The following is a 57,342-nucleotide window of genomic DNA, read 5'->3' as shown; positions in this document are numbered from 1 at the left end:
CCCCTCCAGCAGGATGAGCCGCACTATCTGCTCGGGGAAGACACCGGCATAGGCGCTGGCGATCAGGGCCCCGAGAGAGTGGCCGAGCAAGGTGAAGCGCTGCCAGCCCGCAGCCTGGGCAATCTGATGGAGATCGTCGAGCCAGTCGACGAAGACATAGGGGGTGGCTTTGTGATCCGAATGACCGTGTCCCGGCAGATCGACGCAGACCAGGTGGCACTCATCGAGATGGGGGGCAAGGGGCAGGAAGCTGGCGCCGTTGTCGAGCCAGCCGTGCAGGGCAATGACCAGGGGCTTGCCCTGCCGGCCGTTATCCAGCAGGGCGATGCGTCGTCCGTCGGCCAGGGTGAGGAAGCGCTCTTCCATCGTCACCAGCGGGAGTAGTGGCGTCTTGGCCAGAAGGGATCATAGAAGGGGTCGTAGAAGTAGGGGTCCATGTAGCGGATCTCCACCTCCTTCACCGGCGGCCACAGCTTGCTGGCGGTGACCTTGAGCACAGAGAAACGATACTTGTGATCCCCTATCTGGCTGTCCACCGGCTTGTCCAGGGTGCCGAGCACCGTCAGGCTGCGTCCCTTGGCATAGAGCGTCGGATCCACAAAACCCTTCATGACGGCCAGAAAACGCCCCGGGCTCTGTTCCGTCTGGGTCGGCACGCCGTTGGCTTTTAGCGGCAGATAAACCACCTCGATGATGCTCTGATCCTGCTCGTTGTGCACCGCCGAGATAACGCCGCTCCAGCGCGCGGGCTTGCCCTCCATCCCCTGCAGGGCAGGTTGATAGGCCACCAGCTGGCTTTCCGGCTCATAGGCCAGCTCCTTGGGCAACGAGCTGCAGCCGCCGAGCAGCAGCCCCGTCAGGCCCAGCATGATCACGCGTTTCATCATTTGCCTCTCCTTGTCCGCGCCGTCCACCTTCACTCGCTGGCGTCGAGTCGCGGCTCGCCGTTGGATGTCACTCGCGACCCGGCAGCTTTTTCCAGGTCACCTTGTCGCGCAAATATACCGGTGTGGCCTGCTCCACAGCGACCGCCTCCCCCGCCAGCCAGGCGGCCCGAGCCAAAGGCAGCATGTCGACCGCCGCCGGGAAGCGCACCTGGCTCACCGCCAGTTCGTCAGCCAGGGCGTTCAGCGTCTCGCCATAGGTTTCAAAGCCGGTCCCGACGCAGCTCAGGCTGCCTGCCAGCTCGCCGCGCGCTTCAATCAGGGCGGCGGGATCGCTCACCACTTCCTCCCCCACCAGTTGCATGCGGCCATCACACAGCTCGTAGTGGCCGAAATAGACTTCGTTCATCCGTGCATCTATGGCGGTCAGCACCCGCTCGGCGCCGTCGAGACGATGAGCCCCCTGGGCCATGGCAGCCAGGGTGGAGATGCCGATGAGCGGCACGCCGGCGCCAAAGGCGAGCCCCTGGGCCACGCTGATCCCGATGCGCACGCCGGTAAAGGAGCCCGGTCCACGCCCGAAGGCGATGGCGTCGAGCTCAGTCAACGATAGACCGGCCTCGTCTAACACAGCCTGAACCATGGGCAGGATTTTTTGGGTGTGATCCCGCGGCGCCTCTTCCCAACGGGAGAACAGCTTGTCGCCCACCAGCAGGGCGGCGGAGCAGGCTTCGGTGGCGGTATCAACGGCCAGGATCTTCAACTCGGTCATGGGTTCCAATCTCTATAAATCAGTCAATGACATAACGTGCAAGCGGGATCTGCTCACCCGTTTTCTTAACATGGCAAATCGGTCAATCGCTAGCCACCCGGCAGCATCACAGGTCGAATGCAGAGCGCGCCGGGTACGCGGCCAGTCAGGCTCAAGCGCCCCGCTCGACAAAGCTTCCCTGGGTCGCCAGCTTCCGCATTCGGGGAAATAACCGGCAGACTCATTCGCCCCGGTCAAAGAAACTCCCCAACGACCCTAGCTCCCGGGTGCGAGGGATGGCGGGCAGGCTCTTGATGAAGGTGGCGCCATAGGGTTTGTTGACCATGCGCGGATCACAGATCACCAGCACGCCGTGATCCCTGCGATCACGGATAAGCCGCCCCACGCCCTGCTTGAGGGCGATCACCGCCTTGGGCAGCTGGATGTCGGCGAAGGGATCCCCGCCCTTGAGCTTGCAGTCGTCGACCCGCGCCTTGAGCAGAGGGTCGTCGGGACTGGCAAACGGCAGCTTGTCGATGATAACACAGGACAATGCGGCGCCCCGTACGTCTATCCCCTCCCAGAAACTGCTGGTCGCCACCAGCACGGCGCGGCCGTTCTCCACGAAGGTCTTGAGCAGCCGCTGCTTGTTGTCTTCCCCCTGCAGCAAAACGGTACGGCCAATCTCCCGGCGCAGCACCTCGGCCACCTGGCGCATCACCTGATGGCTGGTGCAGAGGAAGAAGCAGCCTCCCGGCGTCTTGTTGATGAGCGGGATCATCAAGGTCGCAAGCTGCTCACCCCGGCCAAAGGCATTGGGTTCAGGCAGGAAGCGCGGCACGCACAAGCGGGCCTGCTCGGCGTAGTCGAACGGGCTGTCGAGGATAAGCTCGGCGCTGCCAGCGAGCCCGAGCTCCGCTTTGAAGTGATCGAAGCGATTGTCCACCGTCAGGGTCGCCGAAGTGAATACCCAGGCCACCTCCGGGCGCAGCACCTCGGCGCCGAAACGCTCGGCCACCGACAGCGGGGTGAGGCTGAGGGTAAAGTGCAGCCGCGAGCAGTCGTACCAGTAGGAGAAACCGGTCTGGTTGATGGCGAGCACCTCGCCGAGCCGGGTGCGCAGCTCGCAGATCCGCTCGAAGGCGTGATCCAGCTGCTCACCGCGGCCGAGCGCGAGTTTGAGCACCTCGTAGCACAAGCCCAGCGCATCGTTGAGCCGGGCCAGCGCCTGGGCCCAGAGCGGCAGACGCAGCATGTCGCGGGTGTTGCCACGACCGCCGTCCACCCCGAAAGCGAGGCGCAAGTCCTGGCTCGCGATGGCAAGCCGGTCCGCCGCCTTGCCGAGCTGTCCCATGTCGTGGGCCTCGGCGCGATAGGCGAGCTGGATATCCTGCGCCAGATCCGAGATGGTGCGGCTGCCTACCGACTTGCCGAAGTAGTTGGTGGCGATCTCCGGCAGCTGGTGCGCCTCGTCGAACACATAGACCTGCGCCTCGGGCACCAGCTCGCCAAATCCCGTGTCTTTCACCGCCATGTCGGCGAAGAAGAGGTGATGATTGATCACCACCACCTGGGCATCCATGGCGCGGCGGCGGGCCACCACCAGGTGACAGTCGTCGTAATAGGGGCAGTCGCGGCCGAGGCAATTCTCGTTGGTGCTGGTGATATGGGGCAGGATCTCGGCATTCTCCTGCAGCCCCGGAATGTCTCCCACATCGCCGGTCAGGGTGGCGGTGGACCAGGACTTCACCTTGACCAGATCGGTCAGCACCTCGGGCTTTTGCAGATGGGATTCGCCGAGCAGACGATTCATGCGCTCGATGCACAGGTAGTTGCTGCGTCCCTTGAGCAGGGCCACCGGCGGGGTGTAGGAGAGCGCCGCCGTGATGGTGGGCAGGTCCCGGTAGAAAAGCTGCTCCTGCAGGTTCTTGGAACCGGTGCTGATCACCACCCGCTTGCCGGATTCCAGTGCCGGCACCAGATAGGCATAGGTCTTGCCGGTGCCCGTCCCCGCCTCCACCAGCAGCCGCCCCCCGCTCTTGATGGCGCGCGCCACCGCCTCGGCCATCGCCAGTTGCGGCGCACGGGCGACAAAACCATCGATGTGGCTGGCCAGGGGGCCGTCAGGCTGGAACAGGGTCTGTATGGTCAAAGGGGAGTCCCGCGCAAAAGCGGTCATTATGCCAAAAGCGTGGCGAAAGCGGGACTGATAATGCGTTCAGACGAAGAGATCGATCTGATGGTCCGGATCCGGCTTGTGATCATCTTCCTGCACCCTTGGCTGATCACGCTTGGCCGGGTGATGCCCCTGCTGGTACTGCTGGGCGCCGCCGCCGTTGTCAGTGCCAATCTTGCGCAGCTGATGCTTCTGGCTGATTTGGGTCACCTCCCGCTTGATGTCATCGGGGCTCGGGGACGCCGGCGCCCGTGGCAAGATGGGGAATAACAGGTCCTGGCTGGGCATAGTGATCACTCCTCAGGCTATCTTGTTTAGTTATCGACCAGAAAACCGTTTTCTCCACTTTAATCGGGCAAATCACAATTTCAGGTTGCATTTTCTGTCAAGGCAGGTAGTTTAAATCAGGCGTCAACTACGACATCTTATTTGTAAAGGATTGATTACATGAAGTTCACCCTGCTGAAGACTCATCATCACCATCATCATCCCGACTAGTCTTTCAGGAGGTTGACTGCTGGAAGACACTTAACTGGTGACTTCCAAAAGGACCGCAAGATTCATAAACCCTCGGAAGCACACACTTCCGAGGGTTTTTTTCGTTTTTGACTAGTAAGGAAATCGAGCAATGGAAACACAACGTCTACGCATCGCCATGCAAAAGTCCGGTCGCCTGAGCCAGGACTCCCAGGCTCTGTTCAAGAGCTGCGGCCTCAAGATCAACTTGCGCGAGCAGCGCCTCATCGCCCACGTGGAGAACATGCCCATCGACATCCTGCGGGTCCGTGATGACGACATCCCGGGGCTGGTGATGGAAGGGGTGGTCGATCTTGGCATCATAGGTGAGAACGTGCTGGAAGAGGCGCAGCTCATCCGCGCTTCCCAGGGGCTGCCCGCGGAAGTGAAAACCCTCAAGCAGCTGGATTTCGGGGGCTGCCGCCTGTCGCTGGCGGTGCCGGACGATGTGGCCTACAAGGGGCCGCAAAGCCTCGCCGGCAAGCGCATCGCCACCTCCTACCCCGGTCTGCTCAAGCGTTTCTTCGACGAGCAGGGGTTGAGCTTCAAGAGCGTGATGCTGGGTGGCTCGGTGGAAGTGGCGCCGCGCGCAGGTCTGGCCGATGCCATCTGCGATCTGGTCTCCACCGGTGCGACCCTGGAGGCCAACGGCCTCAAAGAGGTGGAGGTGATCTACCGCTCCAAGGCGGTGCTGGTGCAGGCACCCAATCCATTGAACGCCGCCAAGCAGGCCATCATCGACAAGCTGTTGCCCCGCATCCAGGGCATGCAACAGGCCCGCGAAAGCAAGTACATCATGCTGCACGCCCCGAAAGACAAACTCGCCGCCATCACCGACCTGCTGCCGGGCGCCGAGCGCCCCACCATCATGCAACTGGCCGGTGACACCAATCAGGTCGCCCTGCACGTGGTATCCAGCGAGACACTGTTCTGGGAGACCATGGAGCAGCTGAAAGCCCTCGGTGCCAGCTCCATTCTGGTGCTGCCCATCGAAAAAATGATGGAATAAGGACGGGACATCATGCAGACCCTGATCTGGAAGACCCTCTCCCCCGCTCAACAGGCCGACGTGCTGACCCGGCCGGCATTGAATGACGAGGCCGACATCGGCGCCGTGGTGCAGGGCATCATTGCCGCCGTACGCGGCCGGGGAGATGAGGCCCTGCGTGAGCTCGGCCTGCGCTTCGAGCGTGCCCCCCGCGAGCAGTTGCGGGTGAGCGAAGCCGAGACGGACGCCGCCTGCGCGCGCCTCGGGGATGACATCAAAGATGCCATCAATGCCGCCATCAACAACATTCGCACCTTCCACGCAGCCCAAGTGCAGCCGATTGTGCGGGTGGAAACCCAACCCGGCGTCGTTTGTGAGCTGCGTATCCAGCCCATCAACCGGGTCGGCCTCTATGTGCCGGGGGGCAGCGCCCCGCTCCCCTCTACCGTCATGATGCTGGCCATTCCGGCCGCCATCGCCGGTTGCCGGGAAGTGGTGCTCTGCACCCCGTCCCCCGCCAGCGACGAGATCCTGTTTGCCGCCCGTGCCTGCGGCGTGCGCCAGGTGTTTGCCATCGGCGGCGCCCAGGCCATCGCCGCCATGGCCTATGGCACCCAGAGTATCCCCAAGGTGGACAAGATCTTCGGTCCGGGCAATGCCTATGTGACCGAGGCCAAGGGTCAGGTCTCCCGCGATTGGCGCGGCGCGGCCATCGACATGCCGGCCGGCCCCTCCGAGGTGCTGGTGATCGCCGACGAGAGTGCCAACCCGGCCTTCGTGGCGGCGGACCTGCTCTCCCAGGCCGAACACGGCCCGGACAGCCAGGTGGTGCTGGTCACCACCTCGCCGCGCCTGGCCGATGCCATCAGCGGGGAGATAAAGGCGCAGCTGGCCCGGCTCAGCCGCCGGGACATCGCCGCCAAGGCGCTCGGTTCAAGCCTGGTGATCCTGTGCGACAGCCTGGATGAGGCCTGCGCCATCTCCAACGCCTATGCCCCCGAGCACTTGATAGTGCAGACCGAGGCACCGCGCGACTTGCTGGACAGGCTAGAAAACGCCGGCTCCATCTTCTTGGGAGCCTGGACGCCGGAATCGGTGGGGGATTACGCCAGCGGCACCAACCACACCTTGCCGACCTACGGTTACGCGCGCACCTGCTCGAGCCTCGGGCTTGCCGATTACCAGCGCCGCTACACGGTGCAGGAGCTGAGCGCCGAGGGCATCCAGGGCCTTGGCCCCATCGTCCAGCGCATCGCCGAGGCCGAGGGGCTCGATGCCCATAAAAACGCCGTTACCCTCAGGCTGGACGCCCTCGCCACCAAGCTGCAACAAAAGGATCTGTCATGAGCATCGCCAATCTGGCTCGCCGCGTGGTGCGGGCCCTCACCCCTTATCAATCTGCTCGCCGCATCGGCGGCAATGGTCACGTCTGGCTCAACGCCAACGAGGCGCCGCTGGCCTACCCCTTCACCATCGAGGGCAGCCGCCTCAACCGCTATCCCGAGTGCCAACCGGCCGAGGTGGTGAAAGGCTACGCCACCTATGCGGGGGTGAATCCGGATCAGGTGCTGGTGAGCCGGGGCGCCGATGAGGCCATAGAGCTGCTGATCCGCACCTTCTGTGAGGCCGGAGAAGATCAGATCCTCATCTGCCCGCCGACCTACGGCATGTACGCCATCAGCGCCGAGACCTGCGGGGTCGGCATCGTCGAACAGCCATTGACCCCTAGCCGCCAGCCGGACTGGCCCGCCATCCAGGATCGCCTCTCCGACGTCAAGCTGGTGTTCCTCTGCTCCCCCAACAACCCGACCGGGGATCTGGTGGGCCGCAAGGGCCTCATCAAGCTGCTGGAGAAGGCCCGGGAGCGCGCCATCATAGTGGTGGACGAGGCCTACATCGAGTTCTGCCCGGAAAGCTCAGTGGTAGACCTGCTCGCCCGCTTCCCGAATCTGGTGGTGACCCGCACCCTCTCCAAGGCCTTTGCCCTCGCGGGCATCCGCTGCGGCTTTACCCTGGGGGATCCCGAGGTCATCGCCATGCTGGCCAAGGTGATAGCCCCCTACCCCATCCCCGAGCCCATCGCCCAGATTGCAGCCCAGGCTCTCTCCCCCATGGGGCTGGCGCTGATGCAAGAACGGGTGCAGGAGCTCAACAAGCAGAAGGCTCTCATCAAGGCCGAGCTGCTCCGGCTTGCCTGCGTGAAAGAAGTGTTCGAGGACAAGGGCAACTTCGTGCTGGTGCGCTTCGAGAATGGCGCCAGCGTGTTCGCTGCCATGAAGGCCGCCGGTATCATCTTGCGTGATTTTTCCAGCAAGCCGGGGCTCGACAACAGCATCCGCATCACCATCGGCTATCAGGGGGAGATGGATGCCGTACTCGAGGTGCTGCGCGGCCTCTGTGCCAATAACGTACCCGCCGACAAGATGTCTGCCACTCGCTGAAAAGGATGTAACCCATGAAGACCCCGTTTTTGTTTATCGACCGCGACGGCACCCTGATCGAGGAGCCGGTGACCGACAAGCAAGTGGACAGCCTCGCCAAGCTGCGCTTCGAACCCATGGTGATCCCGGTGCTGCGCGAGCTGCAGGCCGCTGGCTACGTGCTGGTGATGGTGACCAATCAGGACGGGCTCGGCACCAATAGCCTGCCCCTTGAAAATTTCCAGCCGCCCCACGACCTGATGATGCACCTGTTTGAATCACAGGGCGTGCACTGGGAACAGGTGCTGATCTGCCCGCACTTCCCAACCGACGGCTGCAGCTGCCGCAAGCCGAACCTCGGGCTGGTGAAGGAGTACCTCGCCTCGGGTCGCATCGATTTTGCCAACTCCTTCGTGATAGGCGACCGGCAGACCGACTTGCAGCTCGCCGACAACATGGGCATCCGCGGCATTCGCTACCAGCCACAAGATCACGGCTGGCTCGCCATCCGTGATCAGCTGCTCTCCAAGGGGCGTGTGGCCGAGGTGGAGCGCTACACCAAGGAGACCCGCATCCAGGTGGCGGTGGATCTCGACAAGAGCGGCGGCAACCAGATCGCCACCGGTATCGGCTTCTTCGATCACATGCTGGATCAGATAGCCACCCACGCCGGGTTCCGCCTCAAGTTGAAAGTCAGCGGCGATCTGCACATCGACGATCACCACACGGTGGAAGACGTCGGCCTCGCCCTGGGTCAGGCCCTGCGTCAGGCCCTCGGCAGCAAGCGTGGCATCGGTCGTTTCGGCTTCGTGCTGGCGATGGATGAGGTGCAGGCGGTGATCGATGGTCGTCCTCGTCACAGCGATGACGCCGCCCCCCTCACCGAGCTGGATGTGGCCACCGCGCTGGACCTGAGCGGCCGCCCCTACTTCGTGTTCGACTGCCCGAGCGGCTTTGGCCGCGACAGCGTGGGGGAGATGGCCACCGAGATGGTGCCGCACTTCTTCCGCTCCCTCTCGGACGCCATGGCCATCACCTTGCAGATGAAGGTCGGCAGCGGCAACACCCACCACCAGGTGGAGGCGCTGTTCAAGGGCTTTGGCCGCGCCCTGCGTCAGGCCATCCGGGTGGAAGGGAGCGAACTGCCCTCCAGCAAGGGGGTACTGTGATGGGTTTGAGTAAGCAAAACCTCGTCATCATCGACACTGGCTGTGCCAATTTGGCCTCGGTGCGGATGGCGTTCGAGCGTCTCGGTGTGCAGCCCCTGGTCAGCTGCAGCGCCGCCGATATCGAGGGCGCCGACAAGCTGATCCTGCCGGGAGTCGGCACCGCCGTCGCCGCCATGCGCAACCTCAACGAGCGCAATCTGGTGCCCCTTATTCGCGCCGCCAAGCAGCCGCTGCTCGGCTTCTGTCTCGGCATGCAGATGCTGGCACAAGCCTCCGAGGAGACAATGACGGGCGAGGATGACGACAGTGGCGCGCTGATCGACTGTCTCGGCATAGTGCCCGGCAAGATCCGGTTGATGGAGGTGGGCGACCTGCGTCTGCCCCACATGGGCTGGAACCAGATTGAGCACGACGAGACACACCCGCTGCTAAGCGGTATCCCGAGCGGCAGCTACTTCTACTTCGTCCATTCCTATGCCCTGGAGGTGACGGCGGCGACCCTGGCCAGCTGCGACTATGGCAGCTCCTTTACCGCCATCGTCGCGCGAGACAACTTCTTTGGCGCCCAATTCCACCCGGAGCGATCCGGCCCGGCCGGCGCCCGCCTACTGCAAAACTTTTTGGCGCTGTAACAAGGATGATTATCCCGGCAATGGATTTGATTAACGGGCACATGAAGATGCGCCTCTATCAGGGCAATGACCGGATGCTGGCAGGCTGTAGTCCATTCAAATATTTGGAGTTGTGAACAAGATGATTATCCCGGCAATTGATCTGATTAACGGGCAGGTAGTGCGTCTTTATCAGGGCGACTACGGCCAGAAGACCGCCTACAGCAGCAGCCCTCAGGCTCGCTTCAACGACTACGTGGCGCAAGGGGCGCAGCAACTGCACCTGGTGGATCTGGACGGCGCCAAAGAGACACAAGCCCGCCAGCTTGCGCTCATCACCGAGCTGCTCGCCGCGACCAGGGCGCCGGTGCAGGTGGGCGGTGGGGTGCGTACCGAGCAGGACGTGGCAGACCTCTTGGCTGCCGGCGCCAATCGGGTGGTGATCGGCTCCACCGCCGTCAAGTCCCCGGAACTGGTGGCGAGCTGGATGGAGAAGTACGGCGCCGAACGCATCGTGCTGGCGCTGGACGTCAATATAGATGCACAAGGCAATCGCCAGATCGCGGTGGCCGGCTGGCAGGAGAACAGCGGGGTGACCATAGAGGCGCTGATCGATCGCTTCCTTCCCGCCGGACTCAGGCACGTGCTCTGCACCGACATCAGTCGGGACGGGACCCTTGCCGGCAGCAACGTCGAGCTCTACCGGGATCTCTGCGCCCGTTATCCAAGCGTGGCCTTCCAGGCCTCGGGCGGCATAGGTAATCTGGCCGACATAGAGGCGCTCAAGGGCACAGGGGTCAAGGGGATCATCCTCGGCCGCGCCCTGCTGGAAGGCAAATTCGACGTCAAGGGCGCCATCGCCTGCTGGGCCCGCTGAACGGAGTTGCTGTGTGAGCCCGTTTTTGCGGGCTCACGACTGACGCGCCGTCGAGTCTGAGCCATCATTTATCCCTTAGTGACAATCGACTCTATACTCGACTGACCCATTTGCGTCGCGGAGGCGCCATGTTCACAGCCCAAGCCGCCACCATCCTGATCGTCGACGATGCCCCCGAGAATCTGATGGTACTGACCGATCTGCTCACCCCCACCTACCGTGTGCTGGCCGCCCAGGGGGGCGAGAAGTGCCTGCGCATCGCCACCGGCTCACCCCGGCCGGATCTCATCCTGCTGGACGTGATGATGCCGGACATGGACGGTTACGAGGTGCTGCGAAGGCTGCAGTCAGATCCGTCCACCAGTTCCATTCCCGTGGTGCTGCTCACCGCCCTCTCCGATCCTCGCAGCGAGGCGCAGGGGCTGGCCCTCGGCGCCACCGACTACATCACCAAACCCATCAACCCCGCCATCGTCCAGGCCAGAGTGCGCACCCAGCTGGAGGCCAAACAGGCGAGAGATGGGCTGCAAAGCCAGAACGCGCTGCTGGAAGCCGAGGTGTCCAGACGCATGGCGGAGAACGATCTGATCCAGCAGGTTTCCATCCGCGCCCTCGCCCACCTGGCGGAGATCCGGGATCCCGAGACCGGCAACCACATACTGCGCACCCAGCTCTATGTACGCCAGCTCGCCATCGGTCTGGCAAGCCATCCCCGTTTCACCGAGACCCTGACCCCCGCCTACATAGAGCTGCTCAGCCGCTCGGCCCCCCTGCACGACATCGGCAAGGTGGGGATCCCGGATCAGATCCTGCTCAAACCGGGCAAGCTGACCGAGGAGGAATGGCCCATCATGCGCACCCACGCCAAGCTCGGCAGCGACGCCATCGAGGAGGCGGAACGGGACATAGATCAACCCCTGGCCTTCCTCACCCTGGCCAAGGAGATAGCCCACTGGCATCACGAGAAGTGGGATGGCAGCGGTTATCCGGATGGATTGAACGGCGATAACATCCCGGTCTCGGCCCGGCTGATGGCGCTGGCCGATGTGTTCGATGCCCTCGTTACCGTCCGGGTCTACAAACCCCCCATGCCATACCAGCAGGCAAGGAGCCTCATCCTCGAGGGCAGCGGGCTGCACTTCGATCCGGACGTGGTGGCCGTCTTTGATGCCCAGTTCGAGCAGTTCATCGCCATCGCCGAGCGCTACCGTGACGATCACGAGGTGCCCCATGGCTAGGATCCCCCTGCTCGCCAAGACCCTGGTCATACCCTCTGTGGGGAAGATTGCACAATGTCCCTGGATCCCTCTGTCGCCCGAGGAGCGCCCCGCATGAAATGGATTTTCCCCCTGAGCAGGCATCAATGGATAGGGGCCTGCCTGCTGGCCATACTGATGCCCCTGTTCGTGCTGCTGATCCGGCTCCAGCTGCCCATTCCCGTCGAGGAGCGGCCGCTGCTGGTGCTGTTCATGTTGCCCATCATCGTCTGCGCCCTGCTGGGGGGGCTGTTGCCCGGCCTCATCAGCACCCTCTGCGTGGCCCTGATGACCGCCTATTTCATCCTGTCACCGCGCCACGAGCTGTATATCGCCTCCGGTCAGGATCAGGTCCAGTGGGGTCTGCTCGTCGCCAACGGGGTCCTGATCACCCTACTGAGCGCAGCCATGCACCGCTCCCGCGTCAGGGAGAGCCAGCGCTGGCAGGAGCTGCTGAACACCCAGTCCCGGCTGCGGCAGAGCGAGGATCGCTTTCAGGCTACCTTCGAGCAGGCAGCCGTCGGCATCGCCCTGGTATCCCCCGACGGCAACTGGCTTCGGGTCAATCAGCGGCTGTGCGACATGGTGGGTTATAGCGCCGACGAGCTGATGGAAATGAACTTCCAGCAGATCACCCACCCGGACGATCTCTTCATCGATCAGAGCTATGTCGATCAGCTGCTGGCCGGCGAGGGCCAGCACTATGCCCTGGAGAAGCGCTACCTGCGCAAGGGGGGCGAGGCGTTCTGGATCACCCTGACCACGACCCTGGTCAGGGATCTCCAGGGGCAACCGGACTACTTCATCTCCATCATCGAGGACAACCAGCAGCGCAAGGAGACCGAGGCCGCCCTGCGCCGGAACGAGGTGATCCTGCGCGAATCCCAGCGTCTGGCCAAGATCGGCAACTGGCGCTGGCACATCGTTCAGGACACGCACTACTGGTCTCCGGAAATCTTTCGCATCTATGGCCGGGATCCGGCGCTCCCCCCCGCCGTCTATCCCGAGGTGCAGAACTACTTCACCCCACAGGCCTGGCACACCCTGAGCCAGGCTGTGGATCGCTGCCTGCAGGATGGCGCCCCCTACGAATGCGATGCCGAGGTCGTCACCCCCAGCGGGGAGGCCGCCTGGATCATCGCCCGTGGCACTGCCCTGCGAGACGAGAACGGGACCATCGTGGAGCTGTACGGCACTGTGCAGGACATCACGGAGCGCAAGCAGGCCGAGCAGCAGTTGCGACAGCTGTCTCTGGCCCTGGAGCAGAGCCCGGACGGGATCTTCATCACCAATACCGAGTCGCGCATCGAATATGCCAATGCCGCCTTCCTGGCCACCAGCGGCTATGCAGAAGAAGAGGTTCTGGGGCAAAGCCCTCAGCTGTTCGACTCCGGCCTCACCCCGCCCGCTACCCATGTCGCCCTGCAGGACGCCCTCAAGCAGGGCCAGCGCTGGCACGGGGAGTTCGTCAACCAGCGCAAGGATGGCAGCCACTATCAGGTGCTGGCCTCCGTCTCCCCCATCCGCCGGGATAACGACCAGGTGACCCACTTCGTGACGGTGCAGGCGGACATCACCGAGAAGAAGCAGCTCGGGGAGGAACTGGATCAGTATCGCTTCCACCTGGAGGAGATGGTCAGCGAGCGCACCCAGCAGCTGGCCCAGGCGCACCAGCGCGCCGAGAGCGCCAACCAGGCCAAGAGCGCCTTCCTCGCCAACATGAGCCACGAGATCCGCACCCCCATGAACGCCATCCTGGGCCTCACCTACCTGCTCAAGCGGGATGCCAAGGAGATAGCCCAGCACGAACGGCTCGAAAAGATAGACAACGCGGCCCAGCACCTGCTCACCCTCATCAACGACATCCTGGATCTCTCCAAGATCGATGCGGGCAAGATGGTGCTGGAGTGCCACGACTTCTCCCTCGTCGCCATGCTGGACAACGTCTGCGCCCTGATGGACGAGCAGGCCAGCGCCAAGGGGCTCGCCATCCAGATCGATCTCGATGGCGCCCCGGTCTGGCTCAGCGGCGACATCACCCGCCTGCGCCAAGCGCTGCTCAACTATGCCGGCAATGCCATCAAGTTCACCGAGACAGGCACCATCACCCTGCGGGTGCGGATGCTGCGCAAGCTGCTCAGCGGTTATCTGCTGCGTTTCGAGGTGGAGGACAGCGGCATCGGCATCACGGCGGTGCAGCGCGAGCGGCTGTTCCAGGCCTTCGAGCAGGCCGATGTCTCCACCACCCGCAAATATGGCGGCACCGGCCTCGGGCTTGCCATCACCAGCCGGCTGGCCAAGCTGATGGGGGGCGAGGTGGGGGTCGACAGCACCCCCGGCAAGGGCAGCTGCTTCTGGTTCACCGCACAGCTTTCCCCGGGCAAGAGCATCCCCCTGCCCCCTGTGTTGCCGACCCAGCCCAAGCAGCCGTTCTTCTCCTCCTATCCGGCTCGTCTGCTGCTGGTGGAGGACAACGCCATAAACCGGGAGGTGATCACCGAGCTGCTCACCGGCAGCGGCCTCATCATAGAGACGGCAGTTAACGGGTTGGATGCGCTGGACAAGATCCGCCACCAGTCTTTCGATCTCATCCTGATGGACATACAGATGCCGCTGATGGATGGCTACAGCGCCACCCGCGCCATCCGGGCCCTGCCCGATCAGGATCAGGTGCCCATACTGGCGCTCACCGCCAGTGCCTTTGAGGAGGACAGGAAGGCCTGCGAGGCCGCCGGCATGAACGACTTCATCACCAAGCCCGTCACCCCGGCCAGGCTGTTCGAGGCGCTGCGGCAATGGCTACCAGCGGGCACCCCCGCCGCAGCCTCGCCCCTACGGCCCGCCGAACGCTGGTGCGCCCCCCTCGCCCGGCTGCAGGAGATGCCCGGCTGGGATCTGGTGCAAGGCCTGGCGGCGCTGCAAGGGGATCAACATAAATACCTCAGGCTGCTGCGCTTCTTCGCGGTCCAGCATCGAGGAGACACCGAGCACCTGGCCGAGTGCCTGGCGAAGGGGGATCGCCCCTGTGCCATTGGCCTGGCCCACAGCCTGCGCGGCGCCGCCTCGACCCTGGGTCTGACCAGCCTCGCCGAGCAGGGGTTGCAGCTGGAGCAGGCCCTGCGGGCACAGGAAGAGGATCTGCTGGCCGCCCTGATCGCCGGCATAGGCCGGGATCTCGTCGAGCTGGAGCTCCGGTTGGGGGCCGAGGATGCGCAGACGGATATCGTCTCCCCCCTGCCGAGCAGCCACTGGCAGCAGCAGTTGCTGCGCCAGCTGGAGGCGCTGCTGGCCCAGAGCGATACCGCCGCCATCACACTGTTCGATCAGCACGCCGGCGCCATGCTGACCGGCCTGGGCGAGCAGGGCACCCTGCTCGCCCAGCAGCTGAAGGGGTTCGACTTCGACGGTGCCCTGATCACCATCAGAGGGCTGAAACAGGTGGAGGACAACCTGCTGGCCTTCCGTTCGGAAGGATCCGGCGCCATCACCCGGCATTGATAAGTAGCAGAGAGAGGAATGCGGAGAAAGGGTTGGATTGCGGTACAAGGTCGTGCTTATAGTGTGGGCTCTCCCGCCTCGGCCGATGCCAGCGCCATGCCAGCCCGCTTTATCCAGGATCGCGAGAATGCCGGCACCGTCTGGCTGAATCGAATGTTAACCGTGCTTTACATGGAGCAACGAGCATGTTGTCAAAGCGTATTATCCCCTGTCTCGACGTCAAAGACGGCGTGGTGGTCAAGGGAGTGCAGTTTCGAAATCACGAAGTGATGGGGGGCATAGTCGAGCTTGCCCGCCGCTACGCCAGCGAGGGAGCCGACGAGCTGGTGTTCTATGATATCACCGCCTCCAGCGACGCCCGGGTGGTGGACAAGAGCTGGGTGAGCCGAGTGGCCGAGGTCATCGACATTCCGTTCTGCGTCGCCGGCGGCATCAAGAGCGTGGAGGATGCGCGCCAGATCCTGGAGTTTGGCGCCGACAAGGTCTCCATCAACTCCCCCGCCCTGGCGGATCCTCGCCTTATCACCGCACTGGCCGAGCGCTTCGGCGTGCAGTGCGTGGTGGTCGGTATCGACTCCTACTTTGATGCCGCCACCGGTGAGTATCAAGTCAAGCAGTTTACCGGCGACGAGAGCCGCACCCGCACCACCGCCTGGACCACCCTGGAGTGGGTCAAGGAGGTGCAAAAGCGCGGCGCGGGTGAAATCGTGCTGAACGTGATGAACCAGGACGGCATGCGCCAGGGTTACGATCTCGAGCAGCTCAAGCTGGTGCGGGCCCTGTGCAAAGTGCCGCTCATCGCCTCCGGCGGCGCCGGTACCATGGCACACTTCCTCGATGCCTTTACCCTCGCCGACGTGGACGGGGCCCTGGCGGCCTCCGTGTTCCACAAGGGCCTTATCCCCATTCCCGAATTGAAACGCTGGCTGAAAAACGAAGGAGTCGCCATCCGTGAATAACCAAGCTGTAAACAACCAGACCCCGCTGGCCGAGCGCCTGGATTGGGCCAAATGTGAGGGCATGATCCCCGCCATCGTTCAGCACGCCGCGAGCGGCCAGGTGCTGATGCAGGGCTTTATGACCAAAGAGGCGCTGGAAAAAACCCAAACCACCGGTCAGGTCACCTTCTTCAGCCGCAGCAAGCAGCGGCTCTGGACCAAGGGCGAGAGCTCGGGCCATGTGCTCAAGCTCGTCGCCATCAGTACCGACTGCGATCAGGACTCCCTGCTGATCGCAGCCGACCCGGTGGGCCCCACTTGCCATCTGGGTACCCCTTCCTGCTTCGACGGTCACCCGCTGCCGCCGCTCGGCTTCCTGGCGGAACTCGAGCAGATCCTGGCCTCGCGCAAGGGTGCCGACCCCGCCACCAGCTACACCGCCAGCCTCTACGGCAAGGGCACCAAGCGCATCGCTCAGAAGGTCGGTGAAGAGGGTGTGGAGGTGGCGTTGGCCGCCATGGCCAAGGATCGCGAAGAGCTCATCAACGAATCCGCCGATCTGCTCTACCACCTCACGGTGCTGCTGCAAAATGAAGGGCTGGGCCTGCAGGATGTGGTACAGCGGCTCGCCGAGCGCCATAACAAGTAGTGTTTCAACGGATAAACAGAACGGGCCATTGGCCCGTTTTTTGTGCCCGCTATTTGGCAAGGACAAGCCGCTGGGCGGTTGACTGAAGCTGGCCTGAACAAAGGGACCTTTTAACGCCGCACATGGGGTCTAGCGGGATAATGACGTCATACCGCCCATCGCAAGATGACCCTATGGACAGACGCAGAAAGGCGATCGCTGATTTGTATAACCAGCGATTCCTTGAAAACATAGCTAGATAGTAATATCTGATGTCGACTTCGGACTTAATTGCTGCGACCAACTATTGCTAGCCCACATCACCTGGCCAGCACGATACAATCTGACAAGTTTACGTCGCAATAATGTCAAGCAGTCCAGCTCTTCCTCTGTCGCTGCACCTAGTTCTTTTGCTGCAATCAAAAGAGCGATCTTTGCCTGCACAATAGACATTTCGTAGGTATTGTCCAACTCTTGCGGCGCCACATATGGTGCAATAGGACCAAACTCGCCAGTCTGCGCACGTTCATACAGTTCGCGCCCATGAGGTTCGGGATCTCCTAGGGAAGCAGTGAACGGAATCTCATTACTGAAACCCGTGAATTTCACTATGAAATTGACCGAGGTCTTAATAGCCGTTGCCCAGATTACTGAATGGGCACCCTCTATGTAAAAAAGCGTTACTCATTATGTTCTCACGCAATCCGGATCCACAACGACGCATTCTCAGCCGCATAACCACCACCTATGGTCGAACCAGCTACGCCCCCCATCAACTGCCAAGTTCCACTGGGACTGCCAGCGTCAACGCCACCAGAACCTGCCGACCATTTCAGCTGAGCTCCTGTTGCCAGGAAACCAGGAGACTTTATCCCGCCGCCACCGATATAGACCATGTACGCCGGAGCCCCAATCATTGCATAGCCACCCGCAATAATGTCTTCATTAGATTGAGCAGCAGTGTGAGTGTGAGTGAATCTAGCGGCATCCAGCGTTACCCTTGCAGAGGGTGCATCCACTTTATAGAGTAATCCCCGCATGTACCCGCTCACCCCCAGCGTGGTCAGAACGTCCGCGCCGGTGGTATTATCCAGCATGGTTCGAGCAAAAGGGCTCAGGGTTGTCAGAGCCGCCACGTCATTATCGGTGAAGTACGGCATCTTGTTAGCGGAAGTATCCAGACCAGCCAACGCGGTCAGCGTATCATCTTCTGGCTGTGCTCCTCCGCCGCCAACAGACTCATTTATGGCAGATATAGCAGCGTTTATTTTTTCTCTGGCTGCTAATCCTGTGTCCCCATTCTGGATATGCTCAATCGTCATGTAACCCCCTACTCATAGGGCTCTGTGGCGACCGATGAGACAATGACCGCCGAAATAATGCTAGGCACTCGGCCCAGCTCCCCTTCAAATTGTTGAAAATACCACTCAAAGGGGCTGGCAGAGTGAGTGATGCGTGCAACCAGCTCATTAAGGCGCCACCGGCCATTGCTCGACCTGAGGCCAGCCGGGGGCGGTGTCCAGGGCATAGATCGCCTGGTAGTAGTCTCGCCAGGCAGCGGCTTGACTGGGATTGCCCATCATCTCCCAGTGCATGGCCTTGGTAGTGGCGCGGGCCAGTTCACTTTGCCTGACCTTTAGATGATCGCGGAGTGCGATCTCATTAGGGGTGAGTGCTACATGGGGTTTAACTTGTCCGAACTCCTCATTTAGTGCCTGGATGAAAATGTTTCGACCATGCAGCATCACGTCATCAATGGACGCGGTAAAGGGTACTTCTTCATCAAGATGTTCAAACTTGGCGACCATATTGATCAGGGTGTGAGCCTTATCAGCCCAATATGGATTTTTTGCGTACTCTAATTTGATCATGCGATGCGGATCCAAAGTGATGACATAGAACCAAAATTGTCGGTAGCAGGCACGGAACGCGCACCCATGAGTTTCCACGTTCCAGCGGCTGTGCCGCTGGGATGTCCGCCTTCTCCATCCGCCCAATGGACATTTGCCCCTGGCTCTATAAATCCAGGACCAGTGGGGCTAACATTCGAGCTCCACAAAAACGCATAGCTGCCAACCTGCCCATACCCGTTAGCTACGATGTCGGAGTTCCCCTGTGCTGCGGTAGGGAGATGCGTTTGTGAAAATATGAGATTCCACACTCCCGCAGCCCCGGTAACTGGCCAGCTGCGGATGTAGGTAGCCCCGCTGAAGGGATCGATGTAGATCTGAGCGACGGTGTCCAGTGCTGCGCTCACTATCATCTGACCGTAGCCGCTAGGGTTAGGGCAGTTTGGATGCCCTGAACCTGCTTCGGCCAAACGATAAAAACCAGACGTCTGCACGGTGTTCAGATCAGTGCCTGTTGGAAGAACTACATATGGGGCCACGGCACCCACATCAGCGGCGGAGGGTTTGTTCTGGGTATTGTACTGCTTGGCCCATACGGTCCAGGCCCCCGTGCTGTATTGGGCTCGGATATACACCCGGCTGGAGTTGTAGACATAATACTGCTGCACGGGTCCTGCGGCGGTAGTCACTATCAGCGTGCCGGCAGCGGCTTCCGGATATCCCCTTGCCGTTGCGGCATTCGCATTGGCCGACTGGTAGTAGACATTCGCTGCTTTCAGGTCATCGAGATGCTCAGACGCGCCAAGGGCGATAGGCGCTGGGATAGTACCTAGGTGGCTGTGGCTTGCTGCAGCAGCCCCCAGTGTACCCCTTGCCGTCGCGGCATCCGCATCCTCCAGCAGTGTGCGGGCGAAAGCGGTCAGTACCGTCACGGCCGCCGTGTCCGCACCGGTGAAATAGGGCAGCTTGTCAGCTGCCGTCGCCAACCCTGCCAGCGCGGTCAGAGTAGTATCCGATGCCTGTGCCCCCAGCGTAGCCCGCGCCGTTGTGGCGTCCGCATCATTGAGCAACTCCTGAATGAAGGAACTCACACCTAGTGTCGTCAGCGCCGCTGCAGCGTCGGCATCCTCCAGCAGTGTCCGGGCGAAAGCGGTCAGTACCGTCACGGCCGCCGTGTCCGCACCGGTGAAATAGGGCAGCTTGTCAGCTGCCGTCGCCAGCCCTGCCAGCGCAGTCAGAGTAGCATCCGATGCCTGTGCCCCCAGCGTAGCCCTCGCCGTCGTGGCGTCCGCATCATTGAGCAACCCCTGAATGAAGGAGCTCACACCTAGTGTCGTCAGCGCCGCTGCAGCGTCGGCATCCTCCAGCAGTGTCCGGGCAAAAGCAGTCAGTACCGCCACGGCCGCCGTGTCCGCACCGGTGAAATAGGGCAGCTTGTCAGTTGCCGTTACTAGCCCAGCCAGCGCGGTCAGAGTAGCATCCGATGCCTGTGCCCCCAGCGTAGCACGCGCCGTCGTGGCGTCCGCATCATCCAGCAGTGTCCGAGCGAAAGCGGTCAGTACCGTCACATCCGCCACGTCTGCATCAGTGAAATACGGTAGCTTGTCAGCTGCCGTCGCCAACCCTGCCAGCGTAGTCAGAGTAGCATCCGATGCCTGTGCCCCCAGCGTAGCCCGCGCCGTCGTGGCGTCCGCATCATCCAGCAGTGTCCGAGCGAAAGCGGTCAGTACCGTCACATCCGCCACGTCTGCATCAGTGAAATACGGTAGCTTGTCAGCTGCCGTCGCCAACCCTGCCAGCGTAGTCAGAGTAGCATCCGATGCCTGTGCCCCCAGCGTAGCCCGCGCCGTCGTGGCGTCCGCATCATCCAGCAGAGTCCGAGCGAAAGCGGTCAGTACCGTCACATCCGCCACGTCTGTATCAGTGAAATACGGTAGCTTGTCAGCAGCCGTCGCCAACCCGGCCAGCGCGGTCAGAGTAGTATCCGATGCCTGTGCCCCCAGCGTAGCCCGTGCCGTCGCGGCGTCCGCATCATTGAGCAACCCCTGAATAAAGGCGCTTACCCCTAGTGTCGTCAGCGCCGCTGCAGCGTCGGCATCCTCCAGCAGTGTCCGGGCGAAAGCGGTCAGTACCGCTATGGCCGCCGTGTCCGCACCAGTGAAATAGGGCAGCTTGTCAGCTGCCGCCGCCAGCCCTGCCAGCGCAGTCAGAGTAGCATCCGATGCCTGTGCCCCCAGCGTAGCCCTCGCTATCGCGGCGTCCGCATCATTGAGAAACCCCTGAATGAAGGCGCTCACCCCTAGTGTCGTCAGCGCCGCTGCCACGTCGTCGTCATCCAGCAAACTGCGAGCAAAGGGGGTCAGGGTTGTCAGGGTCGCCACATCATGATCGGTGAAGTACGGCATCTTATTAGCGGAAGTATCCAGTCCAGCCAACGCGGTCAGCGTGGCATCTCCTGGCTGTGCTCCACCGCCGTCAACAAGCTCATTTATGACAGATATAGCCGCGTTTATTTTTTCCCTGGCTGCTAATCCCGTTTCTCCATTTTGGACATGCTCAATCGCCATGTAACACCCTATTTATATTTAACGGTTAGAAATGACGATGACAATCTGAACATTCATTCTCATCGCTGCTATTCTCATACCTAGTTGTTTGAGTATTTTCGGAGGGGTTAATTCCAAAACCTTTGGTGAATAACAACCTGTATATACAGCCGTATATAACAAAAACCCACCGGACAAAGCAGCTGCATCATTGGATGCGTCATCTACATTTAATTACTTCACCAATGAGTTGTGATTTATACACGGAGATAGCTTATCCATTTCACCATACGGTAAAAATGGTAAAATAAACTATCATCCAGCTCACTCCCCAGCCTCCGTTAAAAATACGATCGACAATGGTGCTTATATCTAAATTTCAAACCTCCTTGATATTGACATCACGCCGCAAAAATTACATTTTCTGAAATAAAAACTGGTGTCTGCGTAAAGCCATAATCCTCTTGGAATTCCCTCTACTCTTTCCATTCTCGTTCGACAGCCAGATCTTTGGTGATAACCTTGATATCCATCCGTCCCGCCACCTCGATAACTTCCTTGATTCGGATGCAAGGGATACAACCACGTTTGATCCGTAAGGTCATGCGGTGCGGAGCCAGAGTTGGCCATTGAGGTGCAGGCCTCGAACGTCCAGCGTCGCGCCAGCGGTGCCGGCATTGCTGACATGAACGGCCGGCTGGGATTGGTCTATGGTCAGGCCGTGGGCATGCTCGCCTGCAGATAAGGCTATCGGCCCCATGTTGGTGTCTTGATGGTGTTCTGCCGCGCCGCCCTCGTAACGGCCTGCATCCCAGCCCACACCATCCCACAAGAAATCTGATTTGATTTTTGCACTTACGTTGTGCGTATGGGCGCCACCAGAGCCAACGCTCCCTGTGTGAAAGTGCGCATCCTGGCTGGCACTATGACCATGATCGGGAATCGGCACGACTGGATCGCTGGTGCCGGTATAACTACCTGAATCTGTGCCGTCAGCCAAACCAGTTGCCAGGGTCACATCAGGGGAAGCCTTGGTCCACGTACCGGGGAAACCTAATTCCATCGGAGTACGGTTATCCACCCGATAGAGGGTCGAACCCACAGGAAATAACCGTGCCAGAGTACGGGCCTCAAGGAAATCGGCCAGTTGCAACAGCGTCATCTTGAAAGTCTGCGCCGGATCGTCAACGGCCAGGAATTGTGACAGATCGATCGCCTCATCGGAGATCTGGTCCAGATCTAATACTCTCATTCGTTACCTCTCTATCAGCCATCAGGCCGGAATGATTTCGACAAACATGCCGGAAACGTTTAGCAATTCGATAAGCTTGATCGTCTCCTGAAAAGTGAGTTGTGCGGCTGAGTCCACCAGTGTGAGCAGTTTCCCATCGTAATTGGATCCGCCAGTATGAAGGGAAGTCATCGTGCCATCTGCCAGCGCGACGCTCCAGGGACGGAACACATCCCCGGCTTTCACCGTGATGATCAGGTGCCCTGGGCTCGGATTGTCAAAGGTGATCAAACCATCCCCCAGTGCCGAATTGACCACGATGATGTAGGCCTCATAGGTGCCAGCAATTTTCATCGCCGCGATGATGGCCTCATAGTTTTTTGACCAGTAGACACGGCTAAAGAAGCGGGCCAGATCAAACAGCTGGTTATCCCACAGAAAACGTCCAAAATGCTGTGACGTCGAAAAAGTGTCTTTCAGCTCCCACAGCTCGGCCTGCTGGAGTTCATTGACCCGGTTGCAGACATCAAACATCCCGTTCGTGAGCTCGTCGTCATGACGAAAGAGCTGGATATTTGGCTTATCCAGTGCCAAGTCCGTCTTTGCCGGATAATCGCGCCAGCGCCAAGGCAGGCCATTGGGCTTATTCTCCACGAAGAACCCTGAATCGAGCCACCAGCCCCTGTGCGTCACAAACTCCGCCTCGAGCGGCAATGTGTTTATCGCATTGATCTTCATACTTTGCCCTTTAAAGGATGACCACGTTGGCAGGTTCTAGCTTGGCCGCGTAACGCTGATTGAATGCGCTGGTATGGACGCTGGTGGCCCACTCTTCACCGCCCAACTCGTCATATTCCACTGTCACGGCCGCCGCCCATGGCAGGTCGACAGTAGTCAGGTAAGTAGCCGGGGTAATGTCAGACCCGATCCCCATCTGGGCGCTGTAGTTGGTCATGAATTTGCCGGTGATTTCTTCAACCGTCTCAATAGGATACTGACTCCCACGAGCACGGGTGATGGTGACCCGGAAATTGGCGTTACCTTCGATGGGAGTTGTCCAACGGATGGTCACTGGCTGGCCGTTGCTGATCGCGGTGGGGTATTCGATGTCCCCCTCCAGGAACTGGCCCGCTGGCCACAGCTCATCCCGGATGGTGGTCGCTACCAGTTCAGAGGCCGCGGGGGGGGCATCCACGCAGATGGCCACAATGCCACGGGTATTGATATCAGGTACCCGCAAGGTGGCCTCGAACCCCAGCTCGGCGAAACGCTCAGAGACCCGGGAGTGCAACACCGCGGGGCGCTTTATCTGCTCGTTTTCCTTGGCGATGGAGCCGAGCACCGCGTCCAGCGCCTCCAGGGTCATCTCACCATTTTCCACCTGCAGCTGGATGGCGGCATAGGCTATCTGATATTCATAGCTGCCGCGCCACTGCGAGATGGAGATGTTGGCCTCCGGGAAACGGGTGATAAAGGCCTTATAAAAGCTGTACTCAACCCGAGCGAAATCCAGTACGACCGGTACGCCATCAACAAAAAGGAACATATTAGATACCTCTGGACAGGGTGGCTTCTTCTGACAGCAGCCTGCTGCGGATAATGAGGGTGAAATCTGCCACCTCGAACGCCTGATCCAGCACCACGATGCCTTGCAGCATGGCCTTCTGGTTCAAGTAAGAGAGGAAAGAGCCGACCGGGATCTCCACTTCTTGGGTCTGGAAAAAATCCCAGTCCAGGCCGTAATCCGGCAGGTAGTAGGCCGAACCGACCTGCTTGTGGAAGAGGTTTTCCAACCGGTGGGTTTCGTGCTGCTGGTTTATCAAACCTGTCACGCTGGGTTTGTTCATCGGATCTCATACTCCTGTAGTGCGTCGGCAAGGGCCCGAGCCTCTGCCCCGATGGCCTGCATCTCGGCATTAACGGCCATGCCGACGGAGGGGATGGCAAAGGTAGCCACCTCACCCATGCTGGCCAGCTGGTTTGCCAGTTCGCCGAGGCGAGCCAGCATAAAGGCCATGTCCACCTGGGTGTCGGTGAGATAGCGGCACACCGATTCCCCCACCAGCACGAAACCGTCTGAATCGGCCTGCCCGGCCCCCAGGATCACCACATCATCGGCTCGCACGAACTGCTCGCCCTGCAGGATCTCGACCACGCCAGCCCGGACGCGGGCGATCACTATCCTCACTCTTTCCATAACTGCGCCAACCTCATAAAGTCCATCTGGCCGTAGAACACCCGCCGGGTCAGGTCATACTCCCCATGGACTGCCACACAGACCCGGTCGGGAAATTGGGGCGTGGGGTAGAGCCCATACACCTGCGGAATATGATCGGCCTGGATCCCCAACCGGCTCTGGCCGATGGCGCGCGATGGCAGATAGAGCCCGCTGGCGACATCCATGACCACGCCCTTGCTCACCTCGACCCCGAGCTTGAGCGCGTGCAGGGTCTGGGTCGCGCTATCAAACGCACGGGTGGCCAGCGCCACCTTTCCCAGATAAGCGGCATCCTTGATCAGCCCCCCCGGCACGGCATCATAGGCGGTAAAGGTCCAGCCAAAGGCGGACGAACGCACCTTGCCGACGAAGAGATTGAGGAAGAGATCCAGCTCCAGGCTGTGGGGCAGCAGCTGATAATCATCCCGGATGGTGGCATCAACTTTCACGCTTTATCCCCAGATAGAGGCTGTCGCCATAGCGCACCAGCCCCAACGGGGGGCGGTACTTGAAGGGCTCCCTGGACTCCAGGGAGATATTCTGCCCGCCATAGGCCACCCCCTGCATATTGCGCTTGGCACCGGTGCGATCCTTGCTCTCCACCCGGAAGATCTGATAGGGCTGGCGTTTGATGGTCTGCTCCGCCTCGAAGTGCGGCACCGGGATGGCATCGAGATAGTCGCGGGTCGCCACCAGATAGAAGTCATAAGCGGGATCGAAATCGGCCAGGGTGGCCTGTGCCTGTTCCAGCGGGTCCGACGATTTAGCTGAGGATTTACCAGAGGAGTCGAGAGTCTTGGAATCGGTCTTTGGGGTCTCTTTTTCCAAGACAACGACAGCGTCGGTAACAGTTTCCAGTGTCAGAGTGACCATTTCCTTTTGGGAATTGGTCACGGTAGAACGATTGATACCGATAAATTTTGCATCAAAAATGCACATGGTGGCACTGAAAAAGCAAATACGCGGCACATCGCCAGCCTTCAACGGTGCGCTGTTGGCAAGAGCGTGCAGAATATCGGCAATGGTCGATATATTGCTGACCGACGATTTTATTTCAAAATTTAATGTAATAGTATTGTTGGCTGGGGTGGTTGTCGTGGTGATGACACTTCCCCCATCTTTATTGGTTGTTTTTTGTGTTATCGACTCATTACGATTATCCGTGGTGCCACCGGTATAATGAATAGGATAGAGGGCATCGTCGATAGGGATAAAAAGGCGCCGCTTCTTTTTTGATACATCAGAGTCAAGAAATTTATCAAGAGCGTTGTCAAGCCAGCCATTTTCGGCACCAGTCACTTCTCCAAGCTGCAGTGATAATGCCCCGAGATGTTGATTATAAAAGTTCGGCACATCATCAATTGCGATACCAAGAATTGGGGTTGCGCTTTCTAATAGCATAAGATCACCTATTAAACAAGTTGCATTTTTTTTCAAACACATTCATTATTGCAATATTAGTCTCTATTTCAGCCTCGATTTTTTCATTTTGCTTTTTATATTCTTCATCGTAGTAATTGACAACCTTGGTTGTCGTTTTATTCCCTTCCGTTATGCTAACCAGCTCAGATGGTGGAGCTTTTATCGTCCATTTAAGGCTTTTAGCTTTTTTTCTTGCATCATAAAGATCAGATTGTGCCTGTCGATATTCATTGTATCCATCGCACCGGCCATACATAATTGTTTGACATCCCATCATGGAGAGGCAGACAAGTGATATGAAAATTATTTTTTTCATTTTAAACCCAATTTAATTAATGCATTGGTTTTAGTGTGTTTGTCCATTTTTTATCAAGCCAGCCGCCTTCGGCATCGGTCACCTCACCCAGTTCTTGCGAGAGTGCGCCGAGATGCATATTATAAAAATCAGGCACGTCGTCAATGGCGATGCCCAAAATAGGAATAGCATTTTCTAATAACATGACGTCACCAACTATATAATGTGCATGCTTTTTCGAATTCTTTCATCTTTGCATGATGAAAGGCTTTTTTCCTTGCAATCGCTTCTCTTTCCTCTTCCAGAGGATTAACTAACACTGTAGTTGTCACCCCATTTTTTTCTGTGCTGACTGCTGTTAATGACGATCTTTTATAGGCGAAAAGAATATCTTGCTGTTTCATTTCTGCGCGAGAATATTCTGCGTATTCTTTTTTATACTCTTCATAACCAGGGCATCTGAAATACATCGTATCAGCAACAAAGCCATTGGCACAACCCGTTAGCGCCCCCCCAAAGAGCACAATCATCATCATTTTTTTCATATTCACCCCATTGACTAACCAGTATCCATGGCCAAAACCAAGTTTATAAAAATAGTATAAGCACCCATCGTCATTGGTATAGTGCTTTATCACAATATGCCAATGACGACGAAAAATAAGATTGCTATACCTCTCCTGCATATTGCGCTTGGCACCGGTGCGATCCTTGCTCTCCACCCGGAAGATCTGATAGGGCTGGCGTTTGATGGTCTGCTCCGCCTCGAAGTGCGGCACCGGGATAGCGTCGAGATAGTCGCGGGTCGCCACCAGATAGAAGTCATAAGCGGGATCGAAGTCGGCCAGGCTGGCTTGCGCCTGTTCCAGTTGGTCCGACGATTTAGACCGGGTACTGCCCGATGAATTGGCAAGGCTGGGGTCTTGCTTTTTGGCATCCTGCTTTACTGGGGCTAGCAGGGTATCTTCTTCAATACCGAGCTCCAGGCTGACCATCTCCTTTTCGGAGTTGGCGACGGTTTCCCTCCTGATACTTAAGAAATCCGCATTAAGAACGCACATCGTTGAGCTGAAAAAGCTAATTCTCGGTACATCCCCCGTATGTAGCGCATCACTCTTGGCGATAGCGTGCAGGATATCGGCGATGGTGGATAAATTGCTGAGCGATGATTTAATTTCAAATTTCAACGTTACCGTATTATAGGCAGGGCCAGTGGTTGCTTTCGTTCTACTATTACCCTGTTTATCAGACACCTTTTGTGTAACAGAGTCATTTGTTTTATTTGCTATGCCGCCGGTATAGTGAATCGGATACAAAGTATCATCGATAGGAATAAAGAGGCGTCGTCTTTTATCGTTAACATCTGAATCAATAAACCGATCAAGAGCATAGTCAAGCCAGCCATCTTCAGCGCCAGTCACTTCACCCAATCTATGCGATAGTGCCCCAAGATGCTGATTGTAAAAAGAAGGCACATCATCAATCGCAAGGGCTAGGATAGGTACTGCATTTTCTAACAGCATAATATCACCATTGATATATTGAGCAGCTCTTCTTAAAGGCCGCAACTTCAGCCTCTAGCTCCGCCACCCTTTGACTAAGTTCGTCTATTTCGTCATCCAGCGGATTAACTAGAAAGGTCTTGGTAACATTGCCTTCGGTCACTGTTATCGCCTCCGGTATGGCACGGTGAGACGAATTTCTAAGACCAATTAGCTTAGGCCTTGCACCACCCAATTCATTGGCTGCCTTTTTATATTCATCATACCCTTCGCAAGTTTTAAATTTTTCATGTGCAATAATGCCATTAGCACACCCCATAAGCATAAGCCCAAGGAACACGACTACCATCAGTCTCTTCATCTATAACCCTTCCGCCTGTTAATATTTATCGCCATGATTTTGTAAAGTATGGCATGACTACCCATCATTATTGGCATGTTGCCCCATCACAACATGCTAATAATGACTGATATATCTTTTCAAGATAACGCTGACCTCACCTCGTTTCTGCGATAGTGCGCCGAGATGCTGATTATAAAAATCAGCGCATTATCGATGGCAATACCCAAAATAGGAGTAGCATTATCTAATAGCATGATTGTCACCAACTATATAAGGTACAAGTTCTTTCGAATTTTTTCTTCTTCTCAAGCAACGTGGCCATCTCCTTTGCAATCGCCTCTCTCTCCTCCTCCATAGGATTGACAAGCACAGTGGTCGTGACGCCATTTTTTTCTGTTGCGACTGCATTTAATGGCACCCGGCTATAGGCGAACAAAATATCTTGCTGTCTCATTTTTGCGCGCTGATATTCTCCGTACACCTCTTTATACTCTTCATATCCGGCACACCGGCTATACCCCATTTCTGCAATTGCACCATTGGCACAGCCTGTGAGCATTATTCCAAGGAACACGACTACCATTAATCTCTTCATTTGTTCCCCTTCATTTTATTAACCATTCTCGCCATTACTTCGTAAAACACAGCATGACGAACCATCATTATCTCCCCCTGGGGCTATATGCCAGGGACGATAACGGTGAGAGTGGAGAGGTATTCCCGGTGACGTAATGGGCTTGACCTCCGGTGGATCTCCGGGCTTCATTTTCGGCTTGTTGTCTTGCCGCCTGCACCGGGTCGCCCATCTTGGTAATAATTTCATTCAGCTTGGTGATGGTCTCTGCCGTATTGCTCACCAACGCCGTCATCGCCTCCTGATGGGAAGCTTGCGCGGTATTGGCGGCCCCCAGATTTTGCTGGAAGGGCTCGATAAGCGTTCGCTGCTCCTGAGGGACCCCCTCCTGCCCACTAAAATAAGCGCCGATGTCACCGCCACTGATCGACTCGTTTATCATCTCTCGCTGTGAGAGTGCTTGCTCGACCCCACTGCGGCGGAATGTGTCAGCCAGTGCGATCTCTTTGTCAGTGGAGATGGTGGCCCTGTTTGCCTCGATACTCGCCTTTGCCGGATCTGCCGCGCCAAAGATGTCATGGGTCTTGAGTGTGCCGGTGGCAGATCCTGCCCGTTTTTTCTCAAGCAGCGTCATCAGGGCGCCGACGTTTTCGCCACCTACTTCCAGTTTGCCCAGCCAGTAGAGCTGCTCCTTTCCCGAGAGGTTGCCAATGGACGCGAGTACGGCCCCGACGCGCTCCTCTGGTTTAAGCTTGGCGAACTCTTTGAGCATCGGGTTGCCTTCAAATTCCGATTTGCTGATTGCGGCGCTGAGCGTGACCAGCAGCTCACTTAGCCCTGCCCGATCCGCCATCCCCGTCTTTGCCATATCCAGGGCAAACTGCTCTAGTTGCACGTCAGATAATCCGGCGGCGCGGCCGATTACCCTCTCTTGCGCGGCGGTGGAGTGGCCAAGGTGGTCCGACATCGTGGCCCCGGAGTGGATCGATTCATCCAGCAACCCTGCGGCGTGACGCTGGACGATCCCGCCCGCCATGCGACTGGCGGCTCTGGGACCAACGCCCAACCCCATCAAACGTCTTGAGGTGTTCAGGTCTATCCCGCCCTCGTTGCGGATGGCGTCCGCAAGGTCCCTCTCTATCTGCTTGCTCAGACGTTTGAAGGCGTTATCCCGCGTGTTTATCGACCGCATTAGATCAGTGCGGGCGATATCCGGTGTGATCAGTAGTTCAGCGTCAGCCACGGTTCACTCCTTTGAAGCAGTTCTTGATGGCCAGGGACAGCAGCTCACCCACTCCCATGGCGGGGGCCCGGGTCAAGATATCGGCAGCCTCGGCTTTTACGTCCAGGCGCTTGCCATCCAGGGTGGAGAGCTCCGTGGCCGTGACCAAAGACAGATCAACATCGACCATGGAGGCGGCCAGCAGTGTTTCCAGCAGCATGGGGGTGAGCTCAGACAGCGCGATGTTGCCCATATTCGCCCGGCTATATGGGATGCCATTGGCATCGCTGTGCACGGCCAGGAGACGCACCACTTCATCATCGGTGAGATCGGCGAAGGTCAAACATTCCAACAACGCCATCTTGCGGGCATCGGTCTCTTTGGCTTTAAAAGCGGCGATGCATGCCGCTTGGCTCATTGGCTGCGGGATACTGTTGACGTTGAGGCCCAGGATAAAGGCACGCAACTCATCGACGGTTTCCAGGCTGACAGCAGCGGCAAGCTCCTCGGAAAAGCGCCGGGAGCCTGCGCGATTTTCTTGGATGAAAGGCAGGTGAAAGGCGACTTTGTTGTATACCAGCCAGGCCGATACCCCCTTGACACCGACCAGCTCCTTCATCATGCAGTCGGCCCTTGGTAACTGAAACCATTGGGCGGCGTAGACAACTTCAGGGGCTGGTCAAGTGCGGCCTCACCTGTGCCGATGGTCTGGATCACCGGGTTATTACACAGCAGGGAGTCGTTGAGGTCGTAACGCTCGTTGGTACTGGCGTCCAGTATCATCAGGTCAAAGCGGGTTTGCGCCTTGAATGCCTTCTCGTATAAAGACAGCAGCTCTGGCTGCATCCCTCTGACCACCATATCGGCGGTGATAGAGCTGGTGGTGCCGGTGCGATAGGCGATGCCTTTACCGTGACCTTGCGGACTGACGGCCAGCTCATTCTGGCGTGGGTCGACGATGGCGATATTGGTCACGTATTCGTGGTGATAGTTCACACCGTTGAAGGTGACGGTAACGGTAGCATTTTCGATGGTGATGGACATGATTACCCCTGAGTCTGGAAGGCATCCATCCGAACGCGCCACAACGCGACGGAGGGTGATGTAACAAGATTACCGGCGACCGTAAATGCTTCCGGCGTGTCGATAACGGTGAGTGAGTTCTCTTTGTCAGGGTCGAGGTAGCCCATCTCGATAAATTGGTTAATGACTTTCAGCCCCAGGCGGGCCAGCTCGTTGCGGCTCACCGCCACATTGAACGGCTGGTTTACCGCCAAGAAACTCGCTTGCTGGTACTGGATGGTCAGCTCGACTTCCTTGCTGATGTATGGGGTGGTGATGGACAACCCACCGGCGGCAAAGAAACCAAGTCGATTGCCGTTGTCGTCATCTTGCAGCCAGAAACTCACCCGCGCCTCGAAGAGGCTCTCACAGATACCCAGGGTGCCTGCCAGGCCCAGCAGGTTGGTGGTGGTAATGTATTGCTGGTTGCGCCATGTGCCCGCACTCAACAAGCGACCGAAGGCAAACAGGGGATTGTAGGCACTCAGCGAGGCGCCCACGTGCCCAAAGAGGCAGAAATTAACCACCGAGGCATGAGGTGCATTAGCAAGGTCATCGGAGACGGTACTGCGTACACCGCCCCAGGTTGCCGTATTGGCGATAAAGCCGTCGATGTCGATGGCATGATGACCAAAGAGGGTGTACCACTCCCCTTCGCGCCCCTCAATCAGGGCTGGCAGCTCAGCAATATCCGATACGCGGATAAGAATGATGGACGACAGGCCACCATCAAAGGCGCCTTGCAGCTCAGCAGCATGAGCCGTCAGCGCTGCCAACTGCGAGGGGTCAGCGACGATGGTCACGTCAGCAGGTGTGGCTGGCACATCGTGCAACACGACGACGGCTAGCTTATGCAGAAACCCGAACGAAGGGGGCGGCAGGCTAGATACCTGACTAAATGGAATAGCATAATCGAGAAGAATATTTGCCATCAGTGGCCGTCTCCATGCAGGTGAATATTGTATTTATTTAATACAGCAATATAAGGTGTAGGTAACTGCTCTACTTTTTAACTGAAACCATTCATTATCTATGAATTTGGTTATCGTGAATAAATTTCTCTGCCTTTATTACTACAGATTTTTCAGACATAAGGGATTTCATGTCGAATTATTTCACGACATTAATACCAGCTAGCAACTCACTTAAAGCCATAAATAGACTCAAATCAGGTCTATGGAACAGATGATAAACCTGTGCTGGTCAGTTGACATTTTTGGCAGCTATGGATGGAAGGCTGGTACAGCTTATTGTATGAAGACTTCGATCGCAGTGCACTATTGCTCAATATCATCATCTTAATCACCTTCATCTACGCCCCGTATGAAGCATCTTTTTCATAAAATACAGGAAATTCAGTACGAATAAATAAGGAGACCAGACAATAAACACGGCATTCAGGCCCCATACAGACCCAGTTCAAAATACATACATAAAGTCATTTTTAGGATTCTTTTTAATCGAAAAGAGCGATAAGACACTGTATTAAGAAAGCACCACAACACGTGATCAACGAATCCATTTTGACCCAGATCTACCACCTCACGGTGCTGCTGCAAAATGAAGGGCTGGGCCTGCAGGATGTGGTACAGCGGCTCGCCGAGCGCCATAACAAGTAGTGTTTCAACGGATAAACAGAACGGGCCATTGGCCCGTTTTTTGTGCCCGCTATTTGGCAAGGACAAGCCGCTGGGCGGTTGACTGAAGCTGGCCTGAACAAAGGGACCTTTTAACGCCGCACATGGGGTCTGCCCAGCGGGAATGCCCCCATGGATAATGGCGCCATACCGTCCAATGTCAGAGGTTCTATGAGCAAATATCAGTTCTTCCGCCTGGGACAAGATCCCGCCAGCGTCACCTTCCTGCTGATGTCATCGCCTTCCTTCTTGACGGCCAAGGCGCAACTGCTTGAGCAGGGGTTTGAAGTGGTGGGGGATTACATCGAGGCAAGCAGCGATCGCGAGGCCCTCGCCGCCTTCCGCAGCGGCATGATCGAACCCCTGACGCAATACACCAAGGCCACCGAGGAGGGAGGGCTCTATTACTTCATCACCGGCCTGTGGGAGGCGCTGAGCAAGCGCATAAGGGGCGCCAATCCTCCGCACTGAGAGTGCGCCAGGATGACAGGCCCGCGCAAAACGAAAAGCAGTGCCTGCAAGATGTGGTGCAGCGCCTCCGTGAGCGGCATAACAAATAGTCGGTGTATTGATATCCGACGGCTCACCCGGCTTGCCTTGCCCCCTTGAAGGGGGGCAGTCGTGAGGATGTCAACAACCAACAATAGGGAGGCATAATGTCTCCCCATTTACGCCGGGCAAGGTTTTGCAGTCACATAAGGGTTTCACCCCAGCTCATTGGTCGACTTGAATAAGCAAACATCAGAGTGAAATCCATAGGCTCCTATCTGGCTTTCAATCAAACAGCTCGAATCCAAAACCATCCAGCAAATGGATTGCCTCAAGCCGTGTGAATTTAGTCCCTTTCAGGTGATTGTCCCGCACATCGATACGGTAATTTGTCGCCTCCCTGAAATCAGTACCGTTCAGATTGGTATTGCCGAACATGCTTTCAGTAAAATCCGAGTATGAGAAATCGGATTTGCTGAAGTCGCCACCTCTGAAGTCGGCTGCCCTTACCTTGCACTCCTCCATGATCATGCCAGGCAATTTAAGACCAAAAAATGAGGAGTCATTTAAAATAGATTTTTTGAACATGAGCTGCCCAGGCACCACAAACCTTGACCACTCGGCTTTACTCCAGTCAACCCCGATAATTTTACACTCTTCGTAAAGCACGGCTAAAAATCGGCTGCTATCAACTCGGAGGTTGCTCAGATCTGAATTTTTGAAGATGCAGTCAACGAATTTGCAACGTTGAAAATGGGCACCATTGAAGGAGCAATTCACAAAGACACAGTCTTCAAATACTTTTACGTAGATATGGGTGTCGGCGTACTTGAGACCATTGAACTCTTCTTGGTAATACTCGGCGATGCCGTCATCTATTCTATCTTTCATATTGAGCCTTATTGCGATAATTCTGTCATTCACGCTCAGTCTTCATTGAGTGCTGCTTGCAGTTTTTCGAGAAACCTGCCGATATGAATGCCATCAACAAAGGAGTGATGCACCTGCACGGAAAAAGGCAGCATGACACGGCCCTCTCTCTCGGAATACTTTCCCCAATTGAAAAGAGGGATGGCGTTCTCTTTGTCTCCGGAGAATGTATGAGACAGTTGCGTATATGAGAACCAAGGTAGCGGTGAAAATTGAAAAACATTGCCCCCCGCTGGCGCTGTAAAATACGCCTGTTGTGCAAGCGTGGCCTGCTGCGCCGCCAACACATAGGTCTGCAGCGTATCAGTCAATGGGGCGTCAACAACCTTGAATAACTCTGTTTCCTTGTCAAGGTAAGTAAACACAGTATTGATTTGATCGTATAGCACCACGCGCCCATCCAAGAATCGGTAGCGAAATGCCTCTACTTCATTTGCACACCTGGCCGTGACGAATATCATGGCAAAGGTGAAGGATGTCTCCAGCTTGCGGATTTTGTTTATAAATTTCGTCACATCCAGCTCAACGGTCACGCCATAGAGTGGATTGCTGAAATTCTTGAAAATATTGCAATGGAGTGCACGTCCCCACTTGGTTTCATCAACCAGGAGATAGTTTGACACAGCGAAACAGCTTGTTTTAAATGGGTTTAAAAAAGCTTCACATCAAAAGCTGGTGATATCAACATTGCTTAAAACAGCAATCCAATATCAATAAATCGTTATCAGGCTGGCTTGCCATCGATCAAGAGCTGTATCGCTTCACCATAATGCTCGGCAATAATATCGATTGGCGTTGCCAGCAGTGTTTCGTGCTGGATAACGGCCAATGAATTGATAAGCCCGCCCATCTGGGCTGACACAAGATGGGCTCTCAATTCAGCATCCCGCCCAGGCAAACGTTGCGCCAGTTGCTCAACGAATCGAGTTCTAACGACATCCTGTAAACGGGCTCTTATGGTCTCGCTGTCAGAGGCCTGAACCAAAGACACATAGGAACTCATTTTATGTTTGATATCGCCGGAGATCAGTTCAAGAACGATACGGTATCCCATGCCATCCAATGAACCTGTGAGTGCTTTTTCACAAAAGTCGCTGATAGCCAGCGCTTCAAGAAAAAGCTCCTCCTTGGAGCCAAAATAGCGGATGAGCAATGCGGGATCGACCCCGACTTCCTTTGCGATGGCCCTGAGCGACGTCGCTCTGTAGCCGGTTGAAGAGAAAAGTCGTCGAGCAACATCCAGGATCAAGGCTTTGGTTGTGTCAGCACCACTCAATTTCACCACCTCCTCGGTAACAGCATCCTTGATCATATTTCCTTCCCTTTCCAAGCCGTCATGATGAGCGATTTTAGGTATGTCCCTCATGCAAGTCAACGGCGTTGACATGGATTATTCAACACCGTTGACCTGGACTGTCCAGCGACACATCCACATGACCACAGGAGATGAACTGCCCTCAGATGCCCGTCCGCATCCCCTTCGACGGGATCACTCCAGCTGCTGGCGCAACATGAACTTTTGCACCTTGCCGGTGGAGGTCTTGGGCAGGGGGGTGAAGATGATGCGCTTGGGGGCCTTGAAGTGGGCCATCTGCTCGCGGCAGAACGCGATCAGCTCCGCTTGGCTCAGCTCCCTGCCCTCCTTGAGCTTCACGAAGGCGCAGGGCACCTCTCCCCACTTCTCGTCCGCCATGGCGATCACCGCGGCCTCGTCCACGTCGGGATGACGGTAGAGCACATCCTCCACCTCCAGGCTGGAGATGTTCTCCCCGCCCGAGATGATGATGTCCTTGGATCTGTCCTTGATCTCCACGTAGCCGTCCGGGTGCCAGACCGCGAGATCCCCGCTTCTGAACCAACCTTCCGCCATCGCCTCCTCGCTCGCCGCCGGGTTCTTGAGATAGCCCTTCATCACCACATTGCCGCGCAGGAAGATCTCCCCCAGGGTCTTGCCATCCTGGGGTACCGGCTCGCCGCTGACCGGGTTGGCGACGCGCATCTCCCCCTGCAGCGGTGAGGCCACCCCCTGGCGTGCCTTGAGCCGCGACAGGGCGGCGGCATCCTGCCCGTCCCAGCTGCGCTGGGGCTCGCAGACCACGCAGGGGCCATAGGTCTCGGTCAGGCCATAGGTATGGGTCACGGCTATCCCAATCGCCTCCATGCCGGCGATCACCGTGGCTGGCGGCGCCGCACCGGCCGTCATCACCTTGATGGGGTGATCCAGCCCCTGCTTGAGCGCCTCGTCGGCGTTGTTGAGCATATTGAGGACGATGGGTGCCGCGCAGAAGTGGCTCACCTTGTGGCTGTGCAGGGCCTCATAGATGGCGCCAGCCTGCACATGGCGCAGGCAGACGCTCACCCCGGCGGTGGCCGCCATCGTCCAGGGGAAGCACCAGCCGTTGCAGTGGAACATCGGCAGGGTCCACAGATAGACGGGGTGCTTGGGCAGCTCCCAGGAGAGCACGTTGTTGACCGCATTGAGGTGGGCGCCGCGATGGTGATAGACCACCCCCTTGGGGTTACCCGTGGTGCCCGAGGTGTAGTTCAGGGAAATCGCCTGCCACTCGTCCGCCGGCAGCCAGCCGGGCTCGTCGCCGTTGCCCCCGGCAATGAAGGCCTCGTAGTCGAGCTCGCTTACCAGCGCTCCCTGCTGATAGAGGGGATCGTCGATGGCGATGAGCAGCGGCGCGGCGTCGAGCAGGGCCAGCGCCTTGCCGACCACGGCGCCAAACTCCCTGTCCACCAGCACCACCCTGCTCTGGGCATGCTGGAAGATGAAGGCCATGGACTCGGCATCGAGCCGGGTGTTGATGGTGTTGAGCACGGCGCCGCTCATGGGTACCCCGAAGTGAGCCTCGAACATGGCCGGGACATTGGGGGCGACGATGGAGACAGTGTCCCCCTCGCCTATCCCGTGCCGGCGCAGGGCCGAGGCAAGCCGGCGGCAGCGCCGCTCGGTCTGGGCCCAGCTCTGGCGCAAGGGGCCGTGGATCAGGGCCGGGTAGTCGGGATAGACCCGGGCCGCCCGGGTCAGAAAGCTCAAGGGGGTCAGGGCCTCGAAATTGGCGGGCGTCTTGCCAAGGCCTGTCTCATAGATGTTCTGCTCTGTCATCGGGTTCCTTCCTCATATGTGGCACAAAGCGGGTGGATCCGGCTGGCCGGCCTGTTGCCGGGAAACGGCGCCGGGCATCATGCCCGGGGCCTATGCCCTATGGAAAGAGAGGGTATCAAGGGGGATCCGCGACAGGTATTAGCAAAACGTCTTAGGCCTTTCTGGGTATGGCAACGGCCGTTGTCGCCAAAGCCCGACACCTTGTTGGCGAGATAATTTTTGGTGAAGTCAGAGGCTGTCGTGCCTGCGCGCGGCTTCCCTTGTTCATCCACGACGGTGTGCCAAGATGACCGCAAGCTCGAACAGCATCAGATGATGCATCTCAGGAGAACGCAAAATGAACACATCCATGTTGGCAGGTGTCGGGATCGGTATCGCCTCTGCGCTGGCCTTGTCGGCGGCAGCCAGTGGATCCCTGTTTTCATCCCAGCCCCAGTTTGCCGAGGTGCTGGCCAGCAAGCCGGTGACCGAGACCATCAAGACCCCCAGACAGGAGTGCCGCAACGTCGCCGTCACCCACCGCAAGCCGGTGCAGGATGAGCACAAGATCCTGGGTACCGTGGTCGGCGCGGCCTTGGGTGGCGTACTGGGCAACCAGTTCGGGGGCGGCAGCGGCAAGAAGGTGGCCACCGTTGCTGGCGCCGCCGCCGGTGGCTACGCGGGCAACCAGGTGCAAGGCAACATGCAGGCCGGTGATACCTACACCACCACGGAGCAGCGTTGCAAGACGGTGCAGGACAGCAGCACCCGCACCCTGGGCTATGACGTGACCTATCGTCTCGCAGGGCAAGAAGGGGTGATCCGCATGGAAAAAGAACCCGGCCCCACCATCCCGGTCAAGGATGGCAAGTTGGTACTGAGCAACGCGCAGGGTTGAACCTCCGTTAGGAGCGCCCTGCCTTGAAAAAGGCCCACCCTGTCAGGGGTGGGCCTTTTTTCATCTGCGCCGTCTCGGCCCCCCTCTCACACCATTCCCTTCCCCGCCTCGATAATCTCCATTGGCTCGCTTGTCGCCAATCACAGACAGCGCCTTGACACAGCGACTTTCCCTGTCGTCAGCCACTGTCGCAATTGATGGGTCCCTCTCTTGAGCCGCGGCGGCAAAGCACCAACAATAGGCCGCAATTGACAAATCAAATAACAGAGAGAGCTAGATGAACAAGTCCATGTTGGCAGGTATCGGCGTCGGCATCGCCTCCGCATTGGCGCTGTCCGCCGTCGCCAGCGGATCCCTGTTTTCCCCCGAGCCCCAGTTCGCCGAGGTGCTGGCCAGCAAGCCGGTGACCGAGACCATCAAGACTCCGCGCCAGGAGTGCCATAACGTCACCGTCACCCACCAGCAACCGGTGCAGGATGAGCGCAGGGTCGCCGGCAAACTGGTCGGGGCGGCGATCGGTGGCGCCATCGGCAACCAGTTTGGCGGTGGCAACGGCAAGAAGGTGGCGACCGTGGCCGGCGCCGTGGCCGGTGGCTATGCCGGGGATCAGGCACAGGCCAACAGACAGGCCAAAGACACCTACACCACCCAGGAGCAGCGCTGCAAGACGGTGCAAGACAGCAGCACCCGCACCCTGGGCTATGACGTCACCTACAGCCTCGCCGGCCAGCAGGGCGTTATTCGTATGGAGAAAGAGCCCGGCCTTACCATTCCGGTCAAGGACGGCAAGCTGGTACTGAGCACGGCGCAGGGTTGAACCTCCGTTAGGAGCGCCCTGCCATGAACAAGGCCCACCGTCGAGGTGGGCCTTGTTCATGTAAACACGGGAATGGCGATATCGAGCAGGGAGCCAAATCTGGCGGCTCCGTTTAGAGTTCGCGGGCGGGACGACCCATCAGCACCACAGGGTCCAGGGTGACTTCCTGAGTGCCATTGCTGATCCAGAGCTGACCATCGGAGATGGTGCAGGTGAGCTGCATGGTGCGCTCCACCATGGCGGTCAGCGGCAGGGTCTGGCTGTCGGAAAGCTCGATGACGCTCAAGTTGTCATGCTGGCTGAGCTTGCCCTGGTTCTGCTTCCACCAGACGTTGGTGCCGCGCCCGCCGTACAGATAGAGCACCACCTGGCGGGAGCGATTGCAGGCTTTTTTCAGCCGCTTCTCATCGGGCTGACCCAGTTCAATCCAGAGCTCGATCTCGTCGGTGTAGTTCTTGCACCAGAGCTCGGGCTCATCGTCGGCACTGAGTCCCTTGGTGAACTCCAGCCGCTCGGCGGCGTGCCAGGCGAAGGCGGCCAGCCGGATCATCATCCGCTCGTCGGTTTCGGAGGGGTGACGGGCCAGGGTGAGGGAGACATCCTGATAGAGATGGCGATCCATGTCGGACAGACTGAGCTGGGCCTTGAATACGGTTGCCTTGAGAGCCATAGAAACCTTGAATAGCTGGAAATGGGCGGGAGCGCCTGAGAGTGCGCGCCAGTGTAATCAAAATCGGCGCCGGGTTCGACCACCTTGGTGCAACCCTTGGCATGGGAAGGGGCGCACAAAAACAAATGCCAGTCGTAAGACTGGCATTTGGCGCTATGAACGAGAGTGACTCACTTCTCGGCGGGCTTGACCCCGAAGGCATTGAGCAGCAAGCAGCAGGTCACTGCCACGGCCACGAACCCGCTCAGGAAGATAAAGGGCATGGCCCCGTATCCCAATATGTTCCAGATGGTTTGTTCAAGCAGACTCATAGTGTGTCCTTCATCCAGTGAAATGGGTGTTTCCGTTGGCGGCGGGGATACCCCGCTCCTGATGCCGTTATTTGAACTCAACCGGCGCCTAACGCCTATGCCACCAAAGTAATAAATGGGGCACTTGTTTGCGCTAGATCAATAATTTACCCCCTATTGACCCGACTATCTGTTTGCCCAGACGCTCCTGATGCCCTCCGTTCAACGATAGCCCAGGAAAAGAGAGCAAAAAAAGAGAGGCGACCCGGGTCGCCTCTCTTGATCGTCCTGTTCATACCGCGCGGGCATGCCCCAGGGTTATGGGTAGAAACGCAGCTGCTCCGCCGCCATCGCCTTGAGCCGCGCGCAGGGGGCGAATCTGTCCCCGTGGCGCTTCTGATAGTGCTCGAGACGGCCGACCAGATGGGCGATGCCGAGGCTGTCCATGTAACGGAAGGGGCCACCCAGGAAAGGTGGGAAGCCGATGCCGAAGATGGCGCCGATGTCGCCGTCACGGGCCGAGGCTACCACCCCGCCGTCCAGCGCCATGGCCGCTTCGTTGAGCATCAGCAGCACGCAGCGCTCGGCGATCTCCGAGCGGGCCAGCTTGGGCGATGGCGAAACTCCGAGCACGGCGTAGACGCTCTCGTCCACCGTCTTCTTGCCTTCCTTGCCGGTGAGCCGGTTGCGCGGTGCCGCCTTGCCGTAGAGATAGAAGCCCTTGCCGTTCTTGCGACCCTTGCGATCCCCTTGCAACAGCCTGTCAAACGCCTTGGGCGCCTGGAACTGTTCGCCACCGAGCTCGCGCTCGAGGATGGGGGAGATCTTGGCGCCCACGTCGATGCCCACCTCGTCGAGCAGGGTGATGGGGCCGACCGGGAAGCCGAAGTCCAGCAGGGCGCCGTCCAGCACCTCCACCGGCTCCCCTTCCAGCACCAGCCGCGCCGCCTCGTTCATGTAGGGGGCGAGGATCCGGTTCACATAGAAGCCGGCCTCGTCTTTGACCACGATCGGGGTCTTGCCCTGAGCGCGGGCGAAGGCCAGCGTCGTGGCCACCGTCTCGGCACTGGTGCCGGCGTGGGGGATGATCTCGGCGAGCGGCATCTTGTCCACCGGGCTGAAGTAGTGCAGCCCCACAACTCGCTCAGGATGGGCGGCATTGGCCGCGATCTGGTGGATGGGCAGGGAGGAGGTGTTGGAGGCAAACACCGTGTGTTCGCCACATTCGCGCTCCACGTCCTGCACCATCTGATGCTTCAAGGCGAGATCCTCGAACACCGCCTCCACCACCAAGTCGACCCGGTGGAAACCCGAGTAGTCCAGGGTGCCGGACAGCATGCTCATCTGCTTTTCCAGTTCGCTGCGCAAGATCTGACGACGTTTTAGCTTCTTGGCCAGCAGATCATAGCTGTAACGCATGGCGTTGCCGATGCCCACACTGGCCACGTCCTTGATGCGCACCGGTACCTTGGCCTTGGTGGCGGTGACGAAGGCGATGCCGCCTCCCATCAGCCCCCCGCCGAGCACGGCGGCATGAGCCACCTTGCGCGGGGCGGCGCCCTGGTAACTCACCTCCTTCTTCATCTCGGTGGTGGCGAAGAACAGGGAGCGCAGGGCGGCGGATTCCGGAGTCATCACCAGCTCGCCGAAGTGGCGAGCCTCGGCGATGAGGCCGGCCTGCATCCCCTCCTCCACGCCGATGCGCACCACCTCGAGGATCCGCTCCGGCGCCGGGTAGTTGCCCCGGGTCTTGGCCTTGACGCCCTTGCTCGCCTGGCTGAACAGCACCTTGCGACCGAGGGCATTGGTCTCCAGCAGCTTGCCCTGCAGATCCCGCTTCAGCGCATGGCGCGGCTTGCCCTTCTTGGCCAGCTTGATAGCGGCCTCCAGCAGTATGGAGGGGGGCACCACATCGTCCACCAGCCCCAGTTTCTTCGCCTGCTTGGCCCTGACCTGCTTGCCGGTCAGCATCAGATCCAGCGCCTTGGCCACCCCGATGAGACGCGGCAGGCGCTGGGTGCCGCCGGAGCCCGGCAGCAGACCGAGCTGTACTTCCGGCAGACCCAACACGGTTTTGGCGTGATCGGTCACCACCCGGCCATGGCAGGCCAGGGCCAACTCCAGCCCGCCGCCGAGGCAGGGGCCGTGGATGGCGGCGATCACCGGGATGCTCAGGGACTCGATCTCGGCGAACACCAGTTGCCCTTCCCGGGACAGGGTCTGGGCATCTGTCGCGCTGGTGCAGGCCGCCAGCATGGCGATGTCGGCGCCGGCGATGAAGGAGTCCTTCTTGCCGGAGACCACCACCAGACCGATCAGATCCCGGTTGGCCTTCACCTCGGCCAGCACGGTGCGGATCTCGGCCGCGAAGGCGGCCTTGAGGGTATTCATGCTCTCGCCGGGCACATCCATGGTCAGGATGCCGATGCCGTCCTGGCGAATATCCAGTGCAAATGTTGCTGTGTTCATCTTGCTCGCCTCCATCATTCCACCTCCAGCACCATGGCCACACCCAGCCCGCCCGCCGCGCAGGCGGTGTTGAGCCCGAGGCCCCCGCCGCGACGACGCAGCTCGTGCAGGGTCTGGGTGATCATGCGGGCACCGGTGGCGGCAAAGGGATGGCCATAGGCCAGGGAGCCGCCGAGCACGTTGAATTTATCCATGTCCACCTCGCCGATGGCGCTGTCACGCCCCAGCTTGTCGCGAGCAAACTCGTGGCTTGCGAACATCTTGAGGTTGGCCAGGGTCTGGGCGGCGAACGCCTCGTGCATGTCGATCAGGGTCAAGTCGGCCAGCGTGATGCCGGCGCGGTCCAGCGCCAGCGGGGTGGCGTAGGAGGGACCCATCAGCATGTCCTGCCACACATCGATGGCGGAGAAGGCGAAGCTGCGAATGTAGCCGATCGGCTCCAGCCCCAGCTCCTTCGCCCGACCTTCGCGCATCAGCAGCACGGCGGCGGCGCCGTCGGTGAGCGGGGTGGCATTGGCGGCGGTGACGGAGCCATGCAGCCGGTCGAACACGGGCTTGAGCTTGGCGTAGCTCGCGAGATCAGAGCTCTCGCGGATGTTGTTGTCTCGCTCCAGCGGCGACTTGTAGGGGGGCACGTGGGCGGTGAAGACCTCGGCATTCAATTTTCCTTCGGCCCAGGCCTGGGCTGCCAGGCTATGTGAACGGTGCGCCAGGGCGTCCTGCGCCTCCCGGCTGATGCCGTGGCTCTTGGCCATCTGCTCGGCGGTCTGCCCCATGGAGAGGCCGGTGGAGTACTCGGCCACCGCCGGCGGTACCGGCATCAAGTCTTTCAGGCGCAGGCGGCGCAGTATGTTGAAGCGCTGCTGCAGATTGCGGGCCTTGTTGAGATCCACCAGGGCGCGGGCCAGGGACTTGCTGACCCCGATGGGCAGCACCGAGGAGGAGTCGGCGCCGCCGGCGATGGCGATGTCGACCGTGCCGGCCATGATGGACTCGGTGACGTTGGCCACCGCCTGGAAACTGGTGGCGCAGGCGCGGGACACGCTATAGGCGTCTGTGCTGACGCTCATGCCGGTGCCGAGCACTATCTCGCGGGCGATGTTGGGCGCCTCCGGCATCTGTACCACCTGGCCGAACACCAGCTGATCGATAAGCTTGGGGTCGAGATCCGTGCGGGCGAGCAGTTCGCTCACCACCAGCTTGCCGAGATCCACCGCGGGCACGCCGTGAAAGGCGGTGGCCTGCTTGGCAAAGGGGGTGCGCAGACCCGCCACGACGGCAATCCGTTCGCCCTGGCGCGTCGTCAGTTTCAATGGCTGTTTCATCCTGGCTCCTTGGGTTGAAGGGGAAGAGGTCTGACCTCATTGCGCCACATCTTAACAATCCACTCACAACTTTCATACGGCTGATTGAAACTAAATTGTCACCATCTTGGCCCCTCGCCTCGCCCTCTGGGGGTATCTGGGGTATAAAAAGAGCAACTTCTATTAAAACAACGGGTTCATTCCATGGCAGCGGCCGGGTTCAGAGCACTTAGGGACTATCTTGGCAGTCAAATTCTGGGACAGGGCCCCCTCATCGAGGGGCTGCTGATCGCCTTGCTATGTGAAGGACATGTGTTGATCGAGGGGGCGCCGGGTCTGGCCAAGACGCGCGCCGTCAAGGCGCTGGCCGGCGTGGTGGAGGGGCGCTTCTCCCGCATCCAGTTCACCCCGGATCTGCTGCCGGCCGATCTCACCGGCAGCGAGGTGTTTCACCCCCAGGATGCCAGCTTCGTGTTTCAGCCCGGCCCCCTGTTCAACCACCTGGTGCTGGCGGACGAGATCAACCGGGCCCCGGCCAAGGTGCAATCTGCCCTGCTGGAGGCCATGGCCGAGCACCAGATCACCGTCGGCAAGAAGAGCTGGCGTTTGCCGGCGCTCTTTATGGTGGCCGCGACCCAAAACCCCATAGAGCAGGAAGGCACCTACCCCCTGCCGGAGGCCCAGCTCGATCGCTTCCTGCTCAAGCTGATGGTGGATTACCCCAGCCCCGCCATGGAGCTCGCCATCTTGCAACTCAATGCCCGCGGCGACACCCTGACCCCGCCACCCCTGACCCTGAGCCAGGCCGATCTGCAAGCCGCCCGCACCGAGGTGCTGGCCGTGCAGATGCAGGCGCGTCTCGAGCACTATCTGGTGCAACTCGTCTGCGCCACCCGTCTCGGCAGCGGGCTCTGTCCCGAGCTAGAGCCCCTGATCGCGGTCGGTGCCAGTCCCCGCGCCAGCATAGGGCTGGCCCGCGCCGCCCGGGCCAGGGCCTGGCTCGCGGGACGGGACTTCGTGCTGCCGGAGGATATCCAGCAGCTGGCCCCCGCCGTGCTGCGCCATCGCCTCATTCCCAGCTATCAGGCCCTGGCCGACAACCTCGACAACGAGGCACTGATCTCACTGCTGCTGGATGTCATTCCATGTCCCTGAGCCCTCGCCCTCTGGCACCATCGCCTTCTTTCTGGCCCAGCGCTCAAACACGGGTGATAAATCCTGCCGACGAGGCATTTATCACGCTGCTGGATACCCTCCCTTGCCTCTGACGCAACATGAGGATCCTCGCGCTCATCCCGACATCGCCTTGCCGCTGACCCGGCTGCTGGCCATCCGGCTCTGGGCGAGGCAGGGACTCAGGGCGCGGGTGCATCAGGCAAGGCAGGGACGGATCGGCCGGATGCCGGGCTTGAGCTTTCGCGAACTGCGGGCCTACCAGGCCGGGGATGAGGTGCGTCACATCGACTGGCGGGTCACCGCCCGGCTCGGTCGCCCCTACACCCGGCTCTACGGCGAGGAGCAGGAGCAGGCCCACTGGCTGCTGCTCGATCTCTCCCCCCCCATGTATTTTGGCTCCGGGCCTCAGCTCAAGGCCCGTCTCGGCTGCGAGCTGGCCGCCGCCCTGCTCTGGCAGGGGGAAAAGCAGGCCAATACTCTGATCTGCCATGGGATGGCCCCCAAGATAGCGCCCCAGCGCGGCTCCCTGGTGCCCTTGCTGCAGACCCTCTGCCAGCAGTACGAAGCCGGGTTGGCACGCTCGCCACTGCCCTCATCCCTGGCCCAGACGCTGGCACACCTGAGACTGCCCCAGGGCGCCAGGTTGACCCTCATCGGCGATCACAATCCTTGTGACGAGGCCCTCGCCCAGCAGTTGCAACTGCTCGGTCGCCGCCACGACATTCACTACTGGCAAATTCGCGATCCTCTGGAGGCGAGCCTGCCCACACAAGGGCGACTGGCGGTGCAATCGGGCAAGCTCAGCGGCTGGCTCGACGCAGGGCTGCCCGCCTTTCGCCAACGCTACCGGCAAGCGGCCGACCAGCAGGCCGAGCGCAGCCAGCAGCAACTGTTGCCGCTGGTGCAACGCCTCTATCGGCTCGACAACGGCCAGAGCCTGCAACGCCAATGGCAGGAGGGTGGATGCCGTCTGCTCTGAGCGCCCCCCCTGGCGCGACCCTCGCAACGGATCAGGCGCCGCTGGATCAGGGGCGATTGCACGAGATCCAGGCCCAGTTGCGCGACATCCACCCAGGGCCTGAGCTCGCGAGTGTTGCCGATCCTCGCCTGTTGGCCTGGGGCTGGCTACTGATCATGATGCTTATCCTTTTTCTGATCATCACCCTGGCGCTAACCCTGTGGCGCCAGCGGCGCTGGGTGCGTCAGATAGACTGGCAAGGCGAAGATCTGGTGCCCAGGCTGCAAGCCACGCTGCGCCAGGCGGCGCTGGCCCGCTGGCCAGAGGCGCGCACCCTGCAAGGGGAGGACTGGCTCAGTTGGCTCGATAAAAAAGGGGGCAGTCACTTTGCGGATCTGGCAGAGCATTGGTCCGACTGGCTCTATGATCAGCAACAGCCTGATGCCCGGCAGCGGGCCTTGCTGCGCCGCGCCTACCTTCGCTGGGGACGTCGCTGCGTCAGCTCGCCACGGATACTGCCGCGGGGTCAGGTGCGACGAGCCTCCGGCCCGGGCCGCAGAGGTGCCTCATGATCCTCGCCTGGCCCTGGTTTGCCCTCGCCCTGGTGCTGCCGCTGCTGGTGCGCTTCGGTCTGCCCCCTCTCTCAGGCAACCGGCACGGCCACTCCCGGCTAGTCCACGGCGGCTTCCCCCTGCTGCTCCCCCAGGCCGGCCAGCCGCTCTGGCGCATGACCCTGTGCTGGTGCGCCCTGGTGCTGGCCCTGTGCCGCCCCCAATGGCAGGTGGAGCCCCTCATTCATTACCAGACCAGCCGGGATCTCATCCTGGCGGTGGATCTCTCCGACAGCATGCGCACCCAGGACATGCTGGACGAGGGGGAGCAGCGGGACCGGCTCGGCGCCGTGCGCCAGCAACTCAAGGCCTTGATAAGCGCCCGACCCGGCGATCGCATCGCCCTGATCGTCTTCGCCGATCACGCCTACCTGCTCTCCCCCCTGACCCAGGAGACCAGGGCGCTGCTGACCCTGAGCGATGAGCTCGATTTTGATCTGGTGGGGCGCACCACGGCCCTCGGCGAAGCCATACTGCTGGCGCGCCAGCATGCCGATCCGGCCCGTCCTACCGCCCTGCTGCTGGTCACCGATGGCCGCAACACCGCGGGCAATGCGGATCCCTTGCGCGAGGCCAAACTGGCCGCCGCCACGGGGATCCGGCTCTACACCCTGGGAGTCGGCGCCGATCCCGGCACCTTTGCCCAGCCGCTGGGGGGCGCCGATCCCAGCGCCGAACTGGATGAACCCTTGCTGCAACAGCTGGCAGCGATCGGGCAGGGCCGTTATTTTCGCGCCCGCAGCCAGGCCGATCTGATGGCCATCAACCAGGCCCTCGATAGTCTGGAGCCAGTTGCCCGCCCGCAGACCCGCTATCGTCCCAATCAGGAGCTCTATCCCTGGCCACTCGCGCTGGCCTGGCTGCTGCTGAGCTGGCCGCCCCGGCTGAGCGCCCTGGCGTCAGGTTGGCCCAGATGGCGACGCGCCAGCCCACCAGAGGAGCCGCCCCATGGGTGAGTTGCCGGGAATGCCCATCATGGAGCTGACGCTGCTGCGCCCGCTCTGGCTGCTGGCCCTGCTGCCCTGGCTGTGGCAGGGATGGCGCCGTCGTCGCCAACCCGCCCTGCTCGCCCCCGCCATGCAGGCCTATCTGCTGCCGGGTCAGGGCCGCCCCCTCCCCTGGCTCTGGCTCGCCTGCCTGCCGTTGATCTTGGCCTTGAGCGGCCCGGCCCTGCGCCAGCAGAGCCAGCCCATCGAGAGCCCCGCCCTCGACATCTGGCTGCTGGATCTCTCCGACTCCATGCGGGCCGGCGATCTGCCGCCGGATCGGGCGACCCGGGTACGGCTACTGCTGCAGGACATGCTGGACGACGCCGCCTCAAGCACGGGCTCGAGCCAGGAGCGACACCCCATCGCCCTCATCCTGTTCGCCGACGATGCCTATCTCGCCATGCCCCCCAGCCAGGATCATCAGGCCATCTCCTTGCTGCTGCCAGATTTGCGCCCGGCCATCATGCCGCAGCTGACCTCCCGCAGAGGCAGCGCCCCCGAGCGCGCCGTCGCGCTGGCCCTTGCACAGATCCCCGCAGGCCAGCCCGCACGACTGCTGCTCGTCACCGACGGACTCTCGGCGGCTCAAATCGAGCGCATTGCCGACCTGTGGCCTTGCCAGGGCACGCTGTTCTGTCAGGGGTCGACCAGGCCTCGTCTCGATATCCTGCTGGCCAATGGGGGCAAGGCTACCGAACTTCCCCCCTCACCCGCCGCCAACCAGGGGCTCGGCAGCACCCTTGGACGCAGGCTGCCAGCGCCCGATGGGGCGGCCATGGCGCAACTCGCGACCGATCTGGGAGGGCGTCTGCAGTGGCTGCAGGCCGGGATCCCACGATTTGCCCCCCTGCCCACCAGCCAGACGCTGACCACAGATCAAGCCCAGGATCTCGGCCCCTGGCTGCTGCTCCCCCTGCTGCCGCTGGCGCTGCTGGCCCGCATCGGGGCGCACTGGCTGCTCTTGCTCGGCCTAGGAATGGGCATTCTCAACTCGCCGCCACTGCAGGCAAGCGCGCCCCTTTCCGAGCCTTTGCTGCAGGAGCAACAGGCCCGGCAGGACTACCGGCAGGGGCACTATCTCGCTGCCGCCCGCGCCTTCCAGGACCCCGTCTGGCAGGGCAATGCCTGGTACAGGGCCGGCGACTACGCCCAAGCTACCTTGGCCTATGCCCGCGTCAACAGTGCCACCGCCCACTACAACAGGGGCAATGCGCTGGTACGGCTCGGACAGCCAGGCGCCGCCGAGCAGGCCTACCTCACCGCCCTTGCCCTCGAACCAGACAACCAGGATGCCCTCTTCAATCTGGCCCTGCTGCGCACACCGCCGCCGCCAAGCGCCTCGCAGGAGCCCAAGCCCAGTGAGGCCCCCAAGCCTTCGGCCACAGAGCCGCCCTCTGCCGCACCGGAGCGCCCGCAGCCCCCGGCTCCCCCCGTGCTGCTGCTCGAGCAGCGCCTGCGCAAGGAGGCCCAGCGCCGCGCCTTGGCCAACACAGCTGACTCCTCATTCATCAAGCCGGAGGAACCCAGGTGATCCCCGCCTTGCGTCTGCGCATCGGCGGCCTGGGCCACTGGCTGCTCCTGCTGCTTTGCCTCTCGTTGGCGGGCCAGGCACTGGCCGCGCCACCACGGGCCGAGCTATTACCGGGGGCGAGCGACGGCGACTGGCTGCTCATCATCGAGGCCGACGGGCAACTGCGCGGCGATGAGCTCAGTCTCACCCCCCTGCTGCGCCAGTTCGCGGTGGGTCGGGTGACATTGAGCCGCGTCACCACAGAGGTGCGCAGCCTGACCCGCTGGCAGATCCCGCTGCATCGGGTGGCCAGTGACGCCAGACAGGTGCCCACCCTCGCCCTCGGCACCCAATGGACACCGTCGCTGCCGCTGCCCGAACGCAATGAGCCACAGGCGTCCGCTGGAGCGGCCAATGGGGCGGCCCCCCTCTCCCCCATCGAATTGCAGGCCAGTGTGCTGCATCAGGGGCCGCTCTATCCGGGGCAACCCTTCCTCTATCAGCTGAGCCTCTGGCTGCCCGCCAACCTGGAGGCCCCCAACCTCAGCGAGCCGGCCGGCAACGGCTTCACCATCCGCCGCCTCGGCGACGACAGGTGGGAGTCCCCCGCCAGCCCCGGCATGCCGGGACGACTGACCCGCAGATGGCTGCTGCAGGCCAAGGAGCCCGGGTTCCATCCGCTAGAATCCCCCCGTTTTCAGGGAAGACTGCCCCAGGAGGGCGGTCAGAGCGAGGCGCTCTCCGCCAGGGCCGCCACCCAGTTCATCAAGGTGGACAAGGCACCGGTGGAGCCGGTGGCGAGCAGGCTCATCCTGCGCCAGCAGTTCAGTCCCGCCACGGGGGCCAGGGTTGGGGAGCCGGTGATCCGTACCCTGACCCTGGTCATGGAGGGGGGAGACGGCAACCGCCTGCCCAGATTGCCGCAATCCAGGTTGCCTGCTGGCCTGCTGGCAAGACCGGATGGGGAGCAACAGGAGGAGCGTTTCGTGGCCAAGGGGGCGCTGCGTTTTGAGCGTCAGTGGCGCCAGGCGTTGAGCGCCGAGGCGCCTGGCCGCTATCCCTTGCCCGCCGTGGATCTGCCCTGGTTCAATACCCGAAACGGGCGCATCGAACATGCCCGCCTGCCGGCGCAGACGCTGATATTTGAAGCAGCGATCCCCTCATCCGAACAGGCGCCGGCGCCTGCGGGAGAGAGCCTTAACTGGGTACTGGTGGCCTTGCTGCTGCGCACCCTGTGGCGAGGCGGGCCCCGCTGGCTGGCCTTCTATCGCCTGCAACTGGCCCTGGCGGCCGGGGAGCCAGACTCGGCCAGATGGGCCTTGCTGGCCTGGGCCGATCTACGCTGGACTGGCGCTCATCAGCACCTCGCCAGCCTGCCCTGCCATGGCGACCCCGCCATCGGAGCCTTGCTCGACAATCTGGATAGGGTCTGTTTCGACTCGTCTTCACCCGCCAATGCCGAGGTTGACTGGCGACGGCTCGCCAAGGCGCTGTGCGCCTTCGATACTGTTGCAGTAGCCTCTGGTCTCAGCATGCTGGCGTGGCTACGCCATTGAGCCCACGGCCAGCGACCCCGAATAAAAAGGAAGCCCAATCATGGCGTTAGGTTTTTTCAGAAAAAAAGGCTCGGGAACGGGAAAGGATCCCGGGGCCACGCCGGTCTATGGGGATATGGCAGACAAACAGACCAAATACGAAGCGCTGGTGCAGGCCCTGCACGCAGACATCTACCGTTACGCCTACTGGCTGTGCCGGGATCCGCAGGTGGCCGAAGATCTGGTGCAGGAGACCTTCCTGCGCGCCTGGAAGGCCATCGACTCCCTGCTGGACGACAAGGCCGCCAAGGCCTGGCTCATCACCATCCTCAGACGGGAGAATGCCCGCCGCTTCGAGCGCAGGCAGTTCGATCTCATCAGTCTCGATGAGCATCCCCTGAGCGATCAGGGGGCCCTGCACAACGAGCAGGAGATGGAGCATGAATGGCTAAGACGCCATATCGCCCGGCTGCCCGCCGAGTACCAGGAGCCCCTGCTGTTGCAGGTGCTGGGGGGATTCAGCGGCGAGGAGATCGCCGAGCAGTTGGGGCTGAACAAGAACACCGTCATGACCCGGCTGTTTCGGGCCCGCAACCAGATCAAAGAGGCCATGGAGTCAGCGGCACAACGAAGAGGACACACAAATGGATGAGCTTGAGTTTCGCCGCAGGGCCATCGCCCATCCAACGGATGCAGACCCTGCGTTCCTCGAGGCGGCGCAGGCATCCCCCGCCAATCGCAGCTATCTGGACGAGATGAAACAGCTGGATCGTCAGTTGCATCGCACCTTGGAGGTCGAGGTGCCAGCGGGCCTGGCCGAGCGCATCCTGCTCAGGCAAGCGGTGGAACCCGATGATGATGAGGTCGTGGTGCCGCTGCTGCCGCCCCCCGTGCGTACCAACTGGCGTCCCCTCGCCATGGCGGCCTCGGTCGCCTTCCTGCTCGGCATCAGTACCCGCTGGCTCAGCTGGCCGGTGACGACACCGGACGAGCCGTCCCTGGCCCAGGTCGCCATGGCCCATGTCTATGGGGAGGAGCCCTTCATCAAGGGGGTCGATGAGCGGGTCAGCCTGCAGACCATCAATGCCAAGATGGAGAAATACGGGGCCACTCTGATGGATATGCCGGGCATGAAGGTGACCTATGTCAACCACTGCGCCTTCTATCAGGGACCGGCCCTGCACATGGTGCTGCAGGGCAAGATGGGGCCCGTCTCCCTGTTCCTGGTGCCCAAGCATGTGCCCCTCAGGATCCAGCCTGATTTTGCGGATGGCCAACTCAAGGGGGAGATCTTGCCACTCAAGGGCGCCAACATGGTGCTGATCGGTGATATGCAGGAGCCACTTGCCCCTGTTGCCCGGCAATTGGAGTCCCATCTGCACTGGTCCATTTAACAGATCTTAACCCGGGCTGACTGGGTTTTTACCCCCTCGACATCACAGGCAGACACGCTCGTTGTCTGCCTGTTCATTTCAAATAGCGCGACATTCCCCGCTTATTGCCCACTTTTCCGCGCCAGAGCACGCAATTTATTTTACTGATACAGATGGCACCCATTGCCTGTTAATCACCCAATAATGGATGAATTCGGTTATTAAAACGGCAAGTTAAAACAAATGATTAACACAATGGAAACTTTTATGTATTCTGCTGTCACTGGTCTGATTTCTTACCTCCTACCAGATCCATAGAATCACGCCAGAAGTGAATGGGAAGAAGCTTACATAACAACAGATCTTGTCGTGTATAGCGGCCAAAGAGCCGTGATATCGACAGAAAATCTGCTTACAAGAGAGAACACTATGACAACTGCCTTTTTCAAGAAAAGCCTGATCGCCGCGGCCGTGACCCTGGCCAGTACCCAGACCTTTGCTGCCGCCTTCCAGCTGAACGAGCACTCGGCCTCCGGTCTGGGTCGCGCCTATGCAGGGGAAGCGGCCATCGCGGACAACGCGTCCGTGCTGTCCCGCAACCCGGCCGCCATGACCACCTTCGACAAGATGGCACTGTCTGTTTCCGGTACCTATATCAAGCCTGATGTCAATGTCGCGGGCGATATCTATGCCGGTCCCACCAAGCTGGCCTCCTCCAGCGAGAGCGACATTGCACCGGATGCCTTCGTACCGGCGACCTATTTCATCCAGCCGCTGAACGATCAGTGGGCCTGGGGCCTGGGGCTGTTCTCCAACTACGGTCTGGCCACCGAATACTCCAAAACCTTCCCGGCTGGCGCCGGTGCCGGTGATACCGAGCTGTTGACCTTCAACATTAACCCCAACATCGCCTATCGCATCAACTCCAACTTCAGCATCGGTGCCGGTATCAACGCCGTCTATGCCCAGGCCGAGCTGAACCGCTATGCCGGTGCCCTGGCACCGGGTCTGACCGCCAAGACCGGCATAGTGCACAACAGCGACACCGCCATCGCGCACCTGAAGGGCGATACCTGGGGCTTTGGCTGGAACGTCGGCACCCTGTACGAGATCAATGACAGCAACCGCCTGGCGCTGACCTATCGCTCCCAGGTGGACTTGAGCTTTGACGGCGACTTCAAGGGCCTGACCTCCGGCTACAAGACGGTCGATGGCAACCTGAAACTGGATCTGCCGGCTCAGGCCGAGTTTGCCGGTTACCACCGTCTGAACCAGCAATTCGCGGTGCACTACTCCGTCAACTGGACCGACTGGAGCGCCTTCCAGGAGCTCAAAGCCACCAGCAACTCCTGTGCTGGCGGTGTCTGTCTGCAAAAAGACGAGAAGTTCAAGGACTCCATGCGTTACGCCCTGGGCGGCACCTGGTATATCAACCCGGCATGGGAAGCCCGCATCGGCTTCGCCTATGACAATAGCCCGGTCGAGCCGGAGTATCGCAGCCTGAGCATCCCGGATTCCGACCGTGTCTGGTACAGCGCCGGCGCTACCTACCACATCGATCAGGACATGAGCGTCGATTTCGGCATGGCCTACCTGGATGGCAAGGAAGTGGACGTGAACGAAGGCCTGACCAGTCACACCGATCCGGTCCGCTGGAAGGGTACCTCCCACGGCAATGCCTTCCTGGCCTCTGCCCAGTTCAACATGAAATTCTGATTTAGCCGTTACCAAAAAGAGCGCCCGAGGGCGCTCTTTTTTTATACCAGATCGGCATTTCAGCGCACAGCTGTAGCAAACAACTGTACGCTTTTCGTTTTTTATCAGCCTATTAGCACCAGTTCCTCCAGCATTTAATCCCGTTTTGGCTCAAGCCGCCCCGCCCCCGTTGCCTTGCTGGTCATACCATATAAAATCCCGCCTCCAACCAAATAACAGAATGAACACCAAGTTCATCCCAAGGAAAAGCAATGCATTCGAACATGAAGCCCTCCCTCATCGCCCTGCTGCTGTTGTCGAGCCAGACCCAAGCGGCCGGTTTTCAGCTGGCGGAGCAATCGGCGACCGGCATGGGGCGCGCCTTCGCCGGGGAAGCGGCCATCGCCGACAACGCCAGCGTGCTGTCGCGCAACGTCGCGGCCATGACCCGATTCGAACGCACGGCCTTCTCCGGCGGTGTCATCCACATCCATCCTGACGTCAACATCGAGGGCGTGACCCGGGTACCGACCGCCATGGGCCCGGTGAGCCTGGATGCGAGCGCCCACGACATCGCGGGGGATGCCTGGGTGCCCAATGCCTATCTCATCGTGCCGCTGAGCGATCAATGGTGGCTGGGGCTGGCGGCGACCTCCTACTATGGTCTCGGCGTCCAGATGCCTGACAACTACAACGCCGGTCACTTCGGCAATGTCTCCGACATCAAGACCATGGATCTCGGCGTCTCTCTGGCCTATCGCATCAACGAGATGTGGAGTGTCGGGGTCGGCCTGTCCGCCATTCAGGGCGAGGGAGAAGTGGGCGGCACCTTCCCCTCCAACAACAAGATTGCCAAGCACCTCCAGGGGGATGGCTGGGCACTGGGATGGAATCTGGGTACCTTGCTTGAGCTATCACAGGCGACGCGCATCGGCCTCTCCTATCGCCACGACGTGACCCTGACCCTGTCCGGGGATGCCATCGGCACCGATCTGCAGGGACGCACCTTCACCGACACCGGCAGTCTGGATCTGCCGCTGCCCGCCACCGCTGAGCTCGCCGTCTTCCATCAGCTGACGCCGGCCCTGGCGCTGCATTCGAGCATCAACTGGACCAACTGGAGCAAATTCGTCCAGCTCGAGTCCGAGCTCGATCACTATGGCACCATGCACATCAAGGACGAACACTGGGAAGACAGCTGGCGCTACGCCCTCGGCCTGACTTACCAACTGGCGCCCCAGTGGCAGCTTCGCTCCGGGATTGCCTATGATCGCAGCCCGGTCCCCGCCGAGCGCCGCACCATCTCCATCCCGGATTCGGACCGGATCTGGTACAGCGCCGGCATCGGCTACCAGTTGGATCGCAACCTGTCGCTGGACTTCGGGCTCACCCTGCTCGATGGCAAGAAGGTGGATGTGACCGAAACCATGCAGCTCAAACCCGGCGTGCCGCAGACCAGCTCCAGCTTCCAGGGCACTTCGGAAGGGGACGCCTGGCTGGCCGGCCTGCAGCTCAATTACCTGTTCTAAATCACCGGGTTCCCCGCCAGATGCTATGCCAGTTGTTGACCCTTAGGCGCCGGTCAGCACTGGCATAGTGATCCGCTTCACCATAGAATCAAGCCAGCACTCATGCTGGAGAGATGAATGTATTCCTACGTAGCAAGGCAGCCCATCCTGGATCGGGAGTTGAAGACTCATGCCTATGAGCTGCTTTTTCGCGACAGCCTGGATAATGTGTTCCCCCTGATCTCGGCGCAACAGGCCACCGCCCGGCTGGTGGCCGAACAGTTTTTGCAGCAGAACATCGATCAACTGCTTGGCGGGTACCCCTGCTTCATCAACTTCCCTCACTCCCTGCTGCTCGACGGACTGGCCGAATGCCTGCCCCAGGACAAGGTGATCATCGAGATACTGGAAGATGCCGAGCCGGACGATGCGCTGCTGGCCAAGGTGATACAGTTGAATCAACTGGGTTATCGCATGGCACTGGATGATTTCACTCTTTCCGTGGCCTGGGATCGCTTCCTGCCCTATGTCCACATCATCAAGTTCGACCTGAGGGCCACCCCCCTCGCCAGTATCGAGGCCTTCATCGAGAGCCACCGGCACCTGCCGCTCACCTATCTCGCCGAGAAGGTGGAAAACAAGGTGGAATTTGAGCGGATGAAGGCGCTGGGGGTCGCGCTGTTTCAAGGCTTCTTCTTCAGCCGGCCACAGCTGGTGCAGCAGACCACCAGCCACCCGGATCAGTTGCTGGTAATGCACCATGAGCCCTCACTCAAGCATTTGATTGAAAAGGTCCTTCACAAATGATGGCGTAGCGTATGTTCGCCCATCCAGAGGCCTTCCCCCCGCACACGGCACGGCAAACACCATAGAAAACGCCCCTCGAGAGGGGCGTTTTTTTATGCCAGGCGTGAGCGGCTTAGAACAGCATGTTGAACTGAACCGAGGCCAGGAAAGCATTGCCTTCGTTGTTGCCTTCGAAATAGAGCGGCTGCCCCGGTTCGTTGTTGTGAACCCCTTCCTTCACCTCACTCGCTTCCCCATTGATATAGGTCATGCCGAAGTCGATGCTCTTGGTCTCATCCAGATGGTAGGTCGCCCCCGCGCTGTACCACCACTTGTCGGCATCGGGCAGACTGATGGTAGCGTGCTCGCGCTGTACGGCCGACTCGTCATAGGCGACGCCGACACGCGCCTCCCACTGCGGGTTCACATACCAGGTCGCGCCGACCGCGTAGCGCATCGCATCCTGCAACTGCTCGTTCTTACTCAGGCAGACGCCGCCCGGCAGGTTGCACTGCTCGCTGACTGCCTCCAGCTTTTCAAAGGCACTCCAGTCGGTCCACATCACCGAGTAATGCAGCGCAAATTGCTGGTTCAGGCGGTGATAGCCGGAGAACTCGGCGATGGCGGGCATGGGCACATCGACCGTGGCATCGGCTTTGTAACCGGGAGCGCCAACAGCCCCGGTGTAATCTCCCTCCAGCTCCACGTCGATCTGAGAGCGGTAGGTCAGCGCCAGGCGGTTATCCTGGTTGATCTCGAACAGGCCGCCGACGTTCCAGCCCCAGCCGTTGCCAGAGCCATCGAAGTTGGCCAGGGTATTGTGGGAACCATTGGGGTTTGCATTGGGATTGACCCTGTCCACATAACCGGTGGCGATGGTGTAGTTGACGCCGGCACCCAGGCTCCACTGCTCGTTGATGCGATAGGCCACATTGGGGTTCAGGTTGACACTCATCAGCGAGGTCTCCCCCGCCAGCAAACCGGCGGCTGGGTTGCTGCCAGCACCGAAGCTGTCGTCAAAGCGGGTGCCCAGACCATAGTTGGTCATCATGGCAAAACCGACTGCCCACTGCTCGTTGATGGGCTGGATCATATAGGCGGCAGGCACCACGGCATTGGGGCCGGCGTTGCCATGGCTGGCCGTGGTGCTGGAATCGAATCGGTTGCCCGGCAGATCGGTGACAAAAGCCCCGTCCACGCTGTAATCCGGATCCACCATGGTGGCGGCCATGGAGACGGTGGTCCTGTCGAACATCATCATGGCGGCCGGGTTGCGGCCCAGCACGGACGCGTTGTCGGCAATGGCTCCCTCACCCGCGAAGGCGCGGCCGAGGCCGGAGGCGGAGTGTTCGTTGATCTGGAAACCAGAGGCGGAGGCGTTGGTGGCGAGCAGTGCCAGCGCGCTGGCAAGGATGCTGAGCTTGAATGGGGTGGTCATCAAAGGTTCTCGTTTACGCGCCCATGGCGGGCGATGATCATCACGGCGATCTGGGCTACGCGATGCAACAGTGCCCTGAGTCATCGGTGTCAACACAAGAGCGGCAGAATAGATGGCGCATAGTAGGGAGCCTCTTCGCTGCTACAAATCAGACCAGTCTCAAAATTGGCTGCCAACCTTAATGCCGACTG

At 59.9% G+C, this 57,342-nt stretch carries 56 protein-coding genes, 2 pseudogenes and 1 other annotated feature (1 of these 59 only partly in view); of the genes and pseudogenes, 25 read left to right on the top strand and 33 right to left on the bottom strand.

All coding sequences use genetic code 11. From position 1 onward, the window contains the following. From MM194_RS02330 to MM194_RS02310, 5 genes are all read right to left on the bottom strand, one after another. Positions 1-366, bottom strand: the 5' end (the start) of a protein-coding gene (locus MM194_RS02330; protein WP_241342524.1) for an alpha/beta hydrolase. Its footprint begins 474 nt before the window's first position; only the first 366 of its 840 coding nucleotides appear in the window; the start codon lies at positions 364-366; the stop codon falls past the left edge of the window. 2 nt (positions 367-368) lie between these two features. Further along, entirely contained in the window at positions 369-887 is a 519-nt protein-coding gene (locus MM194_RS02325) for a Slp family lipoprotein (protein ID WP_241342523.1), read from the bottom strand. A gap of 67 nt (positions 888-954) precedes the next feature. Beyond that, entirely contained in the window at positions 955-1,656 is a 702-nt protein-coding gene (gene tsaB / locus MM194_RS02320; protein ID WP_241342522.1) for a tRNA (adenosine(37)-N6)-threonylcarbamoyltransferase complex dimerization subunit type 1 TsaB, read from the bottom strand. 220 nt (positions 1,657-1,876) lie between these two features. After that, positions 1,877-3,787 (bottom strand): ATP-dependent DNA helicase, encoded by a 1,911-nt coding sequence (locus MM194_RS02315; protein WP_241342521.1) that lies wholly within the window; start codon positions 3,785-3,787, stop codon positions 1,877-1,879. A 66-nt stretch (positions 3,788-3,853) separates the two neighbouring features. Then, the gene (locus tag MM194_RS02310; protein ID WP_033131742.1) at positions 3,854-4,099 is read right to left on the bottom strand and encodes a hypothetical protein; all 246 of its coding nucleotides are present in this window, start codon (positions 4,097-4,099) and stop codon (positions 3,854-3,856) included. 185 nt (positions 4,100-4,284) lie between these two features. Continuing rightward, positions 4,285-4,409, top strand: a sequence feature (His leader region). A 30-nt stretch (positions 4,410-4,439) separates the two neighbouring features. Between MM194_RS02310 and hisG the strand changes: the two genes are divergently transcribed. From hisG to hisIE, 10 genes are all read left to right on the top strand, one after another. Further along, positions 4,440-5,336, top strand: coding sequence for an ATP phosphoribosyltransferase (gene hisG / locus MM194_RS02305; RefSeq protein WP_241342520.1), 897 nt, complete (start codon positions 4,440-4,442; stop codon positions 5,334-5,336). Positions 5,337-5,348: 12 nt separating this feature from the next. Then, complete coding sequence (gene hisD, locus MM194_RS02300; RefSeq protein ID WP_033131744.1) at positions 5,349-6,662, top strand: histidinol dehydrogenase; 1,314 nt, start codon at positions 5,349-5,351, stop codon at positions 6,660-6,662. Further along, on the top strand, positions 6,659-7,756 hold the full coding sequence (gene hisC, locus MM194_RS02295) for a histidinol-phosphate transaminase (RefSeq protein ID WP_033131745.1): 1,098 nt from the start codon (positions 6,659-6,661) through the stop codon (positions 7,754-7,756). The genes hisD and hisC overlap by 4 nt, the downstream gene beginning before the upstream one ends. Positions 7,757-7,770: 14 nt before the next feature. Then, positions 7,771-8,904 carry a bifunctional histidinol-phosphatase/imidazoleglycerol-phosphate dehydratase HisB gene (hisB, locus tag MM194_RS02290; protein WP_033131746.1) on the top strand — a complete coding sequence of 378 codons (1,134 nt, stop codon included), beginning with the start codon at positions 7,771-7,773 and terminating at the stop codon, positions 8,902-8,904. Then, complete coding sequence (hisH, locus tag MM194_RS02285; protein WP_241342519.1) at positions 8,904-9,536, top strand: imidazole glycerol phosphate synthase subunit HisH; 633 nt, start codon at positions 8,904-8,906, stop codon at positions 9,534-9,536. Before hisB ends, hisH begins: the two co-directional genes overlap by 1 nt. Before the next feature lie 121 nt (positions 9,537-9,657). After that, entirely contained in the window at positions 9,658-10,392 is a 735-nt protein-coding gene (hisA, locus tag MM194_RS02280) for a 1-(5-phosphoribosyl)-5-[(5-phosphoribosylamino)methylideneamino]imidazole-4-carboxamide isomerase (RefSeq protein ID WP_033131757.1), read from the top strand. 128 nt (positions 10,393-10,520) lie between these two features. Then, positions 10,521-11,630, top strand: a complete 1,110-nt coding sequence (locus tag MM194_RS02275; protein WP_241342518.1) for a two-component system response regulator — start codon at positions 10,521-10,523, stop codon at positions 11,628-11,630. A gap of 93 nt (positions 11,631-11,723) precedes the next feature. After that, complete coding sequence (locus MM194_RS02270) at positions 11,724-15,146, top strand: PAS domain S-box protein (protein ID WP_241342517.1); 3,423 nt, start codon at positions 11,724-11,726, stop codon at positions 15,144-15,146. A gap of 185 nt (positions 15,147-15,331) precedes the next feature. Continuing rightward, entirely contained in the window at positions 15,332-16,105 is a 774-nt protein-coding gene (gene hisF / locus MM194_RS02265) for an imidazole glycerol phosphate synthase subunit HisF (protein ID WP_033131750.1), read from the top strand. Continuing rightward, positions 16,098-16,733: a bifunctional phosphoribosyl-AMP cyclohydrolase/phosphoribosyl-ATP diphosphatase HisIE gene (gene hisIE / locus MM194_RS02260; protein ID WP_241342516.1), complete on the top strand. Its 636-nt coding sequence runs from the start codon at positions 16,098-16,100 to the stop codon at positions 16,731-16,733. The genes hisF and hisIE overlap by 8 nt, the downstream gene beginning before the upstream one ends. Before the next feature lie 674 nt (positions 16,734-17,407). Here the strand turns inward: hisIE and MM194_RS02255 are convergent. The 19 genes from MM194_RS02255 to MM194_RS02165 all read right to left on the bottom strand — a co-directional run bounded on the left by MM194_RS02255 (position 17,408) and on the right by MM194_RS02165 (position 31,909). Next, entirely contained in the window at positions 17,408-18,034 is a 627-nt protein-coding gene (locus MM194_RS02255) for a hypothetical protein (RefSeq protein ID WP_241342515.1), read from the bottom strand. Positions 18,035-18,181: 147 nt separating this feature from the next. Further along, the gene (locus MM194_RS02250; protein ID WP_241342514.1) at positions 18,182-18,583 is read right to left on the bottom strand and encodes a hypothetical protein; all 402 of its coding nucleotides are present in this window, start codon (positions 18,581-18,583) and stop codon (positions 18,182-18,184) included. Further along, on the bottom strand, positions 18,580-21,129 hold the full coding sequence (locus MM194_RS02245) for a pyocin knob domain-containing protein (RefSeq protein ID WP_241342513.1): 2,550 nt from the start codon (positions 21,127-21,129) through the stop codon (positions 18,580-18,582). The genes MM194_RS02250 and MM194_RS02245 overlap by 4 nt, the downstream gene beginning before the upstream one ends. Before the next feature lie 580 nt (positions 21,130-21,709). Then, positions 21,710-22,360: a hypothetical protein gene (locus tag MM194_RS02240; RefSeq protein ID WP_241342512.1), complete on the bottom strand. Its 651-nt coding sequence runs from the start codon at positions 22,358-22,360 to the stop codon at positions 21,710-21,712. Between the two features lie 21 nt (positions 22,361-22,381). Then, positions 22,382-23,077 carry a hypothetical protein gene (locus tag MM194_RS02235; protein ID WP_241342511.1) on the bottom strand — a complete coding sequence of 232 codons (696 nt, stop codon included), beginning with the start codon at positions 23,075-23,077 and terminating at the stop codon, positions 22,382-22,384. A gap of 10 nt (positions 23,078-23,087) precedes the next feature. Beyond that, the gene (locus MM194_RS02230; RefSeq protein ID WP_241342510.1) at positions 23,088-23,885 is read right to left on the bottom strand and encodes a hypothetical protein; all 798 of its coding nucleotides are present in this window, start codon (positions 23,883-23,885) and stop codon (positions 23,088-23,090) included. A gap of 1 nt (position 23,886) precedes the next feature. Continuing rightward, complete coding sequence (locus tag MM194_RS02225) at positions 23,887-24,186, bottom strand: hypothetical protein (RefSeq protein ID WP_241342509.1); 300 nt, start codon at positions 24,184-24,186, stop codon at positions 23,887-23,889. Then, positions 24,183-24,518, bottom strand: coding sequence for a hypothetical protein (locus MM194_RS02220; RefSeq protein WP_241342508.1), 336 nt, complete (start codon positions 24,516-24,518; stop codon positions 24,183-24,185). The genes MM194_RS02225 and MM194_RS02220 overlap by 4 nt, the downstream gene beginning before the upstream one ends. A 5-nt stretch (positions 24,519-24,523) precedes the next feature. Further along, positions 24,524-25,006, bottom strand: a complete 483-nt coding sequence (locus MM194_RS02215) for a hypothetical protein (RefSeq protein ID WP_241342507.1) — start codon at positions 25,004-25,006, stop codon at positions 24,524-24,526. Further along, positions 24,996-25,958 carry a hypothetical protein gene (locus MM194_RS02210; RefSeq protein WP_241342506.1) on the bottom strand — a complete coding sequence of 321 codons (963 nt, stop codon included), beginning with the start codon at positions 25,956-25,958 and terminating at the stop codon, positions 24,996-24,998. Before MM194_RS02210 ends, MM194_RS02215 begins: the two co-directional genes overlap by 11 nt. A 4-nt stretch (positions 25,959-25,962) precedes the next feature. Further along, positions 25,963-26,295 (bottom strand): hypothetical protein, encoded by a 333-nt coding sequence (locus tag MM194_RS02205; RefSeq protein ID WP_241342505.1) that lies wholly within the window; start codon positions 26,293-26,295, stop codon positions 25,963-25,965. 16 nt (positions 26,296-26,311) lie between these two features. Then, positions 26,312-26,479, bottom strand: coding sequence for a hypothetical protein (locus tag MM194_RS02200; protein WP_241342504.1), 168 nt, complete (start codon positions 26,477-26,479; stop codon positions 26,312-26,314). A 4-nt stretch (positions 26,480-26,483) separates the two neighbouring features. Further along, complete coding sequence (locus tag MM194_RS02195; RefSeq protein WP_241342503.1) at positions 26,484-27,797, bottom strand: hypothetical protein; 1,314 nt, start codon at positions 27,795-27,797, stop codon at positions 26,484-26,486. A 4-nt stretch (positions 27,798-27,801) separates the two neighbouring features. Next, positions 27,802-28,137, bottom strand: coding sequence for a hypothetical protein (locus MM194_RS02190; RefSeq protein WP_241342502.1), 336 nt, complete (start codon positions 28,135-28,137; stop codon positions 27,802-27,804). Between the two features lie 241 nt (positions 28,138-28,378). After that, a complete protein-coding gene (locus MM194_RS02185; protein ID WP_241342501.1) occupies positions 28,379-28,714 on the bottom strand; it encodes a hypothetical protein in 336 nt (111 codons plus the stop codon). Positions 28,715-28,781: 67 nt separating this feature from the next. Then, positions 28,782-29,936 (bottom strand): hypothetical protein, encoded by a 1,155-nt coding sequence (locus MM194_RS02180; protein ID WP_241342500.1) that lies wholly within the window; start codon positions 29,934-29,936, stop codon positions 28,782-28,784. After that, the gene (locus tag MM194_RS02175; RefSeq protein WP_241342499.1) at positions 29,929-30,537 is read right to left on the bottom strand and encodes a hypothetical protein; all 609 of its coding nucleotides are present in this window, start codon (positions 30,535-30,537) and stop codon (positions 29,929-29,931) included. The genes MM194_RS02180 and MM194_RS02175 overlap by 8 nt, the downstream gene beginning before the upstream one ends. After that, positions 30,534-30,959 (bottom strand): hypothetical protein, encoded by a 426-nt coding sequence (locus tag MM194_RS02170; protein WP_241342498.1) that lies wholly within the window; start codon positions 30,957-30,959, stop codon positions 30,534-30,536. Before MM194_RS02170 ends, MM194_RS02175 begins: the two co-directional genes overlap by 4 nt. A 2-nt stretch (positions 30,960-30,961) precedes the next feature. Continuing rightward, entirely contained in the window at positions 30,962-31,909 is a 948-nt protein-coding gene (locus MM194_RS02165; protein ID WP_241342497.1) for a hypothetical protein, read from the bottom strand. Positions 31,910-32,476: 567 nt separating this feature from the next. On the opposite strand from MM194_RS02165, the pseudogene MM194_RS02160 reads away from it, so the two are divergent. Further along, positions 32,477-32,596 (top strand): annotated as a pseudogene (locus MM194_RS02160) (bifunctional phosphoribosyl-AMP cyclohydrolase/phosphoribosyl-ATP diphosphatase); the annotation flags it as partial. A gap of 189 nt (positions 32,597-32,785) precedes the next feature. After that, positions 32,786-33,085: a hypothetical protein gene (locus MM194_RS02155; protein WP_033131752.1), complete on the top strand. Its 300-nt coding sequence runs from the start codon at positions 32,786-32,788 to the stop codon at positions 33,083-33,085. Positions 33,086-33,388: 303 nt separating this feature from the next. On the opposite strand, the gene MM194_RS02150 is transcribed toward MM194_RS02155, so the two are convergent. The 4 genes from MM194_RS02150 to MM194_RS02135 all read right to left on the bottom strand — a co-directional run bounded on the left by MM194_RS02150 (position 33,389) and on the right by MM194_RS02135 (position 37,145). Then, positions 33,389-34,027 carry a pentapeptide repeat-containing protein gene (locus tag MM194_RS02150; protein WP_241342496.1) on the bottom strand — a complete coding sequence of 213 codons (639 nt, stop codon included), beginning with the start codon at positions 34,025-34,027 and terminating at the stop codon, positions 33,389-33,391. Positions 34,028-34,029: 2 nt separating this feature from the next. Continuing rightward, positions 34,030-34,656, bottom strand: a complete 627-nt coding sequence (locus MM194_RS02145) for a CatA-like O-acetyltransferase (protein WP_241342495.1) — start codon at positions 34,654-34,656, stop codon at positions 34,030-34,032. A gap of 101 nt (positions 34,657-34,757) precedes the next feature. After that, positions 34,758-35,345: a TetR/AcrR family transcriptional regulator gene (locus MM194_RS02140; protein WP_241342494.1), complete on the bottom strand. Its 588-nt coding sequence runs from the start codon at positions 35,343-35,345 to the stop codon at positions 34,758-34,760. A 177-nt stretch (positions 35,346-35,522) separates the two neighbouring features. Continuing rightward, positions 35,523-37,145: an acyl-CoA synthetase gene (locus MM194_RS02135; protein ID WP_241342493.1), complete on the bottom strand. Its 1,623-nt coding sequence runs from the start codon at positions 37,143-37,145 to the stop codon at positions 35,523-35,525. A 337-nt stretch (positions 37,146-37,482) separates the two neighbouring features. Here MM194_RS02135 and MM194_RS02130 point away from each other — a divergent pair, with 337 nt between their 5' ends. Together MM194_RS02130 and MM194_RS02125 are read left to right on the top strand one after the other, a co-directional pair. Then, positions 37,483-38,022: a glycine zipper 2TM domain-containing protein gene (locus MM194_RS02130; RefSeq protein ID WP_241342492.1), complete on the top strand. Its 540-nt coding sequence runs from the start codon at positions 37,483-37,485 to the stop codon at positions 38,020-38,022. Between the two features lie 277 nt (positions 38,023-38,299). After that, entirely contained in the window at positions 38,300-38,839 is a 540-nt protein-coding gene (locus tag MM194_RS02125; RefSeq protein WP_033132030.1) for a glycine zipper 2TM domain-containing protein, read from the top strand. Positions 38,840-38,951: 112 nt separating this feature from the next. Here the strand turns inward: MM194_RS02125 and MM194_RS02120 are convergent, their stop codons facing one another. From MM194_RS02120 to fadI, 4 genes are all read right to left on the bottom strand, one after another. Then, a complete protein-coding gene (locus MM194_RS02120) occupies positions 38,952-39,509 on the bottom strand; it encodes a YaeQ family protein (protein ID WP_033132029.1) in 558 nt (185 codons plus the stop codon). 170 nt (positions 39,510-39,679) lie between these two features. Next, a complete protein-coding gene (locus MM194_RS02115) occupies positions 39,680-39,820 on the bottom strand; it encodes a TIGR02808 family protein (RefSeq protein ID WP_081966246.1) in 141 nt (46 codons plus the stop codon). A gap of 297 nt (positions 39,821-40,117) precedes the next feature. Continuing rightward, positions 40,118-42,268, bottom strand: coding sequence for a fatty acid oxidation complex subunit alpha FadJ (gene fadJ, locus MM194_RS02110; protein ID WP_241342491.1), 2,151 nt, complete (start codon positions 42,266-42,268; stop codon positions 40,118-40,120). Between the two features lie 14 nt (positions 42,269-42,282). Beyond that, the gene (gene fadI, locus MM194_RS02105; RefSeq protein WP_241342490.1) at positions 42,283-43,593 is read right to left on the bottom strand and encodes an acetyl-CoA C-acyltransferase FadI; all 1,311 of its coding nucleotides are present in this window, start codon (positions 43,591-43,593) and stop codon (positions 42,283-42,285) included. 183 nt (positions 43,594-43,776) lie between these two features. Here fadI and MM194_RS02100 point away from each other — a divergent pair, with 183 nt between their 5' ends. The 11 genes and pseudogenes from MM194_RS02100 to MM194_RS02050 all read left to right on the top strand — a co-directional run. Continuing rightward, positions 43,777-44,727: an AAA family ATPase gene (locus tag MM194_RS02100; RefSeq protein WP_241342489.1), complete on the top strand. Its 951-nt coding sequence runs from the start codon at positions 43,777-43,779 to the stop codon at positions 44,725-44,727. Between the two features lie 109 nt (positions 44,728-44,836). Then, positions 44,837-45,727 carry a DUF58 domain-containing protein gene (locus tag MM194_RS02095; protein WP_241342541.1) on the top strand — a complete coding sequence of 297 codons (891 nt, stop codon included), beginning with the start codon at positions 44,837-44,839 and terminating at the stop codon, positions 45,725-45,727. Beyond that, on the top strand, positions 45,712-46,278 hold the full coding sequence (locus tag MM194_RS02090) for a DUF4381 family protein (RefSeq protein WP_241342488.1): 567 nt from the start codon (positions 45,712-45,714) through the stop codon (positions 46,276-46,278). The genes MM194_RS02095 and MM194_RS02090 overlap by 16 nt, the downstream gene beginning before the upstream one ends. Next, a complete protein-coding gene (locus MM194_RS02085) occupies positions 46,275-47,273 on the top strand; it encodes a VWA domain-containing protein (protein ID WP_241342487.1) in 999 nt (332 codons plus the stop codon). The genes MM194_RS02090 and MM194_RS02085 overlap by 4 nt, the downstream gene beginning before the upstream one ends. Positions 47,274-47,292: 19 nt before the next feature. After that, on the top strand, positions 47,293-48,837 hold the full coding sequence (locus MM194_RS02080; RefSeq protein ID WP_241342540.1) for a VWA domain-containing protein: 1,545 nt from the start codon (positions 47,293-47,295) through the stop codon (positions 48,835-48,837). A gap of 29 nt (positions 48,838-48,866) precedes the next feature. Beyond that, entirely contained in the window at positions 48,867-50,372 is a 1,506-nt protein-coding gene (locus tag MM194_RS02075) for a hypothetical protein (RefSeq protein WP_241342539.1), read from the top strand. A gap of 40 nt (positions 50,373-50,412) precedes the next feature. Continuing rightward, the gene (locus tag MM194_RS02070; RefSeq protein WP_081966241.1) at positions 50,413-51,003 is read left to right on the top strand and encodes a sigma-70 family RNA polymerase sigma factor; all 591 of its coding nucleotides are present in this window, start codon (positions 50,413-50,415) and stop codon (positions 51,001-51,003) included. Further along, positions 50,996-51,745: a DUF3379 domain-containing protein gene (locus MM194_RS02065; RefSeq protein WP_241342486.1), complete on the top strand. Its 750-nt coding sequence runs from the start codon at positions 50,996-50,998 to the stop codon at positions 51,743-51,745. Before MM194_RS02070 ends, MM194_RS02065 begins: the two co-directional genes overlap by 8 nt. Before the next feature lie 408 nt (positions 51,746-52,153). Further along, the gene (locus tag MM194_RS02060) at positions 52,154-53,440 is read left to right on the top strand and encodes an outer membrane protein transport protein (protein WP_033132021.1); all 1,287 of its coding nucleotides are present in this window, start codon (positions 52,154-52,156) and stop codon (positions 53,438-53,440) included. Between the two features lie 251 nt (positions 53,441-53,691). Beyond that, positions 53,692-54,948: an outer membrane protein transport protein gene (locus MM194_RS02055; protein ID WP_033132020.1), complete on the top strand. Its 1,257-nt coding sequence runs from the start codon at positions 53,692-53,694 to the stop codon at positions 54,946-54,948. A 117-nt stretch (positions 54,949-55,065) separates the two neighbouring features. Next, positions 55,066-55,683 (top strand): annotated as a pseudogene (locus MM194_RS02050) (EAL domain-containing protein); the annotation flags it as partial. Positions 55,684-55,846: 163 nt separating this feature from the next. Here the strand turns inward: MM194_RS02050 and MM194_RS02045 are convergent. Beyond that, positions 55,847-57,151 (bottom strand): outer membrane protein transport protein, encoded by a 1,305-nt coding sequence (locus MM194_RS02045; RefSeq protein WP_241342485.1) that lies wholly within the window; start codon positions 57,149-57,151, stop codon positions 55,847-55,849. Positions 57,152-57,342 lie beyond the last annotated feature (191 nt).

This window comes from Aeromonas sp. MR16 (assembly GCF_022549315.1).
In the GTDB taxonomy this organism is placed as follows: domain Bacteria; phylum Pseudomonadota; class Gammaproteobacteria; order Enterobacterales; family Aeromonadaceae; genus Aeromonas; species Aeromonas aquatica.
The sequence above is the reverse complement of the archived record's forward strand: the minus strand, read 5'-3'. Positions and strand labels throughout refer to the sequence as shown.

Coding starts and splice junctions, on each gene's coding strand:
- MM194_RS02325 (WP_241342523.1), bottom strand. CDS start 887: ATGATGAAACGCGTGATCATGCTGGGCCTGACGGGGCTGCTGCTCGGC.
- tsaB (WP_241342522.1), bottom strand. CDS start 1,656: ATGACCGAGTTGAAGATCCTGGCCGTTGATACCGCCACCGAAGCCTGC.
- MM194_RS02310 (WP_033131742.1), bottom strand. CDS start 4,099: ATGCCCAGCCAGGACCTGTTATTCCCCATCTTGCCACGGGCGCCGGCG.
- hisG (WP_241342520.1), top strand. CDS start 4,440: ATGGAAACACAACGTCTACGCATCGCCATGCAAAAGTCCGGTCGCCTG.
- hisD (WP_033131744.1), top strand. CDS start 5,349: ATGCAGACCCTGATCTGGAAGACCCTCTCCCCCGCTCAACAGGCCGAC.
- hisC (WP_033131745.1), top strand. CDS start 6,659: ATGAGCATCGCCAATCTGGCTCGCCGCGTGGTGCGGGCCCTCACCCCT.
- hisB (WP_033131746.1), top strand. CDS start 7,771: ATGAAGACCCCGTTTTTGTTTATCGACCGCGACGGCACCCTGATCGAG.
- hisH (WP_241342519.1), top strand. CDS start 8,904: ATGGGTTTGAGTAAGCAAAACCTCGTCATCATCGACACTGGCTGTGCC.
- hisA (WP_033131757.1), top strand. CDS start 9,658: ATGATTATCCCGGCAATTGATCTGATTAACGGGCAGGTAGTGCGTCTT.
- MM194_RS02275 (WP_241342518.1), top strand. CDS start 10,521: ATGTTCACAGCCCAAGCCGCCACCATCCTGATCGTCGACGATGCCCCC.
- MM194_RS02270 (WP_241342517.1), top strand. CDS start 11,724: ATGAAATGGATTTTCCCCCTGAGCAGGCATCAATGGATAGGGGCCTGC.
- hisF (WP_033131750.1), top strand. CDS start 15,332: ATGTTGTCAAAGCGTATTATCCCCTGTCTCGACGTCAAAGACGGCGTG.
- MM194_RS02255 (WP_241342515.1), bottom strand. CDS start 18,034: ATGACGATTGAGCATATCCAGAATGGGGACACAGGATTAGCAGCCAGA.
- MM194_RS02250 (WP_241342514.1), bottom strand. CDS start 18,583: ATGATCAAATTAGAGTACGCAAAAAATCCATATTGGGCTGATAAGGCT.
- MM194_RS02245 (WP_241342513.1), bottom strand. CDS start 21,129: ATGGCGATTGAGCATGTCCAAAATGGAGAAACGGGATTAGCAGCCAGG.
- MM194_RS02240 (WP_241342512.1), bottom strand. CDS start 22,360: ATGAGAGTATTAGATCTGGACCAGATCTCCGATGAGGCGATCGATCTG.
- MM194_RS02235 (WP_241342511.1), bottom strand. CDS start 23,077: ATGAAGATCAATGCGATAAACACATTGCCGCTCGAGGCGGAGTTTGTG.
- MM194_RS02230 (WP_241342510.1), bottom strand. CDS start 23,885: ATGTTCCTTTTTGTTGATGGCGTACCGGTCGTACTGGATTTCGCTCGG.
- MM194_RS02225 (WP_241342509.1), bottom strand. CDS start 24,186: ATGAACAAACCCAGCGTGACAGGTTTGATAAACCAGCAGCACGAAACC.
- MM194_RS02210 (WP_241342506.1), bottom strand. CDS start 25,958: ATGCTATTAGAAAGCGCAACCCCAATTCTTGGTATCGCAATTGATGAT.
- MM194_RS02205 (WP_241342505.1), bottom strand. CDS start 26,295: ATGAAAAAAATAATTTTCATATCACTTGTCTGCCTCTCCATGATGGGA.
- MM194_RS02200 (WP_241342504.1), bottom strand. CDS start 26,479: ATGTTATTAGAAAATGCTATTCCTATTTTGGGCATCGCCATTGACGAC.
- MM194_RS02195 (WP_241342503.1), bottom strand. CDS start 27,797: ATGCTGTTAGAAAATGCAGTACCTATCCTAGCCCTTGCGATTGATGAT.
- MM194_RS02190 (WP_241342502.1), bottom strand. CDS start 28,137: ATGAAGAGACTGATGGTAGTCGTGTTCCTTGGGCTTATGCTTATGGGG.
- MM194_RS02185 (WP_241342501.1), bottom strand. CDS start 28,714: ATGAAGAGATTAATGGTAGTCGTGTTCCTTGGAATAATGCTCACAGGC.
- MM194_RS02175 (WP_241342499.1), bottom strand. CDS start 30,537: ATGATGAAGGAGCTGGTCGGTGTCAAGGGGGTATCGGCCTGGCTGGTA.
- MM194_RS02170 (WP_241342498.1), bottom strand. CDS start 30,959: ATGTCCATCACCATCGAAAATGCTACCGTTACCGTCACCTTCAACGGT.
- MM194_RS02165 (WP_241342497.1), bottom strand. CDS start 31,909: ATGGCAAATATTCTTCTCGATTATGCTATTCCATTTAGTCAGGTATCT.
- MM194_RS02155 (WP_033131752.1), top strand. CDS start 32,786: ATGAGCAAATATCAGTTCTTCCGCCTGGGACAAGATCCCGCCAGCGTC.
- MM194_RS02140 (WP_241342494.1), bottom strand. CDS start 35,345: ATGATCAAGGATGCTGTTACCGAGGAGGTGGTGAAATTGAGTGGTGCT.
- MM194_RS02135 (WP_241342493.1), bottom strand. CDS start 37,145: ATGACAGAGCAGAACATCTATGAGACAGGCCTTGGCAAGACGCCCGCC.
- MM194_RS02130 (WP_241342492.1), top strand. CDS start 37,483: ATGAACACATCCATGTTGGCAGGTGTCGGGATCGGTATCGCCTCTGCG.
- MM194_RS02125 (WP_033132030.1), top strand. CDS start 38,300: ATGAACAAGTCCATGTTGGCAGGTATCGGCGTCGGCATCGCCTCCGCA.
- MM194_RS02120 (WP_033132029.1), bottom strand. CDS start 39,509: ATGGCTCTCAAGGCAACCGTATTCAAGGCCCAGCTCAGTCTGTCCGAC.
- MM194_RS02115 (WP_081966246.1), bottom strand. CDS start 39,820: ATGAGTCTGCTTGAACAAACCATCTGGAACATATTGGGATACGGGGCC.
- fadJ (WP_241342491.1), bottom strand. CDS start 42,268: ATGAACACAGCAACATTTGCACTGGATATTCGCCAGGACGGCATCGGC.
- fadI (WP_241342490.1), bottom strand. CDS start 43,593: ATGAAACAGCCATTGAAACTGACGACGCGCCAGGGCGAACGGATTGCC.
- MM194_RS02100 (WP_241342489.1), top strand. CDS start 43,777: ATGGCAGCGGCCGGGTTCAGAGCACTTAGGGACTATCTTGGCAGTCAA.
- MM194_RS02090 (WP_241342488.1), top strand. CDS start 45,712: ATGCCGTCTGCTCTGAGCGCCCCCCCTGGCGCGACCCTCGCAACGGAT.
- MM194_RS02085 (WP_241342487.1), top strand. CDS start 46,275: ATGATCCTCGCCTGGCCCTGGTTTGCCCTCGCCCTGGTGCTGCCGCTG.
- MM194_RS02080 (WP_241342540.1), top strand. CDS start 47,293: ATGGAGCTGACGCTGCTGCGCCCGCTCTGGCTGCTGGCCCTGCTGCCC.
- MM194_RS02070 (WP_081966241.1), top strand. CDS start 50,413: ATGGCGTTAGGTTTTTTCAGAAAAAAAGGCTCGGGAACGGGAAAGGAT.
- MM194_RS02065 (WP_241342486.1), top strand. CDS start 50,996: ATGGATGAGCTTGAGTTTCGCCGCAGGGCCATCGCCCATCCAACGGAT.
- MM194_RS02060 (WP_033132021.1), top strand. CDS start 52,154: ATGACAACTGCCTTTTTCAAGAAAAGCCTGATCGCCGCGGCCGTGACC.
- MM194_RS02055 (WP_033132020.1), top strand. CDS start 53,692: ATGCATTCGAACATGAAGCCCTCCCTCATCGCCCTGCTGCTGTTGTCG.
- MM194_RS02045 (WP_241342485.1), bottom strand. CDS start 57,151: ATGACCACCCCATTCAAGCTCAGCATCCTTGCCAGCGCGCTGGCACTG.